Genomic DNA, 57671 nt, shown 5'->3' with positions numbered 1-57671 from the left:
TGGACGATATGGCTGGAGACACGGGTTCCCACGGTCCGATGCGTGTTCTGTACGGCATATGACAGCTGCATCTTTTCACCGTCTTTCAAGAACCGGGCGGCATCGCGCACGATCTCAGCGTCCAGCGTATCAGGCACCGCATTTCGATCCTTATCGCGGTTGTACACGATGTTATGCGCTCCATCGACGGTGATCAGCAGCGGATTGAGGTCCAGGTCATCCAGATGCGCAGAGCCCCGGCTTACCTGAGCCAGCAGGTCTGCGCGACCGATAATCTCATCAACCGAACGCGCCCCTAGGCTGGCCAGAAGTTCGCGCACTTCCTGCGCGTAGAAGGTGATCAGGTTTACGACTTTGTCCGCGTTGCCGGTGAACTTTGCACGCAGGGATTCGTCTTGCGTACAGACACCAACTGGGCAGGTGTTCGACTGGCACTGACGCACCATGATACAGCCCATCGCGATCAATGCAGCGGTACCGATACCGTATTCCTCGGCCCCCATCATGGCGGCCATGACTATGTCACGCCCGGTGCGCAGGCCCCCGTCAGTGCGAAGGGTCACGCGGTCGCGCAGGTTGTTCATGGCCAAAACCTGGTGCGCCTCGGTCAGGCCCATTTCCCATGGCAGACCAGCATATTTGATTGATGTCGCGGGCGAGGCACCTGTACCGCCATTGTGGCCCGAAATAAGGATTATATCCGCTTTCGCCTTGGCCACACCGGCAGCAATTGTGCCAACGCCCGACGACGCAACAAGCTTCACCGTCACCTTACAACGCGGGTTGATCTGCTTGAGGTCATAGATCAGCTGCGCCAGATCCTCGATCGAGTAGATGTCGTGGTGCGGCGGCGGTGAGATCAGTGTCACACCCTTAGTCGAGTGCCGCAGACGCGCGATCAGGTCGGTGACCTTCATACCCGGAAGCTGACCACCCTCACCCGGCTTCGCACCCTGAGCGACCTTGATCTCAAGCTCTTCACATTGGTTCAGATACTCGGCGGTCACGCCAAACCGCCCCGAAGCCACCTGTTTGATCTTGGCCGAGGGGTTATCGCCATTGGGCTCCGGCACGAAGTGTGCAGGGTCTTCACCACCCTCACCCGAGTCGGATTTCGCACCGATCCGGTTCATCGCCACATTCAGTGTCTTATGCGCCTCTGGTGACAGCGCCCCCAGCGACATACCTGGGGTAACAAAACGCTTGCGGATCGATGTGATCGACTCGACCTCTTCAATTGGCACCGGCTTGCCCAGCGGTTTGAAGTCCATCAGGTCGCGCAAATGGATCGGCGGGTTCGACTGCATCTTGGCCGAGTACTGCTTCCACAGCTCATATGAGGCTCTATTACAGGCCATTTGCATCATGTGCATCGAGGTCGCTTCCCACGCATGGGTCTCACCCGATTTACGCGCCTTGTAGAAACCACCGATGGGCAGCACATCCAGGCCGCTTGCCCAGCCCTTGGCGTGAATCTCTTCGACCTTGACTCGAATGCCGTGGATACCAATGCCGGAAATCCGGCTCGTCATGCCGGGGAAATACTCGGCCACCATGGCGCGGCTCAGGCCGACGGCCTCGAAATTCAGGCCGCCGCGATAAGAAGACACGACAGAAATACCCATCTTTGCCATGATCTTGAGCAGGCCCTGATCGATGGCTTCGCGATATCGCGCCACATTCTCGGTCAAGGTGCCATCCAACAGGCCCCGTTCGATCCGGTCTGCCAGAGAATCCTCGGCCAGATATGCGTTCACAACGGTTGCACCGCACCCGATCAGCACCGCGAAATAGTGCGGATCGACGCATTCTGCCGACCGCACGTTGAGCGAGCAGAAGGTCCGTAGCCCCTGCCGTGTCAGATGACTGTGTACGGCGCTGGTGGCCAGAATCATCGGCATCGCCACCTTGTCTGGCCCGGAATGCTGATCGGTCAGCACCAGATGTCCTGCACCCGAACGCACCGCTTCTTCCGCCTCGGCGCGGATGCGGGCCAGAGCCAAGTCCAACTGACCCTCACCCGGGGCAAAACTGCAATCGATCTCAGCCAAAGGAGAGTTGAACTGCCCGACCAGCAACTCCCATTGCGCATTGCCGACAAAGGGGCTTTCCAGAACCACAATCTCAGTCTGGCTGCTATCTTCGTCCAGAACGTTCTTCAGGTTACCAAATCTAGTTTTCAGCGACATGACGCGATACTCGCGCAAACTGTCGATTGGCGGGTTTGTTACCTGGCTAAAGTTCTGACGGAAGAAATGGCTGAGCGGGCGATACTGTTTCGACAGAACAGCCGAAGGCGTGTCATCCCCCATCGAAGCAAGCGCTTCTTTGCCATCTTCCGCCATAGGGGCCAGGATCTGTTCGAGGTCTTCAACCGAGTATCCCGCAGCAATCTGGCGCTTACGCAGTTCTTCGCCCGAGAACATGGGCGCTTCGGTTACGCCTGCAAGCGTTGTATCTAGATCGTTGATCCTGCTGACCCAATCGCCAAACGGCAGGGCGCGCGATAGCTTGTCCTTGATCTGGGTGTCACGATACAGCTTGCCTTTTTTCATATCCACGGCCAGCAACTGCCCCGGTCCAAGCGCGCCTTTTTCCTTCACGGACGCCTCGTCAATTGGGACCATCCCGGCCTCGGAACCCGCTATGACCAGACCGTCACCCGTCACGACATATCGCATTGGGCGCAGGCCATTCCGGTCCAGTCCGGCACATACCCAACGTCCGTCGGTCATCGCCAACGCGGCAGGTCCGTCCCACGGTTCCATGACTGAGTTGCAATAGGAATACATGTCGCGCCAAGCCTGAGGCAGTTCGACTGCCTGCTTTGACCAGCTTTCCGGCACCAGCATGGTTTTCGCCATCGGGGCTGAACGTCCGGCGCGCACCAAAACCTCAAAAACCGAGTCTAATGCGGCCGAATCCGACGATCCACCTGCGATGATCGGCTTGATATCCTCGGCATGGTCACCAAAGGTCGCGCTGGCCATGCGAATCTCATGGCTTTTCATCCAATTGACGTTGCCCTTGAGTGTGTTGATTTCACCGTTATGGGCCAGCATACGGAACGGCTGGGCCAGCCACCATTGCGGGAATGTGTTGGTCGAATAGCGCTGATGGTAGATTGCGAACGCGGATTCAAAGCGTTCGTCCATCAGGTCGGGATAGAACACCGCCACTTGTTCGGCCAGCATCATACCCTTGTAGATGATCGACCGGCAGGACAGCGAAGCCAGATACAACCCTGAGATCCCCGCGGCGGCGGCGGCCTTTTCGATGCGGCGGCGGATGACGTAAAGCTCACGCTCGAAGGTCTCTTCATCCACGCCTTTGGAGTTCGAGATCAGGATTTGTTCAATCTCTGGCCGGGTTGCGTTGGCCTTATCACCCAGACAGGTCACATCGACCGGCACATGCCGCCAGCCGTAGATATAGTACCCCATGCGCAGAACTTCGGTCTCTACGATGGTCCGGCAGCTTTCCTGCGCACCAAAATCAGTCCGGGGCAAGAACACCTGACCAACCGCGATCAGTTCGTCCATGTTTGGTTCATGCCCGGTGCGACGAATCTGGTCATAGAAAAACGGAACGGGGATTTGCACATGGATACCAGCTCCGTCACCGGTTTTGCCGTCAGCATCCACAGCCCCCCTGTGCCAGATCGCCTTGAGCGCATCGATCCCTGCGTCAACAACTTTGCGGCTTTTCTTACCGTCAACAGAAACAACCAGACCCACGCCGCAGGATGAATGTTCCTCTTCTTCGGAATAAAGACCATTCTCAGCCATCCACTGACGTTTGGTTTCTTCGGCCTGCACCCAATCTGCGTCAAACTTGGTCATTGGCTGTCTCCTTCTTCCGTCGGCACTCCAAGGTTTCTGAACCTTCGTGGGCGTTCATTTGGCAATGCCTGTCCGTCGAGCATCTAATATTGTGATTGCAGCAGATGATCTGCCGCCGTTTGTGTCATTCGGCCGCGACGGCAGCTTTGGCGTTGAACCGGTCGATAATCGCGTCAGTACAATCGCGCCCATCACGGATTGCCCAAACCACAAGCGATGCACCGCGCACGATGTCTCCGATCGCGTAAACGCCTTCCATTTCGGTCTCACCAGTCTCGAATGCGGCCTTGATAGTGCCCCACCGAGTCACGGGCAGGTCGGGCTGACCAAACAGGGTGGGTAGGTCTTCGGGTTCAAAACCCAGCGCCTTGATGACAAGATCGGCGTCTTCGACATAATCCGCTCCTTCGATCACTTCTGGCGATTGGCGGCCCGATGCGTCGGGCTGACCCAGGCGCATCTTCTGCACCATGACACCTGAAACCTTGTCGTCGCCGGTAAAACCTTTGGGCGCACTGAGCCATTCAAAGATGACACCTTCTTCCTCGGCATTTTGGGTTTCACGCTGTGACCCCGGCATATTCGCCCGGTCACGGCGATAAAGACATTTGACCGAAGTTGCCCCCTGCCGGATTGACGTCCGTACACAGTCCATCGCGGTATCACCGCCGCCAATGACGACAACTTTCTTACCTTCAGCGTTCAGGCGGCCACTATCAAAATCTTCAACGGCATCTCCAAAACTCTTACGGTTCGAGGCGGTCAGGAAATCGATTGCCTTTTCGATCCCGGTCAGACCGCTGCCCGGCATGGACAAATCGCGGGATTTGTAGACACCTGTCGCAATAATTACCGCATCATGTTTTGCTCGGATTTCTTCGAACTTGGCAGCATCCACATTGCAATTCAGAACAAATTCTACGCCGCCTTCGGCCAGCAAATCGTTGCGACGCTGGACAATGTCTTTTTCCAGTTTGAAGCCCGGAATACCATACATCAGCAGTCCCCCTGCGCGGTCATAGCGATCATAGACCGTGACCTGGATGCCCGCCTGACGCAGCATATCGGCCGCGGCCAGTCCGCCGGGGCCGCCACCAATGATGCCAACGCTTTCGCCACGCTCCGCCGCTGGTGCGACGGGCTTCACCCAACCTTTGTCCCAGGCGGTATCGGTTATGTATTTCTCGATCGTTCCAATGGTGACCGTCCCGTGACCCGATTGTTCGATTACGCAGTTACCTTCACAAAGTCGGTCCTGCGGGCAAATACGACCACAGATCTCGGGGAACGTGTTGGTCGCCTGGCTGGTCACATAGGCTTCTTCCAGCCGTCCTGTAGCGGTCAGGCGCAGCCAGTCCGGAATGTTGTTGTGTAGTGGGCAATGCGATTGGCAATAAGGCACACCACACTGGCTGCAACGACTCGCTTGCTCGGCCGCTTTTTCGGCGGCGAACTCCGCATAGATTTCATCAAAGTCCTCTTTGCGGTCACCAGCGGCACGCTTTTCAGGCATGACGCGATCGATCTGCACAAATTTCAGCATCGGTTGCTTGGCCACGTGTCAGACTCCATGAATTGGCTTGCTTGGGTCTCTTTAAGGGAAGTCATTGGGGATGAAAAGTCAGATATACTGACCTATTATTAGAAAATTTTGGCGATTTGGCGTGTTGGGGCGAAATTTTATCCAGAAAATAGTACCGATTCGGACCTATCTATGCGCTTTCCTTTCTCGCAACACGCTTATACCCATTGATCACAACAAGCAGACCACAACACCGGCAGAGCAGATGAGTCTTTTTCACTTGATTCTTGTGGCGATTATCCAAGGCGTCACCGAGTTCTTGCCGGTCTCATCCTCGGGCCATCTGATCCTGCTTCCGGGCCTGTCCGGCGCAAGTGACCAAGGCCTGGCGATCGATGTCGCTGTTCATCTGGGTACGCTTGGTGCCGTGGTTCTGTATTTCTGGTCAGATGTGAGGCAGGCGTTGGCCGGTCTGCCAGAAGTTTTGACCGGGCGAATTGATACTCCCAGGGCACAGCTGGCCTTCGGATTAATCGTGGCCACCATTCCAACCGTTATTGTCGGCGCGATTCTGTACCTGTCGGAGCTTCAGCAATCCCTGCGCTCAATCGCGGTCATCGGCTGGACGATGCTGGGATTCGGATTGCTGCTGTACTGGATGGATCAGAAAGGCGCGCAAACCAAACATGCCTCTGATTGGGGCATAAGAGATGCAGTGATAATGGGGCTATGGCAGGTGCTGGCGCTGGTCCCGGGGACCTCACGGTCTGGGATTACCATCACGGGTGCACGACAACTCGGGTATACACGGGAAGATGGGGCCAGGATTGCGATGCTGATGTCTATTCCAACAATATTGGCCTCGGGAGCCCTTTTGTCGGTTGACGTCATCCAGGATGCTAACTGGGATTTGGCGAAGGACGGAGTCATCGCGGCAGCGTTTGCATTTGTTGCCGCACTGCTGGCGTTGAGCCTGATGATGCGCCTGTTGCGCAGCGTCAGTTTCACACCTTATGTAATCTATCGCGTGATCCTTGGGGCGATCCTGTTAGTTATCGCCTATTCCTGATCAGATACGCAGATTCTTGGCTGAGTTCTGAATATCGTCATATTGACCCGATGGGCGGAATTTCCAGAGATATTCCGGCAATATCGAATCCAGTGTTGCGGGCTCAATCCCAAGATCCACAAACCCCTTGGCATCTTCTGCCACGACGTTATCGCGCCGCAGGTTTCTAACCTGGTCGCGGGTTAGGATATTGTTTGGGAACAACTGGAAACTAACAAACTTTACGATATCCAGTACGCCCGCCATGATTTTGGCTGCGAGGAATGGCATGCCTATGATGATCCGACGACGATGGATCACTTCGAGCATCTGCTGCATCAAGCCACGAAAGCTCTTAACCTCAGGACCGCCAAGCTCATAAACCCCTGCAGAGGCCTTGCCCAAAACACCCTGAACAGCGGCCTGTGCAACATCATCCACATAGACCGGCTGAAACTTGGTGTCGGCTCCGACAAGAGGCAGGAATGGGCTCATGCGCGCCATTCCTGCAAATCGGTTAAAGAACTGATCCTCGGTCCCGAAGATTATCGAAGGGCGCAGAATAACAGCCCCCGGCATGTGTTGCAGAACATTCGCCTCGCCCTGGGCTTTGGTGCGTGCGTATTCGCTATCAGAATCCAGATCGGCGCCAATGGCGGAGATATGAACCATGCGATCGACATCGTTCGACGCAGCCAGACGGGCGATCCGTTCGGCCCCGTCGGCCTGCACCGCGTCAAACGCATTTTTGCCTAGCTCATTCAGGACACCGACGCAGTTGACCACAGCATCGACACCATGCATCGCCGAAGCAACCGAAGCATCGTCGCGGATATTGCACAGTATGGGCTCAACTTGCCCGACCGCGCCATACGGTCGCACAAACATCGCCTCATTGGGTCGCCGTACAGCGACCCGAACACGCCAGCCTTCGGCTGCCATGCGCCGAGCGATATATCGGCCGACAAAGCCCGATCCACCGAAAATCGTGACCAGTTTGGACATGATGGCGCTCCTGCTGTCTGGTTCTGATCTGATCTACCGCCCAACCGCTCGACGGACAAGGCGCAATAACGCCGCGCATCCGCGAAAATCCAATGCGTGTATCCCCGTCAGGGCGAGACACTAAAAAACTTTCAAAAAACGCCCCGAATCCGGTTGACGCCTACCTCCAGTCGGCTTAAACGCCCCTCCACGACACCTGCCCAGGTGGCGGAATTGGTAGACGCGCTAGCTTCAGGTGCTAGTGTCCGTATGGACGTGGAGGTTCGAGTCCTCTCCTGGGCACCAAATTCTCCAAAAAATATATGCAAGATCAGTTTGTTGCGAGTCAATATGGCATTGCAGTCCACCTCGTGGACCACCTTTTGGTTTCGGGTTCCTTGACCGCAGCACCTCTTACTTCAGAAAAGTTTCTTATTTGTGCTTTGGCATCAAATGACTTGCACTCGATGCCAAGTGTTTTGTAGGCAACCTGCCCTCACCGTTCCAAATGCCCGAAATGGCTAGACGCGAGAGATTATCAAAATCGTTCGTAACCTAAACGATGCTGCGGCAGCTTGACTCAGACTTCAGTGGAAAACCTTTAGTAAGCCTTCAGAACCAAGCCTCGAAATCCAAAGAATGCGCGATATAAACAGTTCGCAACGCAAGTGCAGCTAGGAGAGTTCGCGCATACACGAAACGCAGGAAACACTCTTTGACAATCTGCAAGAGATTTCTCGCGAGGTAAATGTTCCAAAGAACCGGAGTAAATAGTTTTACAAATCTTCAGTTTTCTCTGTGCCTGTGTGTTTCCGATCTTCTTTTCACTATTCAAGGCCTCTGCCCAAAAAGCTATCGACATCGCTTCAGCAACATTGGTAGAAGTGGCCAAGTGATACTCAACCTATAATTGCTAAGGTTCCGCGTGTTGACAAGAAGTTTATCAGATTCGCGACAAAAGAGAATGCGAACATCGATAGGAATATAGAGGTTGACGTTCCGATGCACTGTTCTTTCCATTGGTAAAACCTGACATCTCAAGCAATGACGACTAAATTCGTGACGAAGCCTCTTTCCGAGGCAGAAATCTTTCGCTCCTCCAGTAAGTCTGTGGCGGGTAAAGCTGCAACCGCTTCAAATGGTGATTTGTCGTGCTGATAGTACTGATCGCCACGGAATGGGGGCCTGCAAAAGGAGGTATTAATGCTTTCAATCAGTCACTTGCCATCGGATTGGCCAAGGTCGGTCACCCGTTTTACAAGATTGCCTGTGCAGTATCTGGTTGGTCAGATGAAGCAAGCCTTGAGGCAAAAGAGGATGGAGTAACGCTTCTGCGAATAAAGGGCGACAATGACGGGCTGCCGCTTGACACTTGCGGTAGCGAGATCGTCACTGAGCTCAAGAAGCACGGTATCGTCGAATCTGTGGGCCTTTGGGTCGGACACGACGTTTTCACCGGCCCAGCAGCGGTGATCGCCGCAGAACATGGTGGACAAGTGGCACTCATCCATCACATGGATTACTACGACTATCAAAATCTCGTTCCCGGCATGGGTCAGAAAACAACTGGGAACCAAAAGTTCCAAACAGAACTTTTCTCCAATAAAGGTGTGGTGCTCTTTGGCGTTGGTAGCGAACTGGCAGAATCAGCTTCGCGATTGTCGCTTAGCAACCGCGAAGCTGGCATACTTGTCCCTGGGTTTCCGCGCTCATTCACCGAAAACGCGTCTGGAGAAAAAGAACTAAGGGCATTTGCGGCAGGTCGTTTCGAGACCAATTCTGAACCGCTAAAGCAGAGCCGGCTGGCCGCTGCAGCGTTCGGTTTGGCCGTAAAACAAAGCAACGATCTGGTAGCTACTCTGAGAGCCGCATCAATCTCGGTTGTCGGCGTCGAGAAAGATCGGATCGACGCTGGTGAACTTGAGGCGCTGGCAAACGAAGAGGCCGGGCGGCAAGTGAATGTTGTACCGGGCGAGTTCGACGACGACCCCGGGGCCATCATTGATCAACTAGCTCAATCGAATTTGGCCATCATGCCTTCCTACCGTGAAGGCTTTGGGCTTGCGGGATGGGAAGCTATTGGCTGCGAGGTCCCTCTAATCTTGGGACGCGAAACTGGTCTCTTCAAGTTCATTGATAGAAAATTGCACGGGACCGGAACCGGGTGCGTAGTTGGAATCGATCTCAAAGGTGGCGACCTCCATCCCGAGGATAAGGAAAGTCTCGCCAATGCCATCTTGCAAATCGCCCAGGATCTGGGGAAAGCAAAGGCAAATGCGGCCTCATTAAAGAAGCATCTGAAGGCCGAATGCGGATGCACTTGGGAGAATACTGCAGAACAGTTCTATAAGTTTCTGAGTACAGAAAACGTCTTGGTCGATTCAAACAGCACCACGGCCTCAGGCGGTCCTGACCAACATGTCGATAGGAACGCTTTCAAGTATTCCGAAACGAACCACTACAGCGAATGTGCGGAGCTGCAGGTAACGACGGGACAGGGTCACAGACCAATAGATTTTGAGATCCTAGCAGAGCTCCGATTTGGAACAACGCCGCTTCAGGTGCGGAAGATTAGCGCCGAAGTCTTCGTGAAGCAGGCCCGCCTTCAAGTTGTTCCGCGCGGCGGTACCATACGCGGCAACCGCTTGGGCGATCCTCCTAATCTACGCAACGGCATCGAGCCGATGTCTGGTGGTGTCTGGGCAATCAGCGATCCCAATGGTTCAGACGCGCTTCATGGAAAAGTTCTGGGTTTCGAAGCTTTGTGCTGCATAAAGACTCCCCCAAACACTACCTCTGGTGCGACGTTAGAGCTAACCGCGGCGCCTCACGATATAGGCTGTGTGTTTAAGGCCCCACTTGGGAAAAAGCGTTCCAAAAAAGCAACGGAGAAGGTGATGCAGATCTTTTTTCAAAAGTGCATCAAAAAAGAAAGGAGCGGCCATATCCTTCTGAGCGAGGCGATTATAGATGCACTATAACTTCGATTTAACCGATAAACAGAAAAGCGTCCTCGAAGAGATTTTGAAGCGAGATGGGGACGATTTTGCCGTGCTCGTCAACATCGCGGGATTGGATCCCTCTGCTGACCTTAGGGGCGCCGACCTCCGAGATGTGGATTTTGGCCACAGCGATCTCGGTGGCTATGACTTCACCGGTGCCGACCTCCGTGGCGGCCGCTTCGACCGCGCAAAGCTTGAGGGCGCCATCTTCGCGGAAAACCAGGACGAAGGCACAGTTTGGCCACAGCCGCAATCAGATCACCGCTCAGCGCGTGCCACGCTACGCACGACGATGGGTTTTGAACTGCGTTCATTTCAACGTGAGGCACTCTCGAACATAATGTTAGCGCTGGAACAAGGCGTTGAACGTCCGATCGTCTTTATGCCGCCTGGGACCGGCCGGACGACTTTGCTTGAGGCCTTGCTGTCAGAACTAAGTGACCGCGATATGGTAGGCGTCGCGCTTATTCTTGCGCCAAAGTCGGCTTACGTCGAGCAATTGCGACATCGCTTATCTGAACGTTTCGGCTCTGATTCAGTGACAAGCTCAATAAAAAACCCATCTCAGGCAAGACTGATCGTGAAAGGCACATCTTGGGGGGTCCCAGGTAGATCACCTACATTGCCTGTCGGTCCGCTGTCTGATGAGACCAGCCATATCTTCATGCTCGACGATGGAAGGATGGATCCACGTGTTCTGCGAAACGTTCATTCGTGCTACCCCGGCGTTCAAATCGTTGTTTTCAGCAATACACCTGTGACGGAAAGAGCTCGTCGCGCTTCGCAGAAGCTCAACGGCGAAACCGTCTTTGAACTTTCCTACGACGAGGCCGTAAATGCCAGGCTTCTAGAGCGTGCCGAGATTTACAATGGTGGCTCGGGGCACAACTTGGAGATTACTGAACACAGCGAGATGAAGGGTATCGTATCCGAAGTACTCGATGTGGTGAGCGGGATGCCTAGCATCTTAAACGGGGGCGTAGTCTGCCGTGATATCAACAGCGTGCGAGAGATGGCGCGCGGGATTGAAGACGGCATCGATCAACGCCTTTGGAGTCACAACGGGATCCAAAGAGTTGTACAACACACCTCGCCGAGCGCCGATAAGAGCTTGGTGCATGCTGCACTAGACTTACCAGGCACACTGCTCTTGATGACAAATTCGGTCGCTTCCGACTTCGATTGGGAAGTACTGGACTACGCAATCGTTTTAACAACTCTCAGGTTTCCAGAGCATCTCGCTTATTTCCAGCAGAGACGAGGTCGTAGACAACGATTGCAGATTATAGACTACATGGGAAATTTTGATCGGATGTAAAAACTTCGCTGAAGATGAGTTTCGTGCCGATCCCAATCAGATCACGACCTCCGTAACGCAGTGAGCCGATGTAGGAAGTGGTATTCGCTCAAGCAGTTCTAAAATCGCTTCCTCGTCGGCGCCATTAGTGCCCCAGTACGCAAATTCAACTGCGCGCCACCGACATCGGCTGCATGCGATCCGGGGGCGGCCACACTAACTCCAAAATCTTTTTGTGGACCCTAGTTAGGCGTGAATAGGCGAACGGCATGCGCCACTTGCAAACTTAGTTCGGGCTGTATTCCGCCCCTCAATATTCAGCGAATCTCTTAATTCGGCTTAAAGACGTTACAACGCAAAATTGGGCCATTTCTGGGCTCCAGCAGAAGCACAAATGAGATGAGCTTGCCGGATCCTCGGTAGATTTCCGCAGATTTGTTCCTACTAAGGGAATACTTAGCCGTCCGTACAAGTTGATCAACTTTCGGCCTTCTGTTTTGCCCACCTTTTGCGTTGAGCCTCGGCGATCTTCGCTCGGCCGGAAGCAGACTTCGGACCAGTAGACAATGCGGCACAAGCCAGCAGCGCGCCGCAGAGCTTATCAGCCGTTCATCATGAATAATGCCATGTCCTACATCTGGATTGGCTTCACGTTCCAGTTCATGGGTAGGTCGTTGGAGTTGGGATCGCGTTGAGTTGGGATTGGAACCCCGCTCACGACCCAGTTCTGCAGAGCATAAAGGTCCACCCAAGTCATTTCGGGTCTGCCGAGTCGTCCGCACATGGATCAAGCATAGCGAAAGCAGGGGGAACGTTTGGTGAATTTTTTGATGGTTGGCGACGAGACTAACGGCGGTTGTGCGGACGAAGCCGTCTGAACAGGCTGCGGCTTAGGACTTCTGGACATGCGTTAATAAAGTTGGAAATGGGTGCCCAACAATTGACATATTTGCTAGGTCAAGTATTGTAAAATATAGTTTCCTGCGCTTTTCTGGTTACCTAGGAGTTCCGTGTATGCTTGATGATCAGTCGACTGAAACTAGTGAAAGTGTTGAACGCAGACAAGTCCTGGCCGCACTATTGAAATACTCTGCCGTAGTAGGTGGAGCGTCAACCGTAGCACTTACTGCATCTGAAGCGGTCGCCAAATCGGCAGCAAGCGGAGTAACAATATCGAAGTGCAACAATGGCTGGGGCAATGGAGACGATTGCGTGCCCGGAAATTCGTGGAAAAACCAGGCTGAGAATACCGGAGCAGACCCCGTCTTCAATCCCAACCCAGACAATACGCCGTTCAGACCAGGAAACAGAAACAAAAATTAAAGCAAGTAAGTCTGTCTTGGGAAACTCTCGTATAATAGATTTTGCGCGACGGTCAGCTCAATTTATTGATTAATGAGTTGGCCCGCACCCACTGTTTGGCTGACGATCGAATAAGGCCCGCATACGCGAACCATTCCGGTTTATTGAAATCAGTAAAAAGAGACCAAAGTTCCATCAAACTATGAGGGGACAATCGACCTAGTCGTGAACGACGACGCAGTCTTCAAAGAGGATGCTTGATTGACCTTCAGACGCGATCTGCTTTGGGCTCAGAGCCGACATCCGACCAAACCGGAGTGATGGCGTAGAGTTCTTAGTGTGCTGACAGTTGGCCTGCCGAACACCCCATTTTTAGCGGGCAGAATATGACGGGTTACTTGTGGCATGCTTCGCTGGCCTCCCGATTCGGGAGTAGGGGGAGGACTCATCGTCTCACGAATGATTGAGAGTGAAGGTGGTGAGGGGCTGGATGAGGGGGTCTTGGCCAGCCCCTCTCTCATGAGGGGGTATACGGAGTAGTAGTTTGTTCCGTTAACCCAATTAACCAGGTTAGTGCCTCGTCCGAAATTGGGGGATTCCCGTAATGCTCCAAAATAGGGCGAAACGCTTTGTTTCCGATTCGAGAACAGTAAGTTTCACAATGAATCGTGGACACAATTTTGCCGCAATGCGACCCTGTCAGGGTGGGCGGCATGTCTTGATTTTAGCATGTTCTAGTTTTTCCAACTGGATTTGAGGGGGTTACCTAGTGCGGCGTGTCGCCCCACGAGCATCACTCTATTCGGCCAATATAAGGATTGAGCTATTCGTATGTACGAATTCCACCAGGATTTACACTGCAAAGCCTAAATTGAAACACTTAACACATATAGCAGTGTGATGCGGCGCGTCGTGATGGGATTAGCGATTTTTATGAGGGGGTACGAGTTCAGCGCGTCGTACCTTTTGCCAGCGTATCCGCTGTCTATGCAAATTGAATCCTCGATGCGATAATGTTGGATCAGACAAGGCCAACAGGAACTCAACATGGGTTCAATGAAGCTGCATGATCCATTCTAGGCAGAGCTTGGTAAGCAAATGATGGCACGTTTGTTGTTAATCCTGGCGTTTCTTTTGCCCACGCATCTCGCGGCAAACCCCACAGCGACGGACGAACTGAACACACTTCGAAAAAGCCAAGGTCTTCAAGGATTAAGCTACAATCTAAAGCTAGAGAACGCTGCCCGCTCACATGCTGAAGACATGGTGAAGAAGGGGTTCTTTTCTCATACCGGCTCCAACGGGTCTGACGTAGGCCAACGAGTACGCAAGGCAGGCTATGATTGGTGTTTCGTTGCTGAGAACATCGCCAAAGGGCAGAGTGGTTTGGACGCCGTGATGACGGCTTGGGTGCAATCAAGGGGTCATCGTGACAATTTGCTGTCGTCCAAAGCCCAGGAGTTTGCTCTGTACGAGGAGGCGGATAGTACCTGGGTGATAGTTCTAGCCGCCCGGTGTCGATAGTCTTGTGCTGAGAATTGACCGAACAGGCAACAAGCTCTCTGCTAAACCTCGCTTTCGACCAGCCGCTCCAAAGCGCGAGTCAGACGCACATGCTCGTTGACGGCTTTCCTCATCTCCTGGACCTCTTTGGCGCGCATACCGTGCTTGTAGGCCGGATTGGCTTTGCCGGGACCGTGATCACCACCTGCGCCGTGCATATGGCACACCATCCAGCCTTTTACCGCAGAGTTTTTGCAGGGAAGTCCATTGTGTTTTGACTTCGCTGTGCATGGTGAGGCCGTGTGCGCCTTTTGCATAGGGTTGGTATCAACTTTCATTTCCCCCATTCGACATTCCCAACGATGACCTGACTGCCAGCTTTAACATTCACATGCTAAACAGAGACCGTCTGTTTGCCGCCGTTTTGGTATTTGAGAATAGCTTCCATCTGCGCGGCGAATGTACGCGTGTGTTTATTGAGTCCCGTGAAGCGGAGATGGGCATGAGGGATTGTCTCCGCGGCATCAAGCCAAAGTGCCGACCGAATTGTTGAAACATGCGTGCGTGGTTGCCATTTGGACTGCCAGCATTCTCTCATCAGCATCTCGTGGCGCAATGAGTGGATGATGGAAATCATGAATGCCCGCTCATCGTCTAGTTCACCCGCGCTGCCAGATTTTGCGCTGTTCAATGCTTCCAGGCAGTGAGCCATCAAAGCACCAACCAGTTCATCCAGTCTGTGCCGAACACTACCCTTAGCCCGTCGTACTTGGTTAGCCCGACAAGTTTACCTTCTCTGTTGCTGCCTTCGATTTTGATCACAGTTCTGCTTGGCTCGCTTCTCTTTGGGGTGATGTCGCCTTAGGGCTGCGCAACAAACTTGGCTTTGTTTGAAGTTAAGTGTTATCAAACTCTTCATACGCGAAATCTAACGTGCATTCCCACCGTTCCAATTGAGCGAATAATTGGTTCGAAGTTTCTACGCCTAGGGGCACCATTTCTTCCTAAATAGATGTCCACAAACACTCAATTTGATTGAGGTTTTGACCATTATTCAGGTAGCCTTCCGAATACAAAAGCACAACGGACTCCAAAAACCGGGCATCTGTACAAATACGCGCTCCCAGATTTGAAACGAGCCCGCATTGTGAACGAATTGATTGAGCGGCTGGTTGTCATCTCAACCTTTTTCAAAGACGTTTGGTCATCGCCGAAATTCTGGTTACTGATAACACAATGAATCCAAAATAATTTTTGCCTCAATGCCCTGAACTCACGAGACATTCACGAGCCCAAATCAACGTCTCGAATTGGCGCTATCCCTCGACCAGCGCCTTAAGGTTCTCAAGCCCGCGCTCATAATCGCCACCGACCCAGTTATCCATCATAAGGCCCATCCAGCGGGACATAGGATTCATTCCCAGCTCAGACACGAAACCCCATGTCACTTGTGTGCCTGCACCTTCGGATTGCAATGCGAATGTAGACGTTGCAGTCCCCATCGGGCCAAAGTCGAGGGCGGTTCTGACGGACTGATCGGGGGTGCTTTCGATGATTTCCTGTGATCCAGTGCCCACCTGCGGATTGTCCGAGCTCCAGTTCAACGTATTGCCAACCCCAGCATCCGGGCCACTGTAGCTGAGTTTGGTTTCGGGATCACGCGACAGCCACGGCGACCATTTCTCGGTCTCCTGCATCGAATTAACATAGGGGAATATCTGGGCGGCCGGGGCGTCGATCGTGATGCTGCGCGACACCTCGGCTTTACCTGGCAGCAGGTAGGATACCCCAACCAGTGCCAGAATGATAACAAGAAAGGCGACGAGAATACGTTTAATCAATCTCATAGGAATGGTCCGAATCCAATTGAACTGGGTAGACTATATCAAAAAGCAGCGCAGAATCAGAGGACTGATCTACACCTGCTGAAGTTCCCTGAAGCAATATTCTCGCCGGTTCAGACTACCTCGATCTCAATGTCATGGCTGGTACGGTAATGAGGAATGGTGCAAGACGATCCGCAGCGAACCCTCGCCATCTTTTTTGTAGCCAAAGCTCTTGTCGACCTGCGTGACGTTTCCATTCTTGTCGGTGAGTTTTATCCAGCCCATCCACATCGCAACATCACCCTCAACAAAACTGGCGGATGTGACGCTTTCCATCGACCGCCATCCCTTGATCCCAAAGCCTGCGTCATGCGGATATTCATCGTCGTGGCCAACAAAATAAGCCAGTGCGCCATGTCGCGTCGGGCGAAAGGTCTGATCTCCCGAGGCCATTGTCGGTTTGAACAGAACCGGTCCCAGATTGTATCCATAAGCGGCGTCCAGAACACTTTCGGCAACTGCGCGCGCCGCTTCGATGCCGCCGTCTTCAAAGGCATTCGAGATCGCAATTAAGCCTTCACCCCAGGCGTTACGCGCGGCGGCCAGTTCTTCGCTATCAATCGGCATGGTGTTATCCCTTTCAGTCCGCCGTTTGGCCAAGCTAATTGCCAGCAACCATGCGCCAAAGCAAGGGCCGCACTTGGGGTCCGAACCAGAAGTGCACTTGGGCCAATGCGCGGTATTACGCAGGAGTTCCAGCCGATAAGCTCATATTCTTCGAAAATTCAAACCAATCTCCTGAATCAGGGCAAGGTTTTGCAAAGTATTTTGACAGCAAGATTCATCTGTGCCGTGGGGGCATATCAATTGGGGTGAATGTGGTGGACAAGATTATCACGCTTGAACAGAAAGAATCCGTGCGTCTGGACCCGGACCGCCTGAACAGCCTGTATCATCAACTTGGTGACAGCAATGCGATGGATGTGCTGTGCAGAACAGTTGAAGAACTCGCTCTGCGCCTGTCCAATTGCGAAAGGTTCTGGCGGAAACGCGATTGGACTGGGCTGCGCAAATGCGCCAAATCATTGGTGGCCATATCCGAACAGGTCGGCATGACAGCATTGGCCCGTGTCGCGGGTGACGTCGTGAATTCGGTTGATGCCGGCGATGCTGTAGCTACCGGCGCCACGGTATGCCGTCTGATCCGGGTTGGCGAGCGTTCGCTGACCGCCATCTGGGATCAGCAGGATCTATCGGTCTGAGAGGGGTTGCGGGGACGCCGCAGACAGATAGTCTGTGCGGAACTTCAACCAGCCGAGGCCCGTATGACCCTGTCCTTTGCCCCCGCTACTGACCCGTCTCTGCCGCTATATATTCTGCAGCAATCCGAATTGGCGGGCTGGCTGGAAAATCAGCCGGATCACGTGCACTCATGGGTTTCGGCGGATGGTTTTTCTGCCGCACTTGGTCAAACAGTTTTGGTGCCGGGCCCAGATGGTAAGCCTGAATTTGCCCTTGCGGGATATGGCAGCGCGGCAAAACGAGCGCGCAAACGGTTTCCCTTGGCCGCAGCGGCAGAATCGTTACCAAAAGGGACCTATCGCATAGCCTCGGGCATCCCGGCGAACGTGCTTGAAGCTGAATGCTTTGGCTGGCTGATGACCGGGTATGCGTTTGATCGCTACGCCGCGCAAAGCGCTGCAAATGCCGCGTTGGTTGCACCCGAAGGTGTGGATGCCAAACGGATCGAGATCATGGCAAATGCCGAGGCCTTAGTACGGAATTTGGTCAACACTCCTGCTGCGGATATGGGCCCCACGCAATTGCAACAAGCCATTGAGGACCTGGCGCAGGAGTTCGATGCAGATGTATCGGTCATCAGTGGCGAGGCGCTGTTGGACCAGAACCTTCCAATGATCCACGCGGTCGGACGCGCAGCGGAACAGGCGCCTCGGCTACTGGAGATGAATTGGGGTGACAGCGGCCCGAAACTGACATTGGTTGGCAAAGGGGTTTGTTTCGATACCGGAGGGCTGAACCTGAAACCAGGTGCCTCGATGGGGTTGATGAAGAAAGATATGGGTGGCGCAGCCAATGTGCTGGGTTTGGCCCGTATGATCATGGCGCTCGGGTTGGAATTACAACTGAGGGTGTTGATCCCAGCTGTCGAGAACTCGGTTGCGGGCAACGCATTCCGTCCCGGTGATATATTAACCGCGCGAAATGGAATGACCGTAGAAATCAACAACACCGATGCCGAAGGACGGTTGGTTCTAGCCGATGCGCTGGCGCTGGCACATGAGGACGCGCCCAATCTGCTGATATCGATGGCCACGTTAACCGGTGCAGCAAGGGTAGCGTTGGGGCCCGATTTGGCACCGTATTATACCGATGACAACAAGGCAGCAGAAACGCTGGCACGGGCAGCAGAAACTGTCGCAGATCCGGTGTGGCGCATGCCATTCCATGAGCCCTACGAAGCGATGATTGAGCCTGGCATCGCCGACCTCGACAACGCGCCGTCCGGTGGGTTTGCGGGGTCGATCACCGCAGCGCTATTCCTGCGCCGGTTTGCTAACCGCAGCCGCTACATGCATTTTGACATCTATTCCTGGCAACGTAGCAAGGAACCCGGCCGCAGCAAGGGCGGGTTGGGTCAAGGGCCACGTGCCCTTCTGGCGGCCCTTCCGGAGCTTCTTGGCCTATGACCCAAGCGCGTATTATCCGTCCCGTCGTCGATTTGCTACGTCAACCTGATGGCTCGCGCGACCGGCAATTGCTGTTCGGTGACTCTGTGACCATCGAAGAAGAGCTTGATGGCTGGAGCAAGATCAAAGCTAGCAAGGATGGTTATGAGGGATGGCTGCCCACCGATCGGTTGGGCCCAATTGAGCCCCAGACTCACTGGATCGTTGCGGGCTCGACCCACGCATACGAGAAGCCTGACATTAAAAGCCGCGACCTAACCTCATTAAGTTTCGGCAGCAGAATTCGCGTTTTGTCGGAGGAAGACAGATTTATGGAGACCGCACTGGGCTTTATTCCAGCGGTCCACGCTGTCCCTGCCTACTCTCAGCTCGCCGATCCTGTTGCCGCTGCAGAACTGTTTCTTGGTACACCATATCTATGGGGAGGCAATAGCCGGTTCGGACTGGATTGCTCGGGTTTGGTACAGGCTGCCCTGCTGGCCTGCGGCATCCCCTGTCCCGGAGACAGCGGCGATCAGGAACGTGAAGTCGGAGAACTTGTGCCTGCAGGGGAATCTGCGCGACGCGGTGATCTGCTATTCTGGAAGGGCCATGTGGCCTGGGTGGCGGCCGGGAATTTGCTGCTCCACGCCAATGCCTATCACATGGCTGTCGCGCTTGAGCCTATGGATCAGGCGATTGCCCGAATTGCAGCGCAAGGCGATGGGCCAGTTACGGCGCATAAAAGGCTCTAATCAGAGTCAACCGCCCGGATCAATTTGCGTTCCAGAACTCTCAAAACAGAGCGCAGATCGTGCCCACGTTTCAGAATGCGCCCATCCATACCCACCACCGAATACATACCTTGCCGCATTCGCAGGCGGGGGTGTTTTTCCACCCGGTAAATCGGATGTTCGGCAGTTCGCCTGAAAATTGAGAACACGGCTGTCTCGCGTAAATTGGAAATTCCGTAGTCACGCCATTCACCGGCGGCGACCATTCGGCCATAGACAGACAGGATTTGAGACATCTCACGCCGGTCAAACGCGACCGGCATCTGGGCAGAGCCGGACCCGAACCGGCTGGGAGGCTGCATGTTCATAAAACAAGCCTTGCCGGAAATCGTCATTGAATCAAGCCCAGTGCAATCGCGACACGAATTATTAGAACCGACCGTGTGCTACCTGCGTCCAACTTGACGACAAATCAGGATCACTGGCAACAGCCCCACTGCGAGGATAACCAGTGACGGCACCGCTGCACCTTCCAACCGCTCGTCCGACGCCAGCCGGTAAGCCTGTACCGCCAATGTGTCGAAGTTAAAGGGCCGCATGATAAGAGTTGCGGGCAATTCTTTCATGACATCGACAAAGACGATCAGCAACGCCGTTAATAGCGAAGGGGTCAGGATCGGCAAATGCACCCGGCGCAATGTGCCCAGCGGTGTCTGCCCCAGCGATCGCGCGGCAGCGTCCATATTCGAGTGCACTGTACTTTGGCCACCTTCATATGCGCTGAGCGCAGCGGCAAGGAAGCGCACCATATAGGCCGCGACCAGCAACCAGATCGAACCTGTAACCAGCAGTCCCGTTGAAACATCAAAGGTTTTACGCATCCAGGCATCCAGCGCATTGTCTAGCCCGGCAAAGGGTACGATCAGCCCGACAGCGATCACTCCACCGGGCACCGCATAACCCAGCCGCGCCAGATAAGCCGCCGTGGCAGAACCACGCCCGGGTCTGAGGCGCTGATAGAACCCGACCGAGATGGCGGCGCAAACAGTGATTACGGCTGCAGTTCCGGCCAGCTTTAGCGAATTTTGAATGAACCTAACATATCTGCGTGACAGAAGGTTTTGTTCGGATTCAAGACCCATCTGCACGAGGATCACAACAGGCAGAAGAAATCCGAACAGAACCGGAATTGCGCAGAGCAAAAAAGCGGCAAACGCCCTTGTGCCCTTCAGATTCGCGGCAGGTTGGGCAGCATGTTGTTTGCCGGTTTGGTAGTATTTGGCCTTACCACGCTGTGTCCGTTCAGCCATAGCCATCACAAGTGCAAATCCCAAAAGGCACAAAGCAAGCTGAGCTGCAGCGGCACGGTCGGCCATGGAAAACCAGCTTGTGTAGATCCCGGTGGCAAATGTCTGGACACCGAAATAGGCGACGGTTCCAAAATCGGCGATGGTCTCCATCACAGCCAACAGCACTCCCCCCGCAATGGCGGGACGTGCCATAGGTAGAGAAACACGCCAGAAGGCGGGCCAGGGTCCGTTCCCCAAGGCGCGGGCGGCCAAAAAGGCGGTAGCACTCTGCTGCAAAAACGCGGCCCGTGCCAGCAGATAGACATAAGGATAGAGCACAAGGATCAACATCATCGCCGCGCCCTCGGTCGAACGAATTTCGGGGAACCAATAGTCGCGCGGCCCCCAGCCCGTCACATCGCGCAGTGTGGATTGCACGATACCTGGGTGGTCAAGGATGAAGGTATAGGCATAGGCCAGAACGTAGGCCGGAAAGGCCAACGGCAACACCAATGCAATTTCGAGAAATCTCACCCCAGGGAAACGGGTCATGGTCACCAGCCAGGCCGCCCCAACCCCGATTGAAAATGTTCCCGCTGCAACCAGCGCAACAAGGATGATCGTTGTCAGAGCGTAACTGGGTAGTACAGTCTCTAACAAGTGTGAAACGGTGTCCGTTCCGCCGGTCACCGCTGCCAGAACCACGGCCACCATCGGCAACAGACAAGCTGCTGCTACAATACAGGCGATAGCTCCCACGAAACGCGTGCCCAAGGCGCCGCGATTGCGTGTTCCGTGTTCTGAATATTCGATTTCGGCCATGATGCCTGACTGAGAATCCCGAAGGTACCGTCTTTAATCGACCAAATTGCTAAGAAACACCAGTGTGACGGGAAACAAATCTGCGGCACATACTGCCGCAGACCCTTATTCGTAGACGCGCTGATCCTCGATCACCAACCCATCCTTGGGCAATGAGCCGGGGGCCACGACCTCAATCGCGCCTTTGAGTTTCAGCACCTCGGCAACCGATTTGGCATAGGCACCGTCATTCTCGCATGGGCTTTCAATCTGTACGGTCATCGTGTCCATCTCGCCCTGACGAGCCGCGATAACGCGGGCTTTGACGATCTCGTCATGCTTATCCACCAGTGCGGCCACCTGTTCGGGACGCACAAACATACCCTTGATTTTGGTGGTCTGATCAGCGCGCCCCATCCAGCCCTTGATGCGCATATTGGTGCGCCCACACGGAGAGGTTCCGGGCATGATAGCCGACAGATCGCCTGTGGCGAACCGGATCAGAGGATAGTCGGGGTTGAGAGTTGTTACGACGACTTCACCAACCTCACCGGGGGCAACGGGTGTGCCAGTGCCCGGCGTGACAATCTCGACGATGACGTGTTCGTCGATGATCATTCCTTCCATGGCCGGGCTTTCATAGGCGATATTGCCCAGATCCGCTGTAGCATAACATTGCAGGCAAGCTATGCCCCGATCCGCGTACTCCTGACGCAAGGAAGGAAATAACGCACCCCCGCCCACGACTGCCTTCGAAAACTGCAGAGCAACACCCATCGCGTCAGCCTTTTCGAGGATGATCTTGAGATAATCCGGGGTTCCGGCATAGGCCGTGCAACCCACATCGCGCGCAGCGGTTACCTGCAGTTCTGTCTGTCCGGTGCCGGCTGGCAGAACCGACGCGCCCACCGCCTGGGCTCCGCTTTCGAAAATCATACCTGCAGGGGTCAGGTGGTATCCGAAACAATTCTGCACGATATCGCCCGGGCCCACGCCTGCGGCATTCAGAAAGCGGCCCATGCGCCACCAGTCGTGATCGGTGCTGCCCGGTTCATAAATTGGGCCCGGTGACTGGAACACATGCTGGAAGTTCCGCGCAGGTTTCACTGTAAACCCACCAAATGGTGGCCGCCCAGCCTGTGCCTTGGTCAGGTCAGATTTCCGCAGCACCGGCAATTGCGCCAGCGCCTGCATATCAGTCACTGCGTCTGACTGCACATCAGAAAGGATATCCTTGTATCCGGGTGCTGCCTGCGCGCGGTTGATCTGTTCAGGCAAGGCGCGCGCATGATCCGCTGCGCGTTCATCTGCTGATCGGGTTTCAAGCTTATCGAAATAGGTCATCGAAATATCCTCTGCCCGCTTACAGCCATCTCTTGCGACGGCGGTATGAGCGCACGTCGCGAAAGCTCTTTCGGCCCTCGTCTGACATGCCGAGATAAAACTCCTTAACGTCAGGATTCTCGCGCAATTCGGCAGCAGGTCCGTCCATCACAACGCGCCCTGATTCCAGAATATAGCCGTAATGAGCGAACCTTAGAGCCACATTTGTGTTCTGTTCGGCCAACAGAAAGGACACGCCTTCCTTCTCGTTCAGGTCTTTTACAATGCCGAAAATCTCTTCGACCAACTGCGGGGCCAAACCCATCGAGGGTTCATCCAACAGGATCGTCTCGGGGCGTGACATCAGCGCCCGGCCCATCGCCACCATTTGCTGTTCGCCGCCCGAAGTATATCCGGCCTGCGACCGGCGGCGTTCCTTCAATCGTGGGAAGTAATTGTAAACCAGTTCCAGATCCTGCTGGATGGCAGCCGAGCCGTCTTTGCGTGTATAAGCGCCGGTCAGAAGGTTTTCTTCGACAGTCAGATGTTCAAAACAATGGCGGCCTTCCATTACCTGGATCACGCCCTTTTCAACTAGAACAGCCGGGTCACTTTCATGCACGCTGGTCCCGCGATATTTGATCGAGCCTTTGGTAACCTCGCCCCGTTCGGAATGCAGAAGGTTCGACACCGCCTTAAGTGTCGTGGTCTTACCCGCGCCGTTTCCGCCCAATAGGGCAGTAATACCGCCTTTCGGCACAGTCAGGCTAACGCCTTTCAGCACGAGGATCACATGATTATAGATCACCTCGATATTGTTGACCTCAAGCAATGTTTCGGCTTGTACATCAGTGGTTTGTGCAGCATCCAGCATCAGCGCATATCCTCATGCCTGCCCCGTGGGACCGTTTTATCGGGGCGGCAGCTTACCGCCGCCCCTAAGTTTATGGTCGAAGCAGGCCTTAGTTGCAGCGTGTTTCGACGTTATTTTCGGCTGCATATGCGCTCGAGTCTTCTTCAACCAGCGCACCGATCACCTCACCATCGGTTGGCTTGAAGTCCGAGATCAGGTTCCATGTTTGTGTACCTGCATCCCACTGAGAGACGCCGATCAAGCCTGGGCCGCCATGGTTATCGCACGATACCTGGAAGGTCGGACCAAAGTTCGGCATACCCAGAGAGGCCATGCGCTCTTCGGTGATGTTCAGCTGCTCCATCGCGTCCCGAACCATACCCGGTGTGACATCGCCGGTTCCATTTGCTTCCTGCGCGTCCTTGATCGCTTCGGCGGCGAGCATCGCTGAGTAGAGGCCACGGTTGTACAGAACGGTACCAACCTGATCGCCCGCGCCTGCGGCCTTTCCGGCATCCACGACATGCGTCTTGATGTCGTCAAATACAGGAAAGTCATCACCAACGGCATGGAAGGTTACGGCCTTGTAACCGTTCGCCTTGTCGCCAGCAGGCAGTACGTCATGCTGCGCGCCCGACCACCAAACGCCGATGAAGTTTTCCATCGGGAAGCGAATATTGGCAGCCTCCTGAATGGCGACCTGGTTCATTACGCCCCAGCCCCACATCAGGACAAAGTCTGGCTTTTCACGACGGATCTGCAGCCACTGGGATTTTTGCTCTTGTCCAGGATGGTCGACCGGCAGCAACGACAGTTCGAAGCCGTGCTTTTTCGACAGCTCTTCCAACGTTCTGATCGGTTCCTTGCCATAGGCTGAATTGTGATAGACCAGAGCGATTTTTTTGCCGTTCAGATCGCCTCCATTTTCGTCGAGCAGGTAGTTGATCGCGCCCGAGGCACCGTCCCAGTAATTCGCGGGATAGTTGAAGACGTGGCTGAACACCTTGCCGTTGCGAGCCGAAGTCCGGCCATAACCCATTGTATGCAAAGGGATGTCATCCGCCGTTACCTTGGGGATCAACTGATATGTAATACCGGTCGACAAGGGTTGATAAATCAACGCGCCTTCGCCTTTGGTTGATTCATAGCACTCCACACCTTTTTCGGTGTTATAGCCGGTCTCACATTCGATCACGTTGACAGGAACACCGCCAATACCCCCGTCTCGTTCGTTGAGCAGGGTGAAATAGTCAGCATAGCCATCAGCAAACGGAATACCGCCTGCAGCGTATGGGCCCGTACGATAGCTGAGCGATGGGATCACAAGATCTGCGAGCGCAGGTCCTGCCGCCATCAGCGCGCCCAGCGCCAGGGTAGCCATTTTCTTTTTCATCGGGTGTCTCCTCCCTTAGTTGATCCGATGTTGGGTTTCGGGCTTCAGCCGCCCGTCTTTTCATTGGGCCTGCCCACTAGTGCGGGAACGGCCAGAGTCTGAGTTTCTCTTTCGCGACGCGCCAAAGCTGCGCCAGTCCGTGGGGTTCAAGAACAAGGAATATGATAATGAGAGCGCCCACGATCACGAGATTCAGGTGCGCAACGATATCCGTTGGCCAACCCAGCAGATCGACACCCAGCAGCTTTAGGACAACTGGCAGCAAAACCAGAAATGCCGCCCCCGCGAAGGACCCAAATATAGACCCTAATCCGCCGATAATTACCATGAACAGCACCAGGAATGATTTCTGAATACCGAACACTTCACCCACTTCGACCGCGCCCAGATAGACAGCAAAGAACAGTGCGCCTGCAATGCCTACGAAAAACGAGCTGACGGCAAAGGCGGTAAGCTTTGCCTTGAGCGGGTTCACCCCGATGATCTCGGCTGCGATATCCATGTCGCGGATCGCCATCCATGTCCGACCCGTAGTACCGCGCGTAAGGTTACGCGCGATGATCGCACTGAAGGTCAAAAAGATCAGGCAAAACAGATAGGTCGCCCAGGCAGGCGCGTTCGGACCGGTGATGATGATGCCAAACACGTCCCGTTCGGGCGAGTTGATCTGGCCAGAGGCCGAGTAGTTGTAGAACCACGGCACCCGGTTGAATAGCCATACAAGGAAGAACTGTGCAGCCAGCGTGGCCACCGCAAGGTAGAACCCTTTGATCCGCAAAGAGGGCAGACCAAACAGCACGCCCACCAGCGCAGTGACGCCGCCAGCCAACAGAACATGGATGAACATGCTGACATCTGGAAACGCCGTCATCAGCTTGTAGCAAGCATAGGCCCCCACAGCCATGAAACCACCTGTTCCCAGCGAGACCTGCCCGCAATAACCAACGAGGATATTCAACCCGATTGCAGCGATCGCGTAGATCAGGAAGGGCAGCAGCAGTGCGTTGGCCCAATAGTCGTTGATAATGAACGGAATGACCCCGAACGCCACTGCCAACACCACGTAGTACCGATACCGGTCAAACTTGATCGGGAAAGTCTGGCTGTCCGCTATGTAGGAGGTTTTGAAGTCTCCGGCCTCACGATAGAACATATCTTACTTTCCCCATTCTTCCTGCGCCCGATTGCGGGCTGCGGCGTCCAGTTGATTGGAGCCCTTGGCGTATCCGGTCGCCTCAGAGGCGCGCACCAGTTTCATGTAGGCGAGAACACCCATAACAAGTCCGGCAAAAGCCAGAAGCACAGCGATCACAAGCTGGCCTTCACTTAGATCACTGGACGTCAGAGCGATGTAGCCAAAGGCCCAGAACCCGGCCCATGCAATCACGTTGACGATGGCGATCAGCTTGGTCATCCCCTACACTCTCTCAATGATCTTCTCGCCGAACAGGCCCTGTGGCCGGAACACCAGAAAGATCAGCGCCAGTACATAGGCAAACCAGTTCTCGGTCGCACCACCGACCAACGGGCCGATGGCAAACTCGAACAGTTTTTCGCCAACACCGATAATCAACCCACCGACGATTGCTCCGGGGATCGACGTGAACCCGCCCAGCATCAGCACCGGCAGCGCCTTGAGTGCGATGAGTGACAGTGAGAACTGAACGCCCGATTTGGTGCCCCACATGATCCCTGCGACCAGGGCCACGAACCCGGCCACCGACCAGACCATCACCCAGATGAAATTCAGCGAAATCCCGACCGACAGCGCGGCCTGATGATCATCCGCCACGGCGCGCATTGCCCGGCCCTGTTTGGTGTATTGGCTGAACGCGACCAAGGCCGCCACCAGCAGCGCCGCAATGATCGTCGCCACGATGTCCAGATTGTCGATGAAGAAGCCATAGTCGAAGATGTTAAAGGTGGTTTCATCAATCCACAGGTTGATGCCCTGCGGCAAACCCACATCCAGCGTCTTGATCTCAGACCCCCACATCAGGTCCGCCACGCCTTCAAGGAAATAGGCCAGGCCGATGGTCGCCATGAACAGGATGATCGGTTCCTGCCCAACCAGATGGCGCATCACGAACCGCTGCACGGCCCAGGCCAGCAGTACCATCACCGCCATGGTCAGAATGATCGCCAGCAGCGCGGGGACATTCCAACCAAAGTAATGAACATGCGTGCCAAAGATGGCGTTGATCAGATGCGCAAAAGGTACCTGCCCATTCATGATTCCGACTAGCGTCATCGCCGCGAACAAGGCCATAACCCCCTGCGCGTAATTGAAAATCCCCGACGCCTTGTAGATCAGAACAAAGCCCAGCGCGACCAGCGCATACAGCACCCCGGCCATCAGACCGTTGAGGATGACCTCCATCGCAAATACGAGTTGTTCAGGCATGCCAGCCCCTCCCCAATTCTGCCCGAGCGTCAGTCATGACTGACCCCCAGATAGGCGTCGATGACTTCCTGATTGTTGCGCACCTCATCCGGCGTGCCGTCACCGATCTTCTTGCCGTAATCCATCACGACCACCCGGTCGCTCAGGTCCATCACCACGCCCATGTCATGCTCGATCAGGGCGATGGTGGTGCCAAACTCGTCATTCACGTCGAGGATAAAGCGGCTCATGTCCTCTTTCTCTTCGACATTCATCCCGGCCATCGGTTCATCTAGCAGCAGCAATTTGGGCTCCGCCGCCAGCGCTCGCGCTAATTCAACGCGCTTCTTCAAGCCGTAGGGCAAGCGAGACACAGGCGTTTTGCGGATGTGCTGAATTTCGAGGAAATCGATGATCTTCTCGACCGCCTCCCGGTTCTCGGTCTCTTCCGCCTCGGCCTTACCCTTCCATAAGGCTTGCTGCAGGATGTTCGTCTTCATAAAGCCAAGGCGTCCGGTCATCACGTTGTCGAGAACGCTCATACCTTCGAATAGGGCAATGTTTTGAAACGTCCGCGCAATGCCTTGCTGCGCCACCTCAAAGGGCCGCATCGGCGGGCGCTTGGACCCGTGGAACCAGACCTCGCCCTCTTGCGGGACATAGAAGCCCGAGATCACATTCAGCATCGAGGACTTACCCGCCCCGTTCGGTCCAATGATCGCGCGAATTTCGCCTTCGCGAATGTCGAACGAGATATCTTTGATCGCCACTACACCGCCAAAGCGCAGGGTGATGTTCTTCATCTCCATCACAACGCCGCCGATCTTGCGACCGTCTTCGGTGATATATCCTTCGGAATTATCCAGCATCAGAACCTCCCTGACACAAAAACGGGACGGCGGGCGGGGTGGTGACCGCAGGTCGAGCGGCGCAGGTCAGCCCCCTCATTCCGCTGCCACCTTGTGCTGCGCGACCGGCACAACCGGTGCATCCACAATCTCCAACGTCGCAGAAATCGAACCCTTGCGACCATCTTCATAGGTCACCTCGGTGGTGGTCGAAACTTGGCCAGACCCGTCATAAAGCGCAGCGATGATGTCGTGGAACTTCTCCTCGACAAAGCCACGGCGCACCTTCCGAGTCCGGGTCATTTCTCCATCGTCGGCATCCAGTTCCTTGTGCAGAACCACGAAGCGATGCACCTGACAGCCCGACAGCATTTCATCAGCCGCAACCGACTTATTCACCGCTTCCACATGGCTACGAATCGTCTCTAACACACGGGGATGGCCTGCCAATTCCTGATAGGACGCATATGCCACGTTGTTGCGTTCGGCCCAGTTTCCAACCGCGGTCAGATCGATATTGATGAAGGCGACACAACGATCCTTGCCATTGCCAAACAGCACGACTTCGAGAATGTCAGGATAGAACTTCAGCTTGTTCTCAACATATTTCGGCGCGAACATCGATCCGTCGGCCATTTTGCCAACATCCTTGGCGCGATCGATGATCCGCAAATGGCCCGAGCTTTCTTCGATGAACCCGGCATCACCGGTCGCAACCCAGCCCTCGGCATCTTTGGTTGAAGCCGTGGAGTCCGGATTGTTGTAGTACTCAACAAACACACCGGGCGAGCGATAGTGGATCTCGCCGCTGTCATCGATCTTCAGCTCGACATCTGGCGCGGGCACACCAACCGTATCGGCACGCACCTCACCATCCGGCTGCACGGTGATGAACACAGTTGCTTCGGTCTGGCCATAGAGTTGTTTCAAGTTTATGCCCAAAGAGCGATAGAAATCAAAGATTTCCGGCCCAATTGCCTCACCCGCTGTGTAGCCCACCCGAAAGCGGCCATAACCCAACGTATCCTTGAGCGGGCCATAAACCAGCAGGTTGCCCAGCGCGTATTTCAATTTGTCGCCAAAGCCCACAGGCTTGCCGTCCAACAGCAACCCGCCAACCTTTTTGGCATGGGCCATGAAATGATGGAACATGCGCTGCTTCAGCTTGCCTGCATCCTCCATCCGGATCATCACATTGGTCAGCTGGGTTTCGAACACGCGCGGCGGTGCAAAGAAATAGGTCGGCCCGATCTCGCGAAGGTCGGTCATCATCGTGTCGGCGCTTTCGGGGCAGTTCACACAGAAGCCGCACCAATAGGCCTGACCGATGGAGAAGATGAAATCGCCCACCCAGGCCATCGGCAGATAAGACAGGATGTCCTCGTTCCGGGTCAGATGATCGAAGTCCGCCGAGTTCTTGGCGCTTTCGATCACATTCCGGTTCGACAGCACCACTCCCTTGGGCTTGCCCGTCGTTCCGCTGGTGTAGAGCATCACGCAGGTGTCGTCATAGGTGATCTCGGCGATGCGCTTGTCGAGTTCCGCATCAAACCGCGCGTGGCCGGCACTACCCTCGGCCATAATGTCTTCAAGCGCGTTCATCTGGCTGTGGTCGTATTTCCGCATCCCGCGTTTATCGGTATACAGAATGTGCTTGATCTGATGCACTTTTTCCTGAATTTCAATGACCTTATCAACCTGCTCCTGATCACCGCAGACGACATATTTTGCGCCGCAATGCTCCATCACATAGGTCATCTCTTCGGCAACAGCGTCTTGGTAAAGCGGCACTGGGATCGCGCCCACCATCTGTGCCGCGACCATCGACCAATAATGCGCCGGGCGATTACGGCCTATGACAGCAATATGATCGCCTTTTTCGACGCCAATCTCCAGAAAACCCAATGCAATGGCGCGGATTTCTTTGGCGGTTTCGGCCCAGGACCAGCATTGCCAGATCCCGAATTCCTTTTCGCGGTAAGCCGGGGCATCCCCGAACTGGGTCACATTGCGGTGTAACAGCGCCGGAAGGGACTGCATCCCACCAGCGCCCGACTGCGTCTGAGCCAATCTTTCTCTCCTCCCCATCCGACCCCTCCTCGGGCCGGAAACGACAAGCCGGGAACCCGCCCCGGGCGCCGATGCCCCGATAAGGGACGCGGAAAAGATCAGCGTCAAGTTTTGCCTGATGTTTTCTCAATTCTTACGAATTGTAACAGGACACCGTGTCGGCATGTCGAGATCCGGGATCCGACCAAATCTGCTCAGGCCAAGCCCTTTGGTGTATCGAATTTAGATAAAGCACTCCGAACAGCTGAAGAAGGGGAGGGCTGCGCCACATTTCCGCCGGTATTAAGTGAGATTACATCTATGCAGTTATGCAGTGAATTTGGTACAGGCACCGCGGAATGGACTTTTCAGAACTTGCTCAGATAGCCATATCCAAAATTTCGGGCTTTGCGGATAACGCAAACCTGCGGCATTTTTGGGTGTATGTCCTGTGTGGTATGAGCATCGCAATCGTCGCCCATCGATTGGGAGGAGATGACCGCAGATTTCATTCGGTTTTCTTCAAGAAAGAAGTCTGGGGCTCCCGCTCGGCCTTCATTGATTATGTAATCCTTCTTCTCAATCCGATCATCTTTGTGTTTGCCCTCGATTGGATCGTCAACACACTCTGGAAACTGACCCCTGTCGTCGCTGATGGTATCCGGTCTTTGGGTGCAGACCTTCAAAGCGAGGGTGGCTCGGTTTGGGTCGCCGTCGCGCTGACCGTCACGCTGTATGTCGTGAATGATTTTATGCGCTGGTGGATGCACTATCTACAGCACAAGGTTCCGTTTCTTTGGGAATTCCACAAGATACATCACTCGGCAGAGCATCTGAACTTTGCAACCGCCGAGCGGCACCATCCATTCGATGCGGTATTTTTCGGTTTCGGAGCAGTAGGTGCGGCGGCTATCGTGAATGGTGTCTTCATAGGTCTGTTTGGTGATCATCTGACCGCCTATCAGATCGGTGGCGCAAATGTCATATTCTTCGGGTCCAACCTCATCGGTGGTGTTTTGCGCCACAGTCCCATCTGGGTCAGCTATGGGCCACGTATCGAGAAATGGTTGATATCACCGGCCATGCACCAGATCCATCATTCGAGCGACCCCAAACATTGGGACAAAAACATGGGCGGTGGATTGGCGGTTTGGGACCGGATGGGCGGTACGCTCTATGTCCCCAAAGGCCGGGAAGATTTACAGTTTGGCATCGGACCGGAAACTGAAGACTATCGGACCCTATACGGCGTGTATGTCGAGCCACTGATGAAAGCAGCTCGGATTTTTCAACGCAGTTGAACAAACTTGAAAGGTGAGCCCCTGTAGCCCTCTGGAACAGTGGCTTTCACCCTGTGCCTACAGCCAATCCCGCAAAATCGGGATCAACGGAACATCCGCCGCAGGCATCGAGTAATTTCTCAGATCATTCGCGCGTACCCACTTTAGCGCCTGCCCTTCCTTCGATTGCGGGATACCTTCCCATTTGCGGCAGGCAAACAGCGGCATCAGCAGGTGGAAATCGTCATAGCTGTGGCTGGCGAAAGTCAGGGGCGCGAGGCACGACGCCCAGGTGTCGATGCCCAGTTCCTCGTGCAATTCGCGGATCAGGGCGACCTCGGGCGTTTCGCCGGGTTCGATCTTGCCGCCGGGGAATTCCCAAAGACCAGCCATAGATTTGCCTTCGGGGCGTTGGGCCAGCAGGACGCGGCCCTCGATGTCGATCAGAGCCACCGCAGACACTAAGATTGTTTTCATGAACGGTAATCCGCATTGATCTCGATATAGCCGTGGGTCAGGTCGCAAGTCCAAACGGTGGACTTACCTTCACCCAATCCCAGATCGACTGCGATCACGAGGTCTTGGCCTTTCATGTAAGCGGCGGCGTCTTCCTCGCGGTAATCGGGACTAACCCAGCCTTTTTCGGCGACAAGGATGTCCCCGAAAGAAATGCTCAGAAGGTCGCGGTCAGCAGCAGCGCCGGATTTACCGATGGCCATGACGATACGACCCCAGTTCGGGTCTTCGCCTGCAATGGCGGTTTTGACCAGAGGCGAGTTGGCAATGGCCAGCCCATGGATTTTGGCGTCAGCGTCCGTTGCAGCTCCGGTCACACGAATTTCTACGAATTTCGTTGCACCCTCACCGTCGAGCACCACCTGCTGTGCAAGGTCCAGCATCACGGCTTCAAGCGCCTGCGCAAACGCCTCATTCCCCGTGGCATCAACGCCCGAGGCCCCGGTCGCACACAGAAGCAGACTATCAGAGGTCGAAGTATCACTATCGACGGTGATGCAGTTGAAGGTCCGATCTGTCTGAGCACCCAACATCGCTTGCAGAGCGGATTGTTCGACATGGGCGTCGGTGAATATATAGACCAGCATCGTCGCCATATCAGGCGCGATCATGCCGGAGCCCTTCGCAATCCCTGCGATAGAGACTGTTTTGCCATCGATCTCAACCTGCGCGGATGCCCCTTTTGGGAAGGTATCCGTGGTCATGATCGCCCGCGCCGCGTCTTCGATGGCGTGCCGATTGAGGCCGGATTTCAAGGCCTCAAGCTGGGCGACGATGCGGTCATGGGGTAGCGGCTCGCCGATGACTCCGGTGGAAGAGGTGAAGACCCGCTCCACCGCAACGCCGGTGGCTTTGGCGACGGCTTGCGTCACCTCGGCCACCGATGTTTGTCCATAATGACCAGTAAATGCGTTGGCATTGCCCGAATTCACCAGGATTGCCGCAGGCCCGTCATACCGCCCGCCGATCTTGTCCTGACAGTCCAGAACTGGCGCCGCGCGCGTGGCCGAACGGGTGAAAACCCCGGCCACCGAAGTACCCGGATCAAGCACAGCCAGCATGACATCGGTGCGGCCCTGATAGCGTACGCCAGCCTCAACCGTAGCAAAGCGTACGCCGTCGATGGCAGGCAATTCAGGAAAGGCCTCTGGGGCCAATGGTGATACTTTGGTGATCGTCGCCACGCGCGTTACTCCTGCAGCAGCTCGATCTGGCGCATGACCTCGGGTCCAACCCCTTCCAGCGCTGGACGTTCGATCGTTGCCTGCTGGGTCAACTCGTCGACCTTGGCCTGAATCGCGTCCTGCCGGATGGTTTGGGCCAGTTCATCACGCACGACGGCCAGTTCCGGGGCCTGCGTTTTGCGTTTGTCATTCAGAGCAACCAAATGCCATCCGAATTGCGTCTGGACGGGTTCCGAAACACTGCCTTTTTCCAAAGCTACAACCGCGTTTTCGAACTCGGGCACCATCTGACCTTTACCGAACCATCCCAGCGAACCGCCATTGGGTCCCGAGGGGCCGGTGGACTTCTCTTTCGCCAATTCGGCGAAATCCGCGCCCTCGTCCAACTGGGCCTTGATGGCTTTGGCTTCGTCTTCGCTTTCAACCAGAATATGGCTGGCGTTGAATTCGTCCTCGCCCTCGAATTCGGCAAACTGCGCATCATAGGCGGCCTGGATTGCTTCATCCGTAACCTCGGCAGCGGTGATCGCCTCAACCGTCTGTACCGCACGCAGGGACCGCGTTTCGTTTTCCAGACGCAATGCGTTAAGAGGGTTCAGAGCATCCTGTTGCTGACCCAACAGGTGTTGCTGGACCAGTTGTTCAAGGATGAAGTCATAAAGAACGTCGTCTTCCAACTGCTGATACTGCGCGGGCAGAGCAGACGCAGTGGCGATGACGTGACCTAATGTGATCTCATCACCATTCACGCGCGCCACGACGGTCGATGCATCGGGCTTGGTTTCGGCGGCCAACGGCAGGGCCATCACGGCAGCAAGCGCCAGCGATGGCAGAAAAGTGAGGCCTTTGGGCATGGAATCATCCTATTTCTTTGCCGCGACAGGGCGCAGCGTTGACACTTTAGAACCTGCCGCTTACATCGCTTTGAAGCCTTGGACAGGGCCGCCTTTCACCCCCCGTATCTATGGGTTGCGCGCAAGGTGGGCAAGCCTGTCGCAACCACGATAAGAACAGATCCGCTGGAGTGAACATGCTGGGACTCGGAACGCTCGCCAAAAAGGTGTTCGGAACACCGAACGACCGCAAGATCAAGGCGACCCGCCCCCTGATCGAAAAGATCAACGCGATGGAGCCCGAGTTCGAGAAACTGACCGACGAAGGCCTGATCGAGAAGACCGCTGAGCTGCGCAAACGGGCGCTGGACGGTGAAAATCTGGATGACCTGCTGCCTGAGGCCTTTGCCAATGTCCGCGAAGGGGCCAAGCGCGCGCTGGGTCTTCGGGCCTTTGACGTGCAGTTGATGGGGGGCATCTTCCTGCATCAGGGCAATATCTCGGAAATGAAGACGGGTGAGGGAAAGACTTTGGTCGCCACTCTCCCCGCTTATCTGAATGCACTGAGCGGCAAGGGCGTGCATGTGGTTACAGTGAACGAATACCTGGCCAAGCGCGACTCGGAATGGATGGGCAAGGTGTTCGCGTCCGTGGGCATGACCACAGGCGTGATCTGGACAGGTCAGCCCGATGCCGAGAAAATGGCCGCGTATAACTGCGACATCACGTATGCCACAAACAACGAGCTCGGCTTCGACTATCTGCGCGACAACATGAAGGCCGATCTGGAGCAGGTTTATCAGAAGCACCACAATTTCGCGATTGTGGATGAAGTGGATTCGATCCTGATCGACGAGGCTCGGACCCCGCTGATCATCTCGGGGCCTGCGCAGGACCGGTCGGATCTGTATACTGCCATCGATGCGGTGATCCCGACATTGCAGGACGATCATTATTCTCTGGATGAAAAAAGCCGCAACGTGACCTTCACCGATGAAGGCAACGAGTTTCTCGAGCAGCAACTGCTTTCGGCGGGTCTGCTGCCCGAAGGGCATTCGCTGTACGACCCTGAAAGCACCACTGTGGTGCATCACGTCAATCAGGGCCTGCGCGCGCATAAACTGTTCCAACGCGACAAGGACTATATCGTCCGGGATGGGAATGTCGTGCTGATCGACGAATTCACCGGTCGGATGATGCCGGGTCGTCGCCTGTCTGAAGGCCTGCATCAGGCCATCGAAGCCAAGGAAGGCGTGCAGATTCAGCCCGAGAACGTGACGCTGGCCAGCGTAACCTTCCAGAACTATTTCCGCCTTTACGACAAGCTGTCGGGCATGACCGGCACCGCGCTGACCGAGGCCGAGGAATTTCAGGAAATCTATGGTCTGGGCGTTGTCGAGGTTCCCACCAACAAGCCGATTGCGCGTGAGGACAAGGACGATCAGGTCTATCGCACCACAGGTGAGAAATACGGCGCCATCATCGAACAGGTCAAAAAGGCCGGTGAAAAAGGTCAACCGGTCCTGGTCGGCACCACGTCGATCGAAAAGTCCGAAGTGATCAGCCAGATGCTGGATAAAGAGGGAATCGAACACAACGTTCTGAACGCCCGCCAGCATGAACAGGAAGCCCAGATTGTGGCCGATGCAGGCCGTCTGGGCGCGGTGACCATCGCCACCAACATGGCGGGCCGCGGCACCGATATTCAGCTGGGCGGCAATGTCGAGATGAAGGTGCTTCAGGCGCTGGCCGAAAACCCCGAGGCTGACCCGGCCGAGTTGCGTGCGGCAGAAGAAGCCAAGCACGCGGAAGAAAAGGAAAAGGTGCTAGAGGCTGGCGGTCTTTACGTGATGGCGTCAGAACGCCATGAAAGCCGCCGGATCGACAACCAGCTGCGCGGACGTTCGGGACGTCAGGGTGATCCGGGCCGCACGGTGTTTTACCTCAGCCTCGAAGATGACCTGATGCGAATCTTCGGTTCGGAACGTCTGGACAAGGTCCTGACCACGCTGGGCATGAAAGAGGGCGAGGCGATCATTCACCCTTGGGTGAACAAATCGCTTGAACGGGCGCAGTCCAAGGTCGAAGGTCGCAACTTCGACATGCGCAAGAACGTTCTGAAATTCGACGACGTGATGAACGATCAGCGGAAAGTCGTGTTCAGCCAGCGACGCGAGATCATGTCAGCGGACGATCTGTCGGATGTGGTTTCGGATATGCGCGAGCAGGTGATCGACGATATGATCGACGAATACATGCCGCCGAAAACCTATGCTGATCAATGGAATACCGAGGGGCTGCATGAGGCTGTCAAGGACAAACTTACCATTGATGCACCGGTTCAGGACTGGGCCGCCGAAGAGGGAGTGGATGACGAACAGATCCGCGAACGCCTGATCAAGGCAGCCGATGAAATGATGGCACAGAAAGCCGTCGCCTTCGGCCCCGAGAACATGCGTAACATCGAAAAGCAGGTTCTGCTGCAAACCATCGACGGCAAATGGCGCGAACATCTTCTGACGCTGGAGCATTTACGCTCGGTAGTGGCTTTCCGAGGCTATGCCCAGCGTGACCCGCTGAACGAATACAAGAACGAAAGCTTCCAGCTGTTCGAAGGGATGCTCGATTCGTTGCGTGAAACCGTGACCCAGCAATTGTCGCGCGTTCGCCCGCTCAGCGAAGAGGAACAGAAGGAAATGCTGGCGCAGATGGCCGCGCAGCAGGCCCAGGCCCAGCAGGCAGTGGATAAGGCGACGGGACAGGCCGAAGCAGTGGCCGAGGCGCAAGCTTCGGGCGATGCCCGCCCAGGCTTTGTCGAAGATGACCCTACAACCTGGGGAAATCCGTCGCGCAATGATCCCTGCCCCTGTGGTTCAGGCAAAAAGTTCAAACATTGCCACGGTAGATTGACCTAACGTCATCCACTTTCAAACACAATGAGTCCGCCTCAAGGCCACATATTGGCCTTGATTCAGAGGCAAGTTACGAGTCGCTCCTTCAACTGGGGAGGGTGTCTTGTTTGTAATAAAGAACTATGTGACCACGGGCGGAACTGTTGCCTGCGCCCTGGCCATCGGATATCTGATGCAAAGCGGATCAGCGCAGCAACCCAGCGCTGAACCAAGCGGCGCGCGTGTCGCGTCGATCTCTGAGCATGGCGCGGACCTTGCCGGGTTGCAAAGCGTTGTTCTGACGTCTTCCTCCCCCACCGAAGCGCACAATGAGATTCAACCAAAATCCTCGCTTCCAGCTCCCGAACAAAGCCGTTTGCCATCCAACTGTGATCTAAGCGCGCGCGCTTTGGCTGTACCCGGTGCGAATGCACGGTTGCGAGTCAAGGCCCCGTGCCATGCAAATGCAACCATCGAAGTTCATCATAACGGGCTGGTATTCAGCACCGAAACCGATGCGCTTGGTGGCTTGAACCTGACTGTTCCGGCACTGTCCGAATACGCCATATTCCTGATCTCACTGCCCGACGGCAAAGGTACAGTTGCAACAACGCATGTGCCAGAGATCAACGACTTCAACCGGATCGCCCTACAATGGCAGGGTAAGACAGAGCTGCAGTTGCACGCATTGGAATTCGGCGCAGGCTACGGAGAAAAAGGCCACGTATGGTCTGGCTCTGAGGCCGGCGGTGAGGGTTCGGTGATCCATCTTGGACAGGGCGGCTCTGACATTGCACGCAATATTGAAGTCTATTCCTTCCCGATACAATCCGCGACCGAGACGGGTTCGATCACCCTATCAGTCGAAACTGAGGTCACCGATGCCAATTGCGGCAAACCTCTGAACGTGCAATCGCTGGAATGGCGCGCGGATCAACGCCTAAGATCCCGCGATCTGACATTGGATATGCCGGGTTGCGAAACGGCTGGTGATTTTCTGGTGTTGAATAATCTGTTCACAGACCTGACAATTGCTGCCAAATAGGCAGCAGGCAATTCAACGGTCCACAATGAAAATCCTTCGTGCGGCATTTGTCGCGCTTTTGTCCTTGTCCTTGGCACAGGGAGCGCCCGCGCAAGACATCACTCTGACCTCACACGACGGCAAGGTCGAAGTCGTCGGCACATTGCTTGGGTATGATGGTGAATTTTACCGCGTCGATACGCAGTTTGGCGAACTGACGATCGATGGCTCGGGCGTTACATGTGATGGACCAGCCTGCCCCAATCTGACCGATTTTGTCGCCGAAGTGCGATTTTCAGGTTCATCCGTTATGGCAGAAACTTTGATGCCGGCACTCGTGCAGGGTTTTGCCGTACAAGAAGGTCTGTCGGCATCTGTTTCAGAGACTGCCGTAACCCAACGTGAGTATACATTGCATCATCCTGACCGCTTTGCACCTTTGGCCAGGTTTACCTTCTCTGTGACCGGCACCTCTCAGGGGTTTGCCGATCTTGCGAAGGGCACGGCGGATATCGTTCTTGCCCAACGCGAGATTCGGCCGGACGAGACTAAGTTGAACCGCGACGCTGGATTGGGTGATCTGACTCAGGCACGCCGGTCAAGGGTCTTGGCACTGGATGCGATTGTTCCGATTGTATCTGACGACAATCCCATACGTCAGATATCCCCCGCAGACTTAGCCAAAATCTTCACGGGACAAAATACAAACTGGTCCGATCTTGGCGGTCCCGATGCACCCATTTCTCTGTACCTGCCGAAAGCCGGATCTGGCCTCACGCAGGCCATAGAAGATCTGTTGCTGGCACCGGTCGATGCGCCGATCTCAGCAGACGTTACATTTCATGCTCGCAACAGCGATCTTGTACGCGCGATCTCAGGTGATCCTTTCGCAATTGGTATCGCCAGCCTCGCTGAGACGGGCGAAGCGCGAGCGCTGCCACTGACCGGTGGCTGCGGTCATACCCTCTCGGCGACGAGGCAATCAGTAAAGACCGAGGACTACCCGCTCACCGCACCGATGTTTATCTACCTGCCGCAAAGAAGATTGCCGCGGCTCGCCCGGCAATTTCTGGCCTACACCCAAAGTGGCGTTGCACAAATGGTGATCCGGCAAGTCGGATTTGTCGATCAATCACCCGAGACCATCGGGATGGCGTTACAAGGCGAGCGGCTGGTCAATGCCGTCAGCACCGGCGGAACCGAAGTTGGACTGGAAGAACTACAGCGCATGATCGAAACCCTCCGCCCTCTGTCCCGGTTATCTTTGTCCTTCCGCTTCGAGCCCGGCTCGTCGCGACCCGATGCGCAATCCCGCTCAAATATCCTGCAGCTCGCGCAGGTGTTGGAAAGCGGTAGGCTGGATGCGCGACAGGTGACTTTTGTAGGATTTAGCGATGGCGACGGGGCTGCCACATCCAACACGCGCATTGCTCTGCAGCGGGCCAAAACCGTTCGTAACGCGGTGCTGGCGGCAATCGAAACGAGTATTCCTGCGAGTCTCGAGATAGCGGTTGAGGGCTTTGGCGAAGCGATGCCAATGGCCTGCGATGACACCGAATGGGGCCGCAAGGTGAACCGCCGGGTCGAAGTATGGATTCGATAGCGGTCAAAGATATCCTTGTGCGCGAAAGCTCAATTCTGTCGATTTGCCGATAATCAAATGATCGTGCAAGGTCAGCCCCAGCGCCGTGCAAGCATCCTGAATCCGGTTGGTCATGTCGATGTCAGATTGTGAAGGCGTCGGGTCACCTGAGGGATGGTTGTGCACCAATATCAACGCTGACGCATTCAGCTCCAGCGCGCGTTTCGCCACCTCACGCGGATAAACCGGTACGTGATCCACTGTGCCCTTCGCCTGCTCTTCATCTGCGATCAGTACATTCTTCCGGTCCAGATAAAACACCCGAAACTGCTCGGTCTCGCGATGGGCCATCGTCGTGTGGCAATAATCCAGCAGCGCATCCCAGCCCGAAATCACATGCCGCTGAATCACCCGCGCTCGTGCCATCCGATGAGCGCAGGCCTCAAGAATTTTCAGATCGGTAATCACCGTGTCCCCGATCCCCTTTATCTGACGCAGCCGTTCCTCAGGCGCCGTCAACACGCGGTTGAAGTCGCCAAACGCATCCATCAGAGCACGCGCCAGCGGTTTCACGTCCTGACGCGGGATGGATCGGAACAAAGCCAGCTCCAGCAGTTCATAATCCGGCATCGCTGCTGATCCGCCAGACATGAACCTTTCGCGCAGCCGCTTGCGATGGTCTTTTATGTAGGAGGGTAACCGACCAACGGGCAGCGGCTGCGCCGGTGCTTCATCCGTATCGAACAGCATGGGGGCTTCGGCAAAGGCGTCTTGGGTCATAACCCCACTCTGACGCAGAATCGGTTTCCGAAAAGTTAACGCGCCTTATCCCTGCCCGTCGGAACGGCAACACACGGGTCCCCCGCTTCATCTGGCCATAAATATCTCGGGGGAGTCGCCCAAAGGGCGATGGGGGCAGAGCCCCCCTGCTTAACCGGTTTAACCCTTCATGCCATCCCAGAAGGACTTCACAGAAGAGAAAAAGCTTTTCGATTCCGGGTGATTGTCTTCACCCAAATCGTCAAACTCACGCAGTAGCTCTTTCTGGCGGCTGGTCAGATTGACCGGAGTTTCCACGGCCAGTTCGATGAACATGTCGCCGATACCACCACCACGCAACGCGGGCATGCCTTTGCCGCGCAAACGCATCTGACGTCCGGATTGGCTGCCTGCCGGAATCTGAACGCGGCCGCGACCACCATCGATTGTAGGAACTTCGATCGAGCCACCCAGCGCCGCTTTACCCATACTGACCGGAACGCGACAATATAGGTTCACGCTGTCACGCTCGAACAGTTTATGATCCGAAACCTCGACAAAGATATAGAGGTCGCCCGGAGGGCCACCGCGCATGCCAGCCTCGCCTTCACCGGCAAGACGGATGCGGGTACCGGTTTCAACGCCCGCTGGAATGTTCACCGATAGCGCGCGATCTTTTTCAACACGACCAGCACCGCCACACGATTTACAGGGATTCTTGATAATCTGACCCAAACCGGAGCAGGTTGGACAAGTGCGTTCAACGGTGAAGAAGCCCTGTTGCGCGCGCACCTTGCCCATACCGGAACAGGTTGGACAGGTGGTGGGTTCAACCCCACCCTCAGCCCCAGTACCCTCACATGAAGAGCAGGCCACGGCGGTCGGTACATTTATAGTTTTCTGCAGACCCGCATAAGCCTCTTCCAGCGAAACCCGAAGGTTATAGCGCAGGTCCGATCCGCGGGCTGCACGACGTCCACCGCCGCCGCCACGTTGGCCGCCCATGAAGTCGCCGAACAAGTCGTCGAAAACGTCTGAGAACGCGCTGGAGAAATCGCCTTGGCCGCCAAAACCGCCGCCGGGACGACCTCCGCCACCCATACCGTTTTCAAACGCAGCGTGGCCAAAGCGGTCATAGGCCGCCTTTTTGTCGCCATCGCGCAGCACATCATAGGCTTCGTTGGCCTCTTTGAACTGCGCTTCGGCATCAGGATTGTCCTTGTTGCGATCGGGATGCAGTTCTTTGGCTTTCTTGCGAAAACCTTTCTTGATCTCATCCGCCGAAGCGCCCTTGGACACGCCGAGCACTTCGTAATAGTCGCGTTTGGACATCAGTTCTTCCTTCTGCCTCAACGTAATTGGGCCGGCCCGGCAACCGGACCGGCCCATATTGGCCCGGTTACCCGTTAGTTACGCTTGTCGTCGTCCAGATCTTCGAACTCGGCGTCGACAATGTCGTCTTCACCCGGCGCTTCATCTGCAGCCGCCGGCGCATCCTCACCCTCTTCGGCTTGCGCCTTGTAGATGGCTTCGCCCAGCTTCATGGCGGCTTCGGTGACGTTCTGGATGCCGGATTTGATCTTGTCGGCATTCTCGGTTTCCAGCTCGTCCTTCAGCGCGGCAATCGCCAGCTCGATGGCTTCGATGGTGGTCGGGTCAACCTTGTCGGCATGCTCTTCCATCGACTTTTCGGTCGAGTGGATGAGGCTTTCCGCCTGGTTCTTGGCGTCGACCAGCTCGCGGCGTTCCTTGTCGGCTTCCGCGTTTTCTTCGGCGTCCTTGACCATCTTTTCGATGTCCTCATCGGACAGACCGCCCGAGGCCTGGATGGTGATCTTCTGCTCTTTGCCGGTGCCTTTGTCTTTGGCCGAAACCGAGACAATGCCGTTGGCGTCGATGTCAAAAGTCACCTCGATCTGAGGCATACCGCGCGGTGCGGGCGGGATGTCTTCGAGGTTGAACTGACCCAAGATCTTGTTGTCCGCAGCCATTTCACGCTCACCCTGGAACACGCGGATGGTTACGGCGTTCTGGTTGTCTTCGGCGGTCGAGAAGACCTGAGACTTTTTGGTCGGAATGGTCGTGTTGCGGTCGATCAGACGGGTGAACACGCCACCCAGCGTCTCGATGCCCAGCGACAGCGGGGTCACGTCCAGCAGTACCACGTCTTTGACGTCGCCCTGCAGAACACCGGCCTGAATGGCGGCGCCCATGGCAACCACTTCGTCCGGGTTCACACCCTTGTGCGGCTCTTTACCGAAGAACTTGGTGACCTCTTCGATCACTTTCGGCATCCGGGTCATACCACCGACCAGAACAACCTCGTCCACGTCAGCAGCCGACAGACCGGCGTCTTTCAGAGCAGCCTGGCACGGCTTCATCGACTTCTTGATCAGGTCCGCAACCAGCGATTCCAGCTTGGCACGGGTCAGTTTCATGACCATGTGCAGCGGCTGACCGTTCGAACCCATCGAGATGAACGGCTGGTTGATTTCGGTCTGCGAGGTCGAAGACAGCTCGATCTTGGCTTTTTCAGCGGCTTCTTTCAGACGCTGCAGGGCCATCTTGTCAGCGGACAGATCGACACCGTGTTCCTTTTTGAACTCGTCTGCCAGGTAGTTGACGATGCGCATGTCAAAGTCTTCACCACCCAGGAAGGTGTCACCGTTGGTCGACTTCACTTCGAACAGGCCGTCGTCGATTTCCAGAATGGTCACGTCGAAGGTACCGCCACCAAGGTCATAAACCGCGATGGTTTGGGTTTCTTCTTTGTCCAGACCATAGGCCAGCGCAGCCGCTGTCGGTTCGTTGATGATCCGCAGCACTTCCAGACCGGCGATTTTACCGGCGTCTTTGGTGGCCTGACGCTGGGCGTCGTTGAAATATGCCGGAACGGTGATAACTGCCTGCGTGACTTCCTCACCCAGATAGCTTTCTGCGGTTTCCTTCATCTTACCCAGAGTGAAGGCCGAGATCTGGCTTGGGGAGTACTTTTCACCGCGGGCTTCAACCCACGCGTCGCCATTGCCGCCATCAACGATGGCGTACGGCACCATTTTCTTATCTTTTTCGACTTCGGCATCATCCACGCGACGACCGATCAGGCGCTTGACGCCAAAGATCGTGTTGTCGGGGTTGGTGACCGCCTGACGTTTTGCAGGCTGACCGACCAGGCGCTCATCTTCAGTGAAGGCGACGATCGAGGGCGTGGTCCGCGCCCCTTCGGCGTTTTCGATGACCTTCGGCTGCGAGCCATCCATGATGGCCACGCACGAGTTGGTGGTTCCGAGGTCAATCCCGATTACTTTTCCCATAATTTTGATCCCTTTCAATTTAAGGCGATGTCTCGAGGCCTGAACCCGTTACGGCATCCCGGCCCCGATCTGATGTGCGCGACAGCACTACACCATCGCGCGTCGAGGCGTATATAAGGGCGCAGACTGGGGCCTGCAAGCGGTCAGAAACGCAGGTTTTCGGGATTTTGTGGCCTTTTTTGGCAAGGTTCTGGCAAGGTTTGGGGATTCTTCCATGGCGCGGCTTCTTTTGCGCGGATTTGATATCCGCAAAGGCTATCTGGATGCGGTGTCGCAAACCCACCTGGTTGACCTGTTGCGCCCGATTCTGAAGGCCGCGCCGCTCTATCGGCCCATCACCCCATCGGGCAAAGAAATGTCGGTACGCATGACCTCGGCCGGAGCATTGGGCTGGGTTACGGATCGGGCTGGCTATCGGTATCAGGATACCCATCCCAAAGGCATGACCTGGCCTGCAATCCCGGATGATATTCTGACGATCTGGAAAGACGTGACCGGTGCGGAACGTCAGCCCGATTGCTGCCTGATCAACTACTACGGCGAAGGCACCAAGATGGGCCTGCATCAAGACAAGGACGAGGCTGATTTTTCTTGGCCGGTGCTGTCGATTTCACTGGGCGATGACGCGTTATTCCGCATCGGCAATACGACACGCGGGGGCAAGACCGAGTCAATCTGGCTGAGCTCGGGCGATGTGGTGATCATGGGCGGACCTGCCCGGCTGACATATCACGGGATTGACCGCATCCGATTTGGATCATCCAAACTGCTGCCGAAGGGCGGGCGTATTAATCTGACGCTTCGGGTCGCCACCTAGCGACGCGCCTCCCAGCTTTTTGACACGTGTTTGCGCGTGTAGAATTCAGCCAGCAACCCGATCATGGTCAGGACAATCCCCACCCAAAGCGCATATTCCCAACTTGTGTTGCGAGGAAAATAATTCCGGAACACAAAACCACGGCATTGGTCGATAACATGAAACAGCGGGTTCCAGGCAAACATGGTCAGCATGAACCCGCCCAGCGCGTTTCCCACGAACATCTTGCCGGAAAAAACCATATTCATCCGCCGATAGACATTTTTCAGGATGGTCACTGTATTGGGAAACCACGGCTTCAGCGCCAGTAACACGAGCCCCACCGAACACCCCGTAAACCAGGCAAGCACAAGCATGGCAAAAGCTCCGCCTGGCTCCTGAATCTCGAGCGGCGAAACGGCAACACTGTAGACAAACAAAATCACCAGGATCGAGACAAGTTGGGTATAGAGCGTGCCTAGCGCCGAAGCCGCCAGCATCACCATCATGGTCATCGGCGAATGCAATGTCATGGGATTGTTGCCATCTCCGACACCGGCAATGGCACTGACCGATTTGATATGTGTCAGAAACAGAAACACTCCAGACAGCAGAAAAAGTATGAACTCACCGCGTATCTTCGCGATCCGGGTGCCCATGAAAGACAGGATCAAGTAGAACGCTCCGGCGACCACAACCACCTGAAGAATATTTATCAGGATCGCCATTACCGCATTTGAATGCTGCGATCGGATATTGCGCACAATCGCATGGAATATCAGTTCAGCTGTGGTGAAGGCCCCGCCCAACAACGACTGATTTCGCTTATAGTGAAACACGCGACCACTCTTTCCTGCTCATGTCACCTGCAATCTGGCATGAATTTCTTGCTGTTCCGTATCCAGCGCATCATAAGTCCGTAAGAAACTTGGATCAACAAACCTCAAGAACGGAGCTTTTTTGTGACCTATGACGCCCTGATACCCGTCATCCGGCGGCTCGCCCTTCAGGCAGGCGACAAGATCATGCAAATCTACGAGTCGGATGATTTCGACGTCAAAGTCAAATCCGATTCCAGCCCGGTGACCGAGGCGGATGAGGCCGCAGATGCGCTGATCTCGACCGGGCTGCGCGAAGCTTTTCCCGAAATTTTACTAGTGACTGAAGAGCAGGCGGACTCGCACTCGGAAAAAGGTGAGACCTTTCTGATCGTCGATCCGCTGGACGGCACCAAGGAATTCATCAACCGTCGTGGCGATTTCACGGTGAACATCGCATTTGTTGAGAACGGCGTACCGACGCGCGGCGTAGTTTATGCGCCCGCACGGGGACGGATGTTTTATACGCAGGCCGATGGGCAAGCGGTTGAGGAAACCGGCGCGCTGGACAAGGATCAGCCGGGTGCGTTAACGCCAATAGCAGTCTCTAAACCAGACAATTCAGCTCTGATGATCGTTGCCTCGAAATCGCACCGCGATCAGGCGACTGAGGATTACATCAACAAATATCAGGTGCGCGACAGCAAAAGCGCCGGGTCATCGCTGAAGTTCTGTCTGGTCGCAACGGGTGAGGCTGACCTTTACCCCCGCGTGGGCCGCACAATGGAATGGGACACCGCAGCGGGCCATGCAGTACTAGCCGGTGCTGGTGGAAATGTCGTGCGCTTTGATGACCACACCCCGCTGACCTACGGCAAAGACGGCTATGCCAACCCGTTTTTCATCGCCTATGCTCCGGGCGTCGACCTGAAGGAAGCCTGATGTCTGTTCTGATCGTCATTCCCGCCCGCTACGCGTCGACCCGCTATCCGGGCAAACCTCTGGTGCCGCTGACCGGGGTCAACGGTACAGCCATGACACTGATCGAACGGTCCTGGCGCGCCGCCATTTCGGTCGCGGGTGTCGATCGCGTCGTCGTGGCGACAGACGATGACCGCATTCGCGAAGTATCCGAGGGGTTCGGGGCCGAAGTGATCATGACCTCGGATACCTGTCGCAATGGCACCGAACGCTGCGCCGAGGCGCATACGGCGCTGGGCAGCGGTTATGAGATCGTAGTGAACCTGCAGGGCGATGCACCATTGACGCCGCACTGGTTTGTCGAAGACCTGATTTCAGGCTTGCGCGATGCCCCTGAGGCCGGTGTGGCCACCCCGGTTCTGCGCTGCGATGGCGACGCTCTGAATGGGTTGTTGAATGACCGCAAACACGACCGCGTTGGGGGTACGACAGCAGTGTTTGGCAATGATCACAGTGCGCTCTATTTCTCGAAAGAGGTAATTCCCTTCACCTCTGAGACCTATGCCAACGATGATCCAACTCCGGTCTTTCATCATGTCGGAGTCTACGCTTATCGGCCAGATGCACTGGCAGACTATCCCTCCTGGCGGACCGGCCCGCTGGAAACTTTGGAGGGCCTTGAACAACTGCGTTTCATGGAAAACGGTCGCAAGGTTCTGTGCGTCGAGGTGGAAGCCAAGGGCCGTCAGTTTTGGGAACTGAACAACCCCCAGGATGTCGCCAAGATCGAAGAAATGATGGCCGCGATGGGACTGGAATGAACCATATTCTGGTCACCGGCGGCGCTGGCTATATTGGTTCGCATGCCTGCAAGGCGCTTGCAAAGGCGGGCTATATTCCGGTGACCTATGACAATCTGGTCACCGGTTGGCAGGATGCGGTAAAATTTGGTCCGTTCGAGCGGGGCGACCTACTGGATCGCGCGCATCTGGACGCCGTCTTTGCCAAATACCAGCCAGCCGCCGTGATGCATTTCGCAGCCCTCAGCCAAGTGGGTGAGGCAATGTCCGAGCCTGGCAGGTACTGGTCGAACAATGTGACCGGCTCTTTGACGTTAATCCAAGCGGCAGTCGACGCGGGCTGTTTGAATTTCGTCTTTTCATCGACTTGCGCCACTTATGGCGAACACGACAATGTGGTGCTCGATGAAACCTCACCACAACAACCGCTGAACGCCTATGGCGCCTCAAAACGCGCGATCGAAGATATCCTGCGTGATTTCGAATTCGCCTACGGGCTAAACCATGTGATCTTCCGATATTTCAACGTCGCCGGGGCCGATCCGGATGCCGAAATTGGTGAATTCCATCAACCCGAGACCCATCTGGTGCCGCTAATGCTGGACGCTGTCGCCGGTAAGCGCGATGGTCTTACAGTGTTCGGTACCGATTATGACACGCCCGATGGCACCTGTATTCGCGATTATGTGCACGTCTGCGATCTGGTCGATGCGCATATTCTTGGTCTGAAGTGGCTGGAACAAGGCAAAGAGAGCCGCGTGTTCAATCTGGGTACCGGATCGGGATTTTCGGTTATGGAAGTGATCGAGCATTCGAAGGCCGTCACCAATCGAGCGGTGCCCTACAGCATCGGCCCACGCCGGGCAGGGGACTGTACACGTCTGGTATCAGGTTCAACCCGCGCAGAACAAGAGCTGGGCTGGATGCCAAAAAGATCAACGTTAGAGACGATGATCACCGATGCGTGGCGCTGGCATCAGAATGGCAGCTACAAAAAGTGAGCACAAAGGATCAGCCGCTAAGCTGGGGGCAGCGATACAAACTGCGCCTAAAGCGTAAGCGGCTTTTATGGCGGTCTTTTCGCAGCCGCCATCAGCTAACTTCGCGTGCAGACAAAACGCAACAAATCGCGCCGGGAGCTATCCTTGCCTTTACCACTCTACGGAACGAGATCAGCCGATTGCCGTGGTTTTTTCATCACTACCGGACGCTGGGTGTAGATCATTTTCTGATTGTGGATAACGGCAGCGACGACGGATCGACCCAGTACCTGCTTGATCAGCCGGATGTATCTCTGTGGCAGACAACTGCTAGCTATCGTGCGTCCCGGTTCGGATTGGATTGGCTGACATATCTGCAGTGGAAATTTGGCCACGGGCATTGGACGCTTATGGTCGATGCCGATGAATTGCTTGTCTATGCCCATCACGACACGCATTCGTTAAACGATTTGACGGGCTGGCTGGACGCGCGTGGGCAATCCGCCTTTGGCGCATTGATGCTGGATCTGTTTCCCAAAGGCCCAGTGGGCACGCAGTACTATGACCCGCAATCCGATCCCACGGATGTTCTGAACGGGTTCGACACCGGCCCCTACAGATCCCAACGTCAATTTCCATTGGGCAACTTGTGGGTTCAAGGCGGGACGCGCGAGAGAGCTTTCTTTTCGGACCACCCTGAAAGATCCCCGACTCTGAACAAAATCCCTTTGATCCATTGGTCGCGACATATGGCTTATGTGAATTCCTGCCACTCCGCCCTGCCGCGAGCCCTGAATTTTGAATATGACGGGCCAGAGGGGCAGGCTCCTTCGGGCGTTTTGCTGCACACGAAATTCCTGCCGGGGGTTGTAGAAAAATCGCAGATCGAAAAACACAGGCGCCAGCATTTCCACGACCCTAAAAAATTCAGCACATATTATGATGGGATTATTAATAAACCCGATCTTTGGGGGTCTGATTCTGTAAAGCTGCGCGATTGGCAACAATTGGAGACTTTGGGGCTGCTGAACGGCGGCGGCTTTCCAGCCACTACGGGGAAGTAAACCGGATTTAAACCCATTGCTTCGCAAGGTAACTAGATGTCATAAAACGATGACGGCTCGGCACCACTCAGGCCTCAGGCGGCCCCGGGCAGACGCGCGTATATCAATAAGGGTTGGGCAGCCGCGTGAGCCTTTTGGATTCCTATCGCATGAGATTGCGACGCAAGCGTCGCCTTTTGCGGTGCCTGCGCAAAAGACGCGAATTGAAAGCGATACAGAACAACACGTCAGATATTCGCCCGCAAGACATCTTGTTGATGAGCGTCGTGCGAAACGAATGTATCCGCCTGCCTTATTTTCTGGACTATTACCGCAAGCTTGGCATCAACCATTTCCTATTCGTCGACAACAATAGCGATGACGGAACGCGTGAATTTTTAACCGACCAGCCAGACGTGTCACTGTGGTGGACGGATGCCAGCTACAAAAGTTCGACTTATGGGCTGGACTGGTCAAATTATCTGTTGCGAACCTATGCCCACAAACACTGGGTTTTGACCGTCGATCCGGACGAGTTCTTTGTTTACCCGTTCTGTGATACCCGCCCGATAAGGGCGTTGACCGACTGGTTGGATGACACCAGCGTTCGTAGTTTCGGCACAATGCTGATCGACATGTATCCTGAGGGGGTCGTCGAAGACACGCCCTATCATGCCGGTCAGAATCCGTTCGAGATCGCCCCGTGGTTTGACTCAGGCAACTACATGATCGCCCGGAATCCCACCTATGGAAACCTGTGGATTCAAGGTGGTGCCCGAGCACGGGTTTTCTTTCATGATACGCCCGAAAAAGCCCCTGCACTGAACAAAATCCCTTTGGTGAAATGGCATCGCCGATACGCCTATGTCAGCTCGACCCATGCGCTGCTGCCCCGTGGCCTCAACCAAGTTTACGAGGAACGTGGGGGTGAAAAAACCAGCGGCGCACTGCTACATGCTAAGTTAATCGACACTCTGGGCAACAAGGCCCGTGAGGAACTAAGCCGCAGCCAGCATTATCGCGCCTCGGGCGAATATAGAGCTTATGCCGAACATTTGGAGAATAAGCCCGTTTTCTGGAACAACTGGTCCGAGAAATACATCAACTGGCGACAGCTTGAGATCCTCGGCATGATGTCAAAAGGGAACTGGGCATGAGCAGCCTGGGCATCGTCATGCTGGTGCACACCGCACTCGACCGAGTAGAGCGGGTGGCGCGGCATTGGACCGCATCGGGCTGCCCGGTCGTGATCCATGTGGATCGCAAGGTGACCAACTCGGCATATTCCACTCTGGTCACCGCCTGTTCCGATAATCCTTTAATCCAGTTCTCGGATCGACATGTCTGTGAATGGGGTGGGTGGGGCATCGTTGCAGCCTCACAGTCCGCTGCAACTCAGATGTTGGACAGTTTCCCGCAGGTGCGTCACGTTTTCCTTGCCTCGGGTGCTTGTTTGCCGCTTCGCCCTGTGGGCGAGCTGATGGATTATCTGGCTGATCGCCCCCGCGTTGATTTCATCGAAAGCGCCACAACACGCGATGTCAGCTGGACCATGGGGGGGTTGGATCTTGAGCGCTTCACGCTGCGTTTTCCGTTCTCTTGGCGCAAACAGCGGAGATTGTTTGACGCCTACGTGCGGCTTCAACGCGTAGTAGGAATGCGCAGGGCGATCCCTGGAGGTCTTGTGCCACATATGGGCAGCCAATGGTGGTGCCTGACACGGCAAACCCTGTCAGCCATTTTGCAGGACCCCAAGCGCCCGGACTATGACCGGTATTTTCGGAGGGTCTGGATCCCGGACGAAAGCTATTTCCAAACACTCGCGCGCCTGTATTCCACGCATATCGAAAGCCGGTCGCTGACACTGTCGAAGTTCGACTATCAGGGCCGACCTCATATGTTCTACGACGACCACCTACAATTGCTACGCCGCTCGGATTGCTTTGTGGCGCGGAAAGTCTGGCACGGAGCAGACAGGCTGTATCAATCCTTTTTGTCGGATGAAAACAGCGCGATGACACCGGCTGAGCCCAATCCGGGAAAGATCGACCGAGTGTTTTCTAAAGCTGTCGAGCGGCGCATTCGCGGCCGGGACGGATTGTATATGCAGAGCTGTTTTCCGCGCGCGACAAGCGAACGCGGCCTAACCGCTTTTCCTTATTCTGTGCTTCAAGGCTTTTCAGAGCTGTTTGAAGATTTCGAGCCCTGGCTTGCAAATTCGACGGGTGCACGGGTGCACGGACATCTGTTTCACCCGGAGAAGGCGCAATTTGCAAACGGTGGCACAATGATGAACGGCGCGCTCCCAGATTGCGCGTCTCTCCGCGACTACAATCCGACTGCATTCCTGTCGAACGTCATCTGGAACACACGGGGCGAGCGCCAATGTTTTCAATTCGGACCGAATGATTCCCAACAGATCAACGAGTTCCTGTTGCGCGATCTGAACGCCAGTATTGCAATCATCACTGGCGCCTGGGCGGTTCCCTTGTTCAGGTCCAACATGAACTTTGCCGATATTCGGTGTGAAGCTGCCCGTTTGCAGCAGCGGGAAACAAAGCAGCTTGAGTTGCTGGATGCAGCCCGCGCAAAATCTAGAATACGGGTCTGGACTATGGCTGAGTTCGTGGAATCCCCCATGGAACACCTGCAGACCGTGCTTGAGGATATGGGTGCGCCCCAGCCCACCCACTTGACCGAGGCACCCACGATGGTGGATCTGACGGGGTTTGGTAAGTTTCTGCAGAATCTCAAAAACCAGGGCATGCATCCCTATTTGATGGGTGATTTTCCTGTTAACGATATATTTGGCGGACAAGCCAAATCGTTCAAAAAGCCCTATCTGGTGCAGTAATTAAAAATGACCCGCCGCTTCGATTACTTCATCGTACTGGCCGATATGCGCACTGGCTCGAACCTGTTGGAATTGCAGTTGAATACGCTCGACGGGGTGACCTGTCACGGTGAGGCGTTCAACCCCTACTTCGTCGGCCTGCCAAAACTGGATAGCGTTCTTGGGTTTACTCTAGAAGATCGCGAGAACGATCCTCTGGCTCTGATCAATGCGATCCGAAACGCACCGGGCGAGATGAACGGCTTTCGATTCTTCAGTGATCACGATGCGCGTGCTCTTGGGCCTGCGCTTGATGATCCACGCTGTGCCAAAATCATCCTGATGCGCAATCCTCTGGACAGCTACATCTCGTGGAAAATCGCGTTGGAGACCAAGCAGTGGAGATTGGTAAACATCAAGCAGCGCCGCGACGCGCAGGTCACCTTTGACACCGAAGAGTTCTGTGACCAACTTGAACAACGGCAGGCGTTTCAACAGACCGTTTTCAAGCACTTGCAAACCACAGGACAGACGCCGTTTTATATAGACTATGACGATCTGAATGATCTGGACGTTCTGAACGGGCTTGCAGCCTGGCTGGGCGTCAGCGCACGGCTTGCCGAGCTGAACCAACATCTCAAGCGCCAAAACCCCGCACCCGCCTTGTCGAAGGTGACCAATCCAGACGACATGGAGCGGGCACTGTCACAGTATGACCGGTTCAATTTGCACCAAATCCCAAATTTCGAGCCGCGCCGGGGTCCTGCCGTGTCGCGCTATGTGGGCGCGGCAAACACGCCCCTGATGTATCTACCCGTGCGCGGGGGCCCCGAGGCGGAAATTGCGCAATGGCTTGCCGATCTCGACGGAGTCACAACCGATGACCTGATCACTGGCCGCAATCAGAAACAGACGCGTCATTGGATGCAAAGCCACCCCGGTCATCGCAAGTTCACGGTACTGCGCCATCCGCTAGCGCGCGCACATGCGGTGTTCTGCGACCGTATCCTGCACACCGGCCCCGGCGCATATGTAAGCATTCGCAATATGCTGAGCCGACGGTACAAGGTGCCATTGCCTGCCAAGGGCGATCTGAGCACCTATACGCGCGATCAGCATTACGAGGCATTCGCGGCCTTTCTGGGCATGCTGCGAAGTATATTGGCAGGCCAGACCCCGATCCGTGTAGATGGGGAATGGTGTGGACAAGCGCAGACGCTAGAGGGGATGGCCGGTTTCACCATGCCCGACCAGATCCTGCGCGAGGATGAGATGGCAACCACCCTGCCCGACCTTGCCCACAAAGTTGGGCACACAGCCGCGCCAACCCCGAAAAAGGCCAAGTCGGACGCGCCGTTTTCACTGGATCAGATTTACGACGCACAGCTTGAAGCGCTGGCGAAAGAAGCCTACCAGCGCGACTATACAGTATTTGGATTTGGTGATTGGAAACCGCTTTGAACCTTGCTTAAGGGCGCAGAGTAATCACGGTTCCTTCATTCACCATCGCGTAGATCTCTTCGATCTCATCATTCTTGACCGCGATACAGCCTGCCGTCCAATCCGGGGTCTTCTTCGCCCGTTTGAACTCGGACCGCAGATTGGGCTGGCCGTGAATGAAGATATCGCCCCCCGGATCAACGCCAGCGGCCTTGGCCTTCGCCCGATCTTCCGAGTTCGGATACGAGATGCCCAGCGACAGGTGATACCGACTACGTGGGTTGCGGCGGTCAATCAGATAAGTGCCCTCAGGCGTGCGGCCGTCGCCTTTTTTGGTTTTTGTGCCTCTGGGCGCAAATCCCAGATCGACATCATATTCCCGTAAAATCTGCTCGTTATGAAGAAGATACATCTTGCGTGCGCCCTTGTTGATGACCAATGAGGTCACCTCGGGCCCGCGATAAGAAAGAAATCTGGGTTTCGCTGAGGCGCACGCTGAAAGGCTCAGCGTTGCCATCGCGCCCATTCCAAATGCTCGACGATCCATAGTTTTCACTGCCTGATGCTCTTTTTTGCCAATTATTATGCCAGATTTGCGCGAAACTTAAATCACTTTTTGATGTACGACTGTTCCGTCAGGCGGCGTTCAATAGACTCGAGCCTTTCAAGAACCTCGTCACGATAGGCGTCTGTTTTGACCTCATCCTCGGCATGGTGGGCATCCTGCATCGAGTTCACGATCAGACCAACCAGAAGGTTAACCACCGCAAAGGTGGTCACCATGATGAATGGAACAAAGAATAGCCAGGCGTAGGGATAGACCTCCATCACCGGGCGCACGATCCCCATGGACCAGCTTTCCAGCGTCATGATCTGGAACAGCGTATAGGCAGACATGCCCAGATCACCGAACCAATCCGGAAAGCTGTATGAGAACAGTTTGGTCGAGATCACCGCGCCGATATAAAACAAGATCGCCATCAGCAGGAACACGCTGGCCATGCCCGGCAGCGCCGAGATGAAGCCTTCGACTACTCGGCGCAGGCGCGGCGCAACGGAGATGACGCGCAATACCCGCAAGATACGCAGCGCCCGAAGAACAGAAAGCGCCCCCGCGCTGGGGACAAGGGCGACACCCACAATCACAAAGTCAAATATGTTCCAGCCGCTTGTGAAGAACCGACGCCCGGTCGCGATCAGTTTCACCACGATTTCGATGACGAAGATGGTGAGGCACAGTTTATCAAGCGTCACGATCAGCGTGCCTGCCGCCTCCATCAGCGTGGGTGATGTCTCCATCCCCAACAGGACCGCATTGAACAGAATCACGCCGGTGATGAACTTCCCGAAAGTCGGCGCTTCGATGATGGGCAGCAGTCGTTGGGCGATCACCATGCGGGTGGTCCTTATCTCAGGGTTAATTGTTCAAAATGAACCGAGCGGCAAGTTCGGTGTGTGACGACCATCGAAATTGGTCAACCACCTGCACCCATTCAAGGGTATATCCGGCGTTAACCAATATTTTTGCATCGCGGGCAAAGGTCACTGGATTGCATGAGACATATGCGAGCACTGGACGCTGGGCCTGCGCTAACTCGGCCACCTGTGCCTGGGCCCCTGCGCGCGGCGGGTCTAGCACGACAGCATCGAATTTCTTGAGCTCATCGGGCATGAGCGGGCGGCGAAACAGGTCTCGTGCCTCTGTCGTGACCTGTTTCAGGCCTTGCGCCTTGCGCCATCCCTGATCCAAGGCCTTCGTCATTTCGGCCTCGCCCTCGACCGCATGCACCTCGGCTGTCTGTGCCAGCGGTAGTGAGAAAGTTCCGCATCCCGCGAAAAGATCGACGATCCGCTTGGCCCCCAGCGTCGCATCGGAAACGGCCTGTAATAGAGCCTGTTCTCCATCCTTGGTGGCTTGCAAAAACGCCCCGGGCGGCGGGGTGACGCCAGCGTTTCCAAAGCGTTGGTTCGGAGGCTCACGCATGGCGATAACTTCATCATCCCAACTGAGCCGGGCAAGACCGTGGATCTCGGTTGCTTGCGCGAGCGCCAGTTCCAATGGTCCATCCAGCGGTTTGCCTCCTTTGACCGCCACATCCAGACCGACTTCGGACAGGGTCAGCGTTACGGCCAACACACCTTTGCGGCTGCCACCCAACATGGCCAGCGCTTCGGCCACCGGAATGGCGTCGATCAAGGTGGGATGCAGCAGGTGACAATCCGGGATTTCGGTGATCGTGTCCGAAGCGCGTCCGTGGAACCCGGCCAGCGTACCCTTCTTGGTGCGCCGCACGGCGATGGTGGCCCGACGGCGCGATCGCTCGGGCGAGGTGTGAATGGGCCGCATCGGGGCATCGAGCCCCTGCGCGGCCAGCGCGTTGCGCACCACGTCGACCTTCCAGTCGGCGACAAACTCATCAGCCGCGTGCTGCAGCTGGCAGCCACCACAGGCTTTGTAGTGACGGCAGGGTGCTTTGACCCGCTGATCCGAAGGCGTTTCTACACGGATGTCACTCAGGAACTGCCCCAGCAGCGTGCCGCTGACCACCTCATCCGGCAGGGTGCGTGGCGCATAGATTGGACCATCGGCGATCCCGTCGCCCTGATGTCCGAGGCGGTTAATGGTGTAGTGCTGCGTCATGGGGGCCTGATACCGGGGGTTTGCGACCAACAAAACCCCTTATTCTGCCGCTTCCGCCTGAATGAATCCACCCGACTGACGGTGCCAGAACCGGGCATAAAGCCCGCCACGTTCCAACAGTGCCTCATGTGTACCGCTTTCGACGATATGCCCATGATCCAGAACAATGATCCGGTCCATCTCGCTGAGCGTGGAGAGACGGTGCGCGATCGCCAGAACCGTTTTACCCTGCATCACCCGGTGCAGCGCGGCCTGAATCGAGGCCTCGACCTCGGAATCCAGCGCCGAGGTCGCCTCGTCCAGAACCAATATTGGAGCGTCTTTCAGGATGGCACGAGCCAAAGCAATCCTCTGCCGTTGTCCGCCACTGAGTTTCACACCCCGCTCACCGAGATGCGCATCATAGCCCTTACGCCCCTGCGCATCCTCAAGTTCCAGGATGAATTCATGCGCCTCGGCCTTAGTCGCGGCCTCAATCATTTCAGCCTCGGACGCGTCAGGACGACCATAGAGGATGTTCTCGCGCGCCGAGCGGTTGAACATCGCAGTTTCCTGCGTGACCATCCCGATCTGTTGGCGCAGACTGTCCTGTGTCACCTGAGAAACATCCTGCCCGTCAATTGAAATGACGCCATTTTCCCCGTCATAGAGCCTAAGTAGCAGTGAAACCAAAGTGGATTTCCCCGCACCTGAGGCCCCAACAATGCCCAGCTTCTCACCCGGTTTCGCCGTGAGATGCAGGTCCGATACGCCACCCACATCTCGGCCATAGGCAAAACTGACATGCTCAAAGGCGATCTCACCTTCCGTAACCACAAGCGGAGTCGCATTCAGGGCATCTTCGACCCGGTCGCGCTTGGTCAGGGTATGCATCCCGTTCTCGATCTCGCCAACATTGGCGTATAGGCCCATCAACGTGAAACTGACCCAGCCGGTCATTTGTGAGATACGGATCGCCACGGCGCCAGCCGCTACGATATCCCCGGCAGTCGCGCCGCCCACCCGCCAAAGCCACAGCGTCGCACCGATCAGCAGGACTGGCAGAACCCCGGCTAGCGTCATCAGGATGAACCGGAAGCTGGCCGACAACTTGCCGAATTCTAGCGACCGTTCTCGCAGGTCGACCATGGAGTTGCGTGCGGCGTGGTCTTCGAATTCCGAATGAGCGAACAGTTTGACCGTCTTGATATTTGTGATCGTATCAACGACCTGGCCCGACACCATCGCCCGTGCTCCAGCACGCGCGGCAGAGCGCACACGAATGCGTGGAAGATACCAGCGCACCAGCAGGAAGTAGATAACCAACCAAGCGGCGAACGGGACCATCACA

At 55.6% G+C, this 57671-nt stretch carries 48 protein-coding genes and 1 tRNA gene (2 of these 49 cut by a window edge); 21 read left to right on the top strand and 28 right to left on the bottom strand.

The window, feature by feature from the left end; genetic code table 11:
• Positions 1-3842: the 5' portion of a glutamate synthase large subunit gene (gene gltB / locus ACR0IU_RS16940; RefSeq protein ID WP_480717068.1), read on the bottom strand. It extends 691 nt beyond the left edge of the window; the window shows 3842 of its 4533 coding nt (coding positions 1-3842); it begins with the start codon at positions 3840-3842; the stop codon falls past the left edge of the window.
• Between the two features lie 124 nt (positions 3843-3966).
• Entirely contained in the window at positions 3967-5400 is a 1434-nt protein-coding gene (locus ACR0IU_RS16935) for an NAD(P)-dependent oxidoreductase (protein ID WP_480717067.1), read from the bottom strand.
• A gap of 229 nt (positions 5401-5629) precedes the next feature.
• Between ACR0IU_RS16935 and ACR0IU_RS16930 the strand changes: the two genes are divergently transcribed.
• Entirely contained in the window at positions 5630-6433 is an 804-nt protein-coding gene (locus ACR0IU_RS16930; RefSeq protein WP_480457006.1) for an undecaprenyl-diphosphate phosphatase, read from the top strand.
• Here ACR0IU_RS16930 and ACR0IU_RS16925 read toward each other — a convergent pair whose 3' ends face one another.
• The gene (locus tag ACR0IU_RS16925) at positions 6434-7417 is read right to left on the bottom strand and encodes a complex I NDUFA9 subunit family protein (protein ID WP_480717066.1); all 984 of its coding nucleotides are present in this window, start codon (positions 7415-7417) and stop codon (positions 6434-6436) included.
• 198 nt (positions 7418-7615) lie between these two features.
• Here ACR0IU_RS16925 and ACR0IU_RS16920 point away from each other — a divergent pair.
• The 5 genes from ACR0IU_RS16920 (at position 7616) to ACR0IU_RS16900 (ending at position 14521) form a co-directional block, all read left to right on the top strand.
• Positions 7616-7702, top strand: a tRNA-Leu gene (locus tag ACR0IU_RS16920).
• An 845-nt stretch (positions 7703-8547) separates the two neighbouring features.
• The gene (locus tag ACR0IU_RS16915; protein WP_480717065.1) at positions 8548-10377 is read left to right on the top strand and encodes a glycosyltransferase family 4 protein; all 1830 of its coding nucleotides are present in this window, start codon (positions 8548-8550) and stop codon (positions 10375-10377) included.
• On the top strand, positions 10367-11716 hold the full coding sequence (locus ACR0IU_RS16910) for a pentapeptide repeat-containing protein (RefSeq protein WP_480717064.1): 1350 nt from the start codon (positions 10367-10369) through the stop codon (positions 11714-11716). The genes ACR0IU_RS16915 and ACR0IU_RS16910 overlap by 11 nt, the downstream gene beginning before the upstream one ends.
• A 993-nt stretch (positions 11717-12709) precedes the next feature.
• Positions 12710-13018: a hypothetical protein gene (locus ACR0IU_RS16905; RefSeq protein ID WP_480717063.1), complete on the top strand. Its 309-nt coding sequence runs from the start codon at positions 12710-12712 to the stop codon at positions 13016-13018.
• Between the two features lie 1077 nt (positions 13019-14095).
• Positions 14096-14521 carry a CAP domain-containing protein gene (locus tag ACR0IU_RS16900; protein WP_480717062.1) on the top strand — a complete coding sequence of 142 codons (426 nt, stop codon included), beginning with the start codon at positions 14096-14098 and terminating at the stop codon, positions 14519-14521.
• Positions 14522-14562: 41 nt separating this feature from the next.
• On the opposite strand, the gene ACR0IU_RS16895 is transcribed toward ACR0IU_RS16900, so the two are convergent.
• The 4 genes from ACR0IU_RS16895 to ACR0IU_RS16880 all read right to left on the bottom strand — a co-directional run bounded on the left by ACR0IU_RS16895 (position 14563) and on the right by ACR0IU_RS16880 (position 16953).
• A complete protein-coding gene (locus tag ACR0IU_RS16895) occupies positions 14563-14847 on the bottom strand; it encodes a hypothetical protein (RefSeq protein ID WP_480717061.1) in 285 nt (94 codons plus the stop codon).
• A gap of 47 nt (positions 14848-14894) precedes the next feature.
• A complete protein-coding gene (locus ACR0IU_RS16890; protein WP_480717060.1) occupies positions 14895-15212 on the bottom strand; it encodes a hypothetical protein in 318 nt (105 codons plus the stop codon).
• A gap of 604 nt (positions 15213-15816) precedes the next feature.
• A complete protein-coding gene (locus tag ACR0IU_RS16885; protein WP_480717059.1) occupies positions 15817-16347 on the bottom strand; it encodes an SRPBCC family protein in 531 nt (176 codons plus the stop codon).
• Positions 16348-16479: 132 nt separating this feature from the next.
• Positions 16480-16953, bottom strand: a complete 474-nt coding sequence (locus ACR0IU_RS16880; protein WP_480717058.1) for a phosphoribosyl-AMP cyclohydrolase — start codon at positions 16951-16953, stop codon at positions 16480-16482.
• A 245-nt stretch (positions 16954-17198) separates the two neighbouring features.
• On the opposite strand from ACR0IU_RS16880, the gene ACR0IU_RS16875 reads away from it, so the two are divergent.
• The 3 genes from ACR0IU_RS16875 to ACR0IU_RS16865 all read left to right on the top strand — a co-directional run bounded on the left by ACR0IU_RS16875 (position 17199) and on the right by ACR0IU_RS16865 (position 19768).
• The gene (locus ACR0IU_RS16875; protein ID WP_480717083.1) at positions 17199-17588 is read left to right on the top strand and encodes a hypothetical protein; all 390 of its coding nucleotides are present in this window, start codon (positions 17199-17201) and stop codon (positions 17586-17588) included.
• A 63-nt stretch (positions 17589-17651) separates the two neighbouring features.
• Positions 17652-19034 (top strand): leucyl aminopeptidase family protein, encoded by a 1383-nt coding sequence (locus ACR0IU_RS16870; protein WP_480717057.1) that lies wholly within the window; start codon positions 17652-17654, stop codon positions 19032-19034.
• The gene (locus ACR0IU_RS16865; RefSeq protein ID WP_170542614.1) at positions 19031-19768 is read left to right on the top strand and encodes a C40 family peptidase; all 738 of its coding nucleotides are present in this window, start codon (positions 19031-19033) and stop codon (positions 19766-19768) included. Before ACR0IU_RS16870 ends, ACR0IU_RS16865 begins: the two co-directional genes overlap by 4 nt.
• On the opposite strand, the gene ACR0IU_RS16860 is transcribed toward ACR0IU_RS16865, so the two are convergent.
• The 10 genes from ACR0IU_RS16860 to ACR0IU_RS16815 all read right to left on the bottom strand — a co-directional run bounded on the left by ACR0IU_RS16860 (position 19765) and on the right by ACR0IU_RS16815 (position 30677).
• Complete coding sequence (locus ACR0IU_RS16860; RefSeq protein WP_010442919.1) at positions 19765-20115, bottom strand: DUF2794 domain-containing protein; 351 nt, start codon at positions 20113-20115, stop codon at positions 19765-19767. The genes ACR0IU_RS16865 and ACR0IU_RS16860 overlap by 4 nt on opposite strands.
• A gap of 78 nt (positions 20116-20193) precedes the next feature.
• Positions 20194-21858: an ABC transporter permease gene (locus tag ACR0IU_RS16855; protein ID WP_480717056.1), complete on the bottom strand. Its 1665-nt coding sequence runs from the start codon at positions 21856-21858 to the stop codon at positions 20194-20196.
• Between the two features lie 105 nt (positions 21859-21963).
• A complete protein-coding gene (locus tag ACR0IU_RS16850; RefSeq protein ID WP_480717055.1) occupies positions 21964-23181 on the bottom strand; it encodes a phenylacetate--CoA ligase family protein in 1218 nt (405 codons plus the stop codon).
• A gap of 19 nt (positions 23182-23200) precedes the next feature.
• Positions 23201-24034: an ABC transporter ATP-binding protein gene (locus ACR0IU_RS16845; RefSeq protein WP_029622175.1), complete on the bottom strand. Its 834-nt coding sequence runs from the start codon at positions 24032-24034 to the stop codon at positions 23201-23203.
• Between the two features lie 88 nt (positions 24035-24122).
• Positions 24123-25406 carry an ABC transporter substrate-binding protein gene (locus ACR0IU_RS16840; protein WP_010442923.1) on the bottom strand — a complete coding sequence of 428 codons (1284 nt, stop codon included), beginning with the start codon at positions 25404-25406 and terminating at the stop codon, positions 24123-24125.
• A 76-nt stretch (positions 25407-25482) separates the two neighbouring features.
• Positions 25483-26559, bottom strand: a complete 1077-nt coding sequence (locus ACR0IU_RS16835) for a branched-chain amino acid ABC transporter permease (RefSeq protein ID WP_170471018.1) — start codon at positions 26557-26559, stop codon at positions 25483-25485.
• Positions 26560-26562: 3 nt separating this feature from the next.
• Positions 26563-26820, bottom strand: coding sequence for a hypothetical protein (locus ACR0IU_RS16830; RefSeq protein WP_010442925.1), 258 nt, complete (start codon positions 26818-26820; stop codon positions 26563-26565).
• 3 nt (positions 26821-26823) lie between these two features.
• A complete protein-coding gene (locus ACR0IU_RS16825; RefSeq protein ID WP_010442926.1) occupies positions 26824-27810 on the bottom strand; it encodes a branched-chain amino acid ABC transporter permease in 987 nt (328 codons plus the stop codon).
• 29 nt (positions 27811-27839) lie between these two features.
• A complete protein-coding gene (locus ACR0IU_RS16820; protein ID WP_170471020.1) occupies positions 27840-28658 on the bottom strand; it encodes an ABC transporter ATP-binding protein in 819 nt (272 codons plus the stop codon).
• A 75-nt stretch (positions 28659-28733) separates the two neighbouring features.
• Entirely contained in the window at positions 28734-30677 is a 1944-nt protein-coding gene (locus ACR0IU_RS16815; RefSeq protein ID WP_480717082.1) for an AMP-binding protein, read from the bottom strand.
• Between the two features lie 368 nt (positions 30678-31045).
• Here ACR0IU_RS16815 and ACR0IU_RS16810 point away from each other — a divergent pair, with 368 nt between their 5' ends.
• Positions 31046-31987, top strand: a complete 942-nt coding sequence (locus ACR0IU_RS16810) for a sterol desaturase family protein (RefSeq protein ID WP_010442929.1) — start codon at positions 31046-31048, stop codon at positions 31985-31987.
• A gap of 57 nt (positions 31988-32044) precedes the next feature.
• Here the strand turns inward: ACR0IU_RS16810 and mutT are convergent, their stop codons facing one another.
• From mutT to ACR0IU_RS16795, 3 genes are read right to left on the bottom strand one after another with little or no spacing between them, the layout of a single operon-like run.
• Positions 32045-32443, bottom strand: coding sequence for an 8-oxo-dGTP diphosphatase MutT (gene mutT, locus ACR0IU_RS16805; protein ID WP_480717054.1), 399 nt, complete (start codon positions 32441-32443; stop codon positions 32045-32047).
• The gene (gene argJ / locus ACR0IU_RS16800; protein WP_480717053.1) at positions 32440-33666 is read right to left on the bottom strand and encodes a bifunctional glutamate N-acetyltransferase/amino-acid acetyltransferase ArgJ; all 1227 of its coding nucleotides are present in this window, start codon (positions 33664-33666) and stop codon (positions 32440-32442) included. The genes mutT and argJ overlap by 4 nt, the downstream gene beginning before the upstream one ends.
• A gap of 5 nt (positions 33667-33671) precedes the next feature.
• On the bottom strand, positions 33672-34520 hold the full coding sequence (locus tag ACR0IU_RS16795; RefSeq protein WP_010442932.1) for a peptidylprolyl isomerase: 849 nt from the start codon (positions 34518-34520) through the stop codon (positions 33672-33674).
• A 176-nt stretch (positions 34521-34696) separates the two neighbouring features.
• Between ACR0IU_RS16795 and secA the strand changes: the two genes are divergently transcribed.
• From secA to ACR0IU_RS16780, 3 genes are all read left to right on the top strand, one after another.
• Entirely contained in the window at positions 34697-37414 is a 2718-nt protein-coding gene (gene secA, locus ACR0IU_RS16790; protein ID WP_480717052.1) for a preprotein translocase subunit SecA, read from the top strand.
• A 100-nt stretch (positions 37415-37514) separates the two neighbouring features.
• Positions 37515-38435, top strand: coding sequence for a hypothetical protein (locus ACR0IU_RS16785; RefSeq protein WP_170780040.1), 921 nt, complete (start codon positions 37515-37517; stop codon positions 38433-38435).
• Positions 38436-38460: 25 nt separating this feature from the next.
• The gene (locus ACR0IU_RS16780) at positions 38461-40017 is read left to right on the top strand and encodes a phosphate ABC transporter substrate-binding/OmpA family protein (RefSeq protein ID WP_480717051.1); all 1557 of its coding nucleotides are present in this window, start codon (positions 38461-38463) and stop codon (positions 40015-40017) included.
• 3 nt (positions 40018-40020) lie between these two features.
• Here the strand turns inward: ACR0IU_RS16780 and radC are convergent, their stop codons facing one another.
• The 3 genes from radC to dnaK all read right to left on the bottom strand — a co-directional run bounded on the left by radC (position 40021) and on the right by dnaK (position 44069).
• Positions 40021-40776, bottom strand: a complete 756-nt coding sequence (gene radC, locus ACR0IU_RS16775; RefSeq protein ID WP_170471034.1) for a RadC family protein — start codon at positions 40774-40776, stop codon at positions 40021-40023.
• A 159-nt stretch (positions 40777-40935) separates the two neighbouring features.
• Positions 40936-42087 (bottom strand): molecular chaperone DnaJ, encoded by a 1152-nt coding sequence (dnaJ, locus tag ACR0IU_RS16770; RefSeq protein ID WP_010442938.1) that lies wholly within the window; start codon positions 42085-42087, stop codon positions 40936-40938.
• 74 nt (positions 42088-42161) lie between these two features.
• Positions 42162-44069 carry a molecular chaperone DnaK gene (dnaK, locus tag ACR0IU_RS16765; protein ID WP_170471036.1) on the bottom strand — a complete coding sequence of 636 codons (1908 nt, stop codon included), beginning with the start codon at positions 44067-44069 and terminating at the stop codon, positions 42162-42164.
• Between the two features lie 214 nt (positions 44070-44283).
• On the opposite strand from dnaK, the gene ACR0IU_RS16760 reads away from it, so the two are divergent.
• Positions 44284-44886, top strand: coding sequence for an alpha-ketoglutarate-dependent dioxygenase AlkB family protein (locus tag ACR0IU_RS16760; protein WP_480717050.1), 603 nt, complete (start codon positions 44284-44286; stop codon positions 44884-44886).
• Here ACR0IU_RS16760 and ACR0IU_RS16755 read toward each other — a convergent pair.
• A complete protein-coding gene (locus tag ACR0IU_RS16755) occupies positions 44883-45704 on the bottom strand; it encodes an ABC transporter permease (protein WP_480717049.1) in 822 nt (273 codons plus the stop codon). The genes ACR0IU_RS16760 and ACR0IU_RS16755 overlap by 4 nt on opposite strands.
• A gap of 123 nt (positions 45705-45827) precedes the next feature.
• On the opposite strand from ACR0IU_RS16755, the gene cysQ reads away from it, so the two are divergent.
• The 7 genes from cysQ to ACR0IU_RS16720 all read left to right on the top strand — a co-directional run bounded on the left by cysQ (position 45828) and on the right by ACR0IU_RS16720 (position 53721).
• Positions 45828-46625 (top strand): 3'(2'),5'-bisphosphate nucleotidase CysQ, encoded by a 798-nt coding sequence (gene cysQ / locus ACR0IU_RS16750; protein ID WP_480717048.1) that lies wholly within the window; start codon positions 45828-45830, stop codon positions 46623-46625.
• On the top strand, positions 46625-47425 hold the full coding sequence (locus ACR0IU_RS16745) for a 3-deoxy-manno-octulosonate cytidylyltransferase family protein (protein WP_170542589.1): 801 nt from the start codon (positions 46625-46627) through the stop codon (positions 47423-47425). Before cysQ ends, ACR0IU_RS16745 begins: the two co-directional genes overlap by 1 nt.
• A complete protein-coding gene (gene galE / locus ACR0IU_RS16740; protein ID WP_480717047.1) occupies positions 47422-48405 on the top strand; it encodes a UDP-glucose 4-epimerase GalE in 984 nt (327 codons plus the stop codon). Before ACR0IU_RS16745 ends, galE begins: the two co-directional genes overlap by 4 nt.
• Positions 48402-49448, top strand: coding sequence for a glycosyltransferase family 2 protein (locus ACR0IU_RS16735; RefSeq protein ID WP_480717046.1), 1047 nt, complete (start codon positions 48402-48404; stop codon positions 49446-49448). Before galE ends, ACR0IU_RS16735 begins: the two co-directional genes overlap by 4 nt.
• Positions 49449-49597: 149 nt before the next feature.
• Positions 49598-50584 (top strand): glycosyltransferase family 2 protein, encoded by a 987-nt coding sequence (locus ACR0IU_RS16730; protein ID WP_010442946.1) that lies wholly within the window; start codon positions 49598-49600, stop codon positions 50582-50584.
• Positions 50581-52281, top strand: a complete 1701-nt coding sequence (locus ACR0IU_RS16725; protein ID WP_480717045.1) for a DUF5927 domain-containing protein — start codon at positions 50581-50583, stop codon at positions 52279-52281. The genes ACR0IU_RS16730 and ACR0IU_RS16725 overlap by 4 nt, the downstream gene beginning before the upstream one ends.
• A 6-nt stretch (positions 52282-52287) precedes the next feature.
• Positions 52288-53721, top strand: a complete 1434-nt coding sequence (locus ACR0IU_RS16720) for a nodulation protein NodH (RefSeq protein ID WP_480717044.1) — start codon at positions 52288-52290, stop codon at positions 53719-53721.
• 7 nt (positions 53722-53728) lie between these two features.
• On the opposite strand, the gene ACR0IU_RS16715 is transcribed toward ACR0IU_RS16720, so the two are convergent.
• From ACR0IU_RS16715 to ACR0IU_RS16700, 4 genes are all read right to left on the bottom strand, one after another.
• A complete protein-coding gene (locus ACR0IU_RS16715) occupies positions 53729-54247 on the bottom strand; it encodes a L,D-transpeptidase family protein (RefSeq protein WP_170542577.1) in 519 nt (172 codons plus the stop codon).
• A 62-nt stretch (positions 54248-54309) separates the two neighbouring features.
• Positions 54310-55095 (bottom strand): ion transporter, encoded by a 786-nt coding sequence (locus tag ACR0IU_RS16710; protein WP_480717043.1) that lies wholly within the window; start codon positions 55093-55095, stop codon positions 54310-54312.
• Positions 55096-55117: 22 nt separating this feature from the next.
• Positions 55118-56341 (bottom strand): class I SAM-dependent RNA methyltransferase, encoded by a 1224-nt coding sequence (locus tag ACR0IU_RS16705; protein WP_480717042.1) that lies wholly within the window; start codon positions 56339-56341, stop codon positions 55118-55120.
• Between the two features lie 39 nt (positions 56342-56380).
• Positions 56381-57671: the 3' portion of an ABC transporter ATP-binding protein gene (locus ACR0IU_RS16700; protein WP_480717041.1), read on the bottom strand. It continues 542 nt past the right edge of the window; 1291 of the gene's 1833 nt are visible here — the last part of the coding sequence; its start codon lies beyond the right edge, outside the window; it ends in the stop codon at positions 56381-56383.

This window comes from Ruegeria sp. CL5 (assembly GCF_056536485.1).
Note: the sequence above shows the minus strand (reverse complement) of the source record. Positions and strands in the feature narration are given on the sequence as shown.

Excerpts from the sequence above, each read along its gene's own strand:
- ACR0IU_RS16930 (WP_480457006.1), top strand. The coding sequence starts at position 5,630 with ATGAGTCTTTTTCACTTGATTCTTGTGGCGATTATCCAAGGCGTCACC.
- ACR0IU_RS16925 (WP_480717066.1), bottom strand. The coding sequence starts at position 7,417 with ATGTCCAAACTGGTCACGATTTTCGGTGGATCGGGCTTTGTCGGCCGA.
- ACR0IU_RS16910 (WP_480717064.1), top strand. The coding sequence starts at position 10,367 with ATGCACTATAACTTCGATTTAACCGATAAACAGAAAAGCGTCCTCGAA.
- ACR0IU_RS16905 (WP_480717063.1), top strand. The coding sequence starts at position 12,710 with ATGCTTGATGATCAGTCGACTGAAACTAGTGAAAGTGTTGAACGCAGA.
- ACR0IU_RS16900 (WP_480717062.1), top strand. The coding sequence starts at position 14,096 with ATGATGGCACGTTTGTTGTTAATCCTGGCGTTTCTTTTGCCCACGCAT.
- ACR0IU_RS16895 (WP_480717061.1), bottom strand. The coding sequence starts at position 14,847 with ATGGGGGAAATGAAAGTTGATACCAACCCTATGCAAAAGGCGCACACG.
- ACR0IU_RS16890 (WP_480717060.1), bottom strand. The coding sequence starts at position 15,212 with ATGGCTCACTGCCTGGAAGCATTGAACAGCGCAAAATCTGGCAGCGCG.
- ACR0IU_RS16885 (WP_480717059.1), bottom strand. The coding sequence starts at position 16,347 with ATGAGATTGATTAAACGTATTCTCGTCGCCTTTCTTGTTATCATTCTG.
- ACR0IU_RS16880 (WP_480717058.1), bottom strand. The coding sequence starts at position 16,953 with ATGCCGATTGATAGCGAAGAACTGGCCGCCGCGCGTAACGCCTGGGGT.
- ACR0IU_RS16870 (WP_480717057.1), top strand. The coding sequence starts at position 17,652 with ATGACCCTGTCCTTTGCCCCCGCTACTGACCCGTCTCTGCCGCTATAT.
- ACR0IU_RS16865 (WP_170542614.1), top strand. The coding sequence starts at position 19,031 with ATGACCCAAGCGCGTATTATCCGTCCCGTCGTCGATTTGCTACGTCAA.
- ACR0IU_RS16860 (WP_010442919.1), bottom strand. The coding sequence starts at position 20,115 with ATGAACATGCAGCCTCCCAGCCGGTTCGGGTCCGGCTCTGCCCAGATG.
- ACR0IU_RS16855 (WP_480717056.1), bottom strand. The coding sequence starts at position 21,858 with ATGGCCGAAATCGAATATTCAGAACACGGAACACGCAATCGCGGCGCC.
- ACR0IU_RS16850 (WP_480717055.1), bottom strand. The coding sequence starts at position 23,181 with ATGACCTATTTCGATAAGCTTGAAACCCGATCAGCAGATGAACGCGCA.
- ACR0IU_RS16845 (WP_029622175.1), bottom strand. The coding sequence starts at position 24,034 with ATGCTGGATGCTGCACAAACCACTGATGTACAAGCCGAAACATTGCTT.
- ACR0IU_RS16840 (WP_010442923.1), bottom strand. The coding sequence starts at position 25,406 with ATGAAAAAGAAAATGGCTACCCTGGCGCTGGGCGCGCTGATGGCGGCA.
- ACR0IU_RS16835 (WP_170471018.1), bottom strand. The coding sequence starts at position 26,559 with ATGTTCTATCGTGAGGCCGGAGACTTCAAAACCTCCTACATAGCGGAC.
- ACR0IU_RS16830 (WP_010442925.1), bottom strand. The coding sequence starts at position 26,820 with ATGACCAAGCTGATCGCCATCGTCAACGTGATTGCATGGGCCGGGTTC.
- ACR0IU_RS16825 (WP_010442926.1), bottom strand. The coding sequence starts at position 27,810 with ATGCCTGAACAACTCGTATTTGCGATGGAGGTCATCCTCAACGGTCTG.
- ACR0IU_RS16820 (WP_170471020.1), bottom strand. The coding sequence starts at position 28,658 with ATGCTGGATAATTCCGAAGGATATATCACCGAAGACGGTCGCAAGATC.
- ACR0IU_RS16815 (WP_480717082.1), bottom strand. The coding sequence starts at position 30,677 with ATGCAGTCCCTTCCGGCGCTGTTACACCGCAATGTGACCCAGTTCGGG.
- ACR0IU_RS16810 (WP_010442929.1), top strand. The coding sequence starts at position 31,046 with ATGGACTTTTCAGAACTTGCTCAGATAGCCATATCCAAAATTTCGGGC.
- mutT (WP_480717054.1), bottom strand. The coding sequence starts at position 32,443 with ATGAAAACAATCTTAGTGTCTGCGGTGGCTCTGATCGACATCGAGGGC.
- ACR0IU_RS16795 (WP_010442932.1), bottom strand. The coding sequence starts at position 34,520 with ATGCCCAAAGGCCTCACTTTTCTGCCATCGCTGGCGCTTGCTGCCGTG.
- secA (WP_480717052.1), top strand. The coding sequence starts at position 34,697 with ATGCTGGGACTCGGAACGCTCGCCAAAAAGGTGTTCGGAACACCGAAC.
- ACR0IU_RS16780 (WP_480717051.1), top strand. The coding sequence starts at position 38,461 with ATGAAAATCCTTCGTGCGGCATTTGTCGCGCTTTTGTCCTTGTCCTTG.
- radC (WP_170471034.1), bottom strand. The coding sequence starts at position 40,776 with ATGACCCAAGACGCCTTTGCCGAAGCCCCCATGCTGTTCGATACGGAT.
- dnaJ (WP_010442938.1), bottom strand. The coding sequence starts at position 42,087 with ATGTCCAAACGCGACTATTACGAAGTGCTCGGCGTGTCCAAGGGCGCT.
- dnaK (WP_170471036.1), bottom strand. The coding sequence starts at position 44,069 with ATGGGAAAAGTAATCGGGATTGACCTCGGAACCACCAACTCGTGCGTG.
- ACR0IU_RS16760 (WP_480717050.1), top strand. The coding sequence starts at position 44,284 with ATGGCGCGGCTTCTTTTGCGCGGATTTGATATCCGCAAAGGCTATCTG.
- ACR0IU_RS16745 (WP_170542589.1), top strand. The coding sequence starts at position 46,625 with ATGTCTGTTCTGATCGTCATTCCCGCCCGCTACGCGTCGACCCGCTAT.
- galE (WP_480717047.1), top strand. The coding sequence starts at position 47,422 with ATGAACCATATTCTGGTCACCGGCGGCGCTGGCTATATTGGTTCGCAT.
- ACR0IU_RS16730 (WP_010442946.1), top strand. The coding sequence starts at position 49,598 with ATGAGATTGCGACGCAAGCGTCGCCTTTTGCGGTGCCTGCGCAAAAGA.
- ACR0IU_RS16725 (WP_480717045.1), top strand. The coding sequence starts at position 50,581 with ATGAGCAGCCTGGGCATCGTCATGCTGGTGCACACCGCACTCGACCGA.
- ACR0IU_RS16720 (WP_480717044.1), top strand. The coding sequence starts at position 52,288 with ATGACCCGCCGCTTCGATTACTTCATCGTACTGGCCGATATGCGCACT.
- ACR0IU_RS16715 (WP_170542577.1), bottom strand. The coding sequence starts at position 54,247 with ATGGATCGTCGAGCATTTGGAATGGGCGCGATGGCAACGCTGAGCCTT.
- ACR0IU_RS16710 (WP_480717043.1), bottom strand. The coding sequence starts at position 55,095 with ATGGTGATCGCCCAACGACTGCTGCCCATCATCGAAGCGCCGACTTTC.
- ACR0IU_RS16705 (WP_480717042.1), bottom strand. The coding sequence starts at position 56,341 with ATGACGCAGCACTACACCATTAACCGCCTCGGACATCAGGGCGACGGG.